The sequence below is a fragment of the Microbispora sp. KK1-11 genome (assembly GCF_006874435.1).
Lineage (GTDB): Bacteria > Actinomycetota > Actinomycetes > Streptosporangiales > Streptosporangiaceae > Microbispora > Microbispora catharanthi.
Window position 1 is genome coordinate 1 of record NZ_VIRJ01000027.1, and the last position, 55977, is coordinate 55977.

A 55977-nucleotide genomic window follows, 5' to 3' on the forward strand; every position below is an offset into this window, starting at 1 on the left:
CGACGGCGGCAAGACCCTGACCGCCGCCCTGAACTACGTGGACGACGCCGCCATGTCCATGGGCGCGGCCTTCCAGAAGGCGACGCAGAGGCTCGTCAACGAGGTGTTCGGCGGCGGCCAGGCCGGATCGGCCGACGCGGCCGGGTCGGCTCAGCAGACGGGCTGAGGTGGCGACGGCGGGCCGTCCACAGCCACATCACCGCCAGGGCGGCGAGTGCGACGCAGCCTCCGACGGCCATGCCGGCGAAGAAGCCCGGCCCGTCGCCGTCCGACCGCCCCCACAGGATCCCGGGCGTGACCAGGGCGAGCAGGACCACGGCCAGCACGAGGTAGAACCGCCGGCTGAAGAAGACGTTGCGGCCGGGGGCGGCGGGCGGGGAGTCGAGCTGCGCGGCCGGTCCCACGCTGGCGGCCCTGGGCCGCTTGAAGTACCGCCAGTACATCCAGGTGCCGCAGGGCTCCCAGCCCTCGGGCGCCAGCCGCGCGGCCAGCCCCGAACCGCCGATCGACGGTTCCCTGCGGTACTCCCACCGTTGCGGCCGCTCCGGATCGCGGTGGCTGACGAACCTGCCGAGGTGGTCGACCCGGTCGATCTCCCAGCCCTGGTCGCCGAGCCGGGCCAGCATCTGGCGGTCGGTGAAGATGTCGGCGGTCCACCGCCACTCGGTGGCGTCCGCCGCGTCGGCCTCGGGCGCCCGCGCGGCCAGCAACTGCCCGGCGAAGTCGCCGACGGGACCGAACTCCTCCTCCGGGTCGGCGCCGGTCTCGGCGGCGTACGCGGCGAGGTCGGCGACGGTGGCCTCGATCTGCGCCGCGGGCACGCCGCCCGCGCGCAACAGGGCCTCCAGCTCGTCGAGGTAGGTGCTCACTGCAATCCTCCCGAGGCCAGCATCGCGCGTACGGACTCGTCGAACGCCAGCCACAGGCGGCCCTGCTCGGCCAGCGTCTGCCTGCCCTGCTCGGTCAGCCGGTAGTAGCGCCGGCCGGGCCCGCGCTCGGTCACCCGGAACTCGGCGGACACCAGGCCCGCCTCCTCCAGCCGGTTGAGCACGGGATAGAGCGTGCCGCCCCGAATCTGGCCGAGCCCCGAGCCGGCGAGCATCTTGGCGATCTCGTAGCCGTAGTTCTCGCCCTCCGTCAGGCTGGCCAGCACCAGCAGGTCGAGGACGCCCTTGAGCCAGCTCGCGCGGCGGTCGGTCGCCATGTGCTTCATCCTCGCACGGTAGGAGTACTACCTAGCCCGCTTGACCGACCCTCTTGCGGCCGGACGCCGGCATGAACACGAGGCCCCGGACGTCGATCAGGATGTGCGCCAGGATCGGCAGCAGCAGGCTGCCGGTGGACACGTACACGATGGTGAGCCAGAAGCCGAGGAGGGCCACCACGACCATGCCCTTCCAGCCCTGGTAGAAGTGGCCCGCGACGAAGACCACCAGGGCCAGGGCGGCGGCCGCGGTGGTGCTCAGGCCCAGGACGCCGACGCCGAACGCGATGAGCAGGCCGCGGTAGACGATCTCCTCGCAGACGCCCGCGGTGACCGCCATGGCCAGGCCGTGCCACCGCTCGGCGGAAGTGCGCGGCATCAGCTCCGCCACGGCCGCCTGGCCCGGTATCGCGCGGCCGGACCGGGCGAGGCGGTGCAGCACCACAGTGCCGATCACGATGGCGCTGGTCATGCCGACGACCGCTGGGGCGACCTGGCCCAGGTTGCCCGGCATCGCGAATCCCAGATCCGCCGGGCCGAGCCCCGGCGACAGCACCAGGATCAGCGCCGTCACGGCGAGCCAGACCCACTCCTCCGCGATCCACAGCCGGTAGGCGTGCACCAGCGCCCGCGGGTCGTGGTCTCGGCGTCGTGCCAGCCGGTCGTACTGACGCTTGCCCAGCCAGGGAGCGGCGAAGGCCAGATAGGCCGTCAGCGCGACCGTCAGGAGCAGGCCCGGGGTCGAGAAGCTCGGAGAGATGCTCATGGATTGCCGCCCTTCATACCTGTGTTGGCGACTTAGACGATAAAGCGAGCTAGTTAGGATCGCAATCTAGATAGCGAACACCGGCTGCGAAACCGGCTCGGAGACGATCAGCGGCTGTGCTAGCGTTCGCGGCATGATGCGCGCCTGCCTGACGACGACGCCGGAGACCGTCCCGGCGCGCTGACACGTACTGCCAACGAAGCCCCGGGGCGAGCGCCCCGGGGCTTCGTCGTCCGGTCACTCGCCTCGCCGCAGACGAAACGCGAGGAGACCGCGATGCACGACCACCGCAAGCTGGGCCGCGAGCTCGGCCTGTTCGACACCGACCCGCTGATCGGCTCCGGGCTGCCCTACTGGCTGCCCGACGGCGCCGCTATCCGGCACACCCTGGAGGAGTACATCCGCGACGCCGAACGGCGGGCGGGCTACCGGCACGTATACTCCCCCGTGCTGGGCAAACGGGAGCTCTACGAGATCTCGGGGCACTGGTCGCACTACAGCGACGACATGTTCCCGCCGATGGACCTCGGGGGAGAGCAGGTCGTGCTGCGGCCGAGCCTGTGCCCCCACCACGCGTTGATCTACCGCTCGCGCTCGCACAGCTACCGCGAGCTGCCGCTGCGCGTCGCCGAGCTGGGCGGCATGTACCGCTCCGAGCTGTCGGGCGTGCTCGGCGGGCTCACCCGCGTGCGGGCGATCCAGCTCAATGACGCGCACATCTTCTGCACCCTCGACCAGGTCGCCGCCGAGGCGGCCGGGGCCCTGGAGATGATCAGGCGCGCGTACGCCGTGCTCGGTATCCGCCCGGTCCGCTACCGGCTGTCCCTGCCGGGGGCCGGCGGGAAGTACGTGGCCGCCCCCGAGATGTGGCGGCGGGCGACCGCCATGCTGACCGACGTCCTCGACCGCTCCGGCCTGGCGTACGAGGCCGTCGAGGGCGAGGCGGCGTTCTACGGCCCGAAGATCGACGTGCAGATCGCCGACGGCGCCGGGCGTGAGGCCACCCTGTCCACCGTGCAGGTCGACTTCCACCAGCCCGAACAGTTCGACCTGCACTACATCGGCCCGGACGGCGCCAGGCACCGGCCGGTCATGGTCCACCGCAGCATCATCGGCAGCGTGGAGCGGGCCGTGGCACACCTCATAGAGGTGTACGGCGGCGCCTTCCCCGCCTGGCTCGCCCCCACCCAGGTGGTGGTCCTGCCGGTGACCGAGGCCGAGCTGCCCCCGGCCGAGGCACTCGTACGGCGCTGCGCCGAGCTGGGCCTGCGGGCGGAGGCCGCCGGGCCCGAGCACGGCAGCCTGGGCGCCCGCGTCCGGGCCGCCCGGCTGGCGCCCTACCAGGCGGTGATCGGCGCGAAGGAGGTCGCGGGCGACGAGGTCGCGCTGCGCCTGCGCGACGGGCGCGCCCTGGACGCGATGCCCGCCGCCGAGGCGCTGGCCCACATCGGCGGTCTCGTCGGGGCCCGCGCGGCCGCCCTGTGGGAGCCCGCGTCGTGACTCAAATCGCGACGAGTCGTTCGAACAGGCGGGCGGCGTCCGGCTGCTGCCATTCGATCCGGTTCGGATCCGTGACCGAGGGCCGCCAGGGCACGGTCACGGCGGTGACCCGGGTGCCGGCCCGCTGCACGTCCCGGGCAAGGGCGAGCATGGTGTCCAGGTCCAGACCCGCGTCCGTGGTGACGGACGTCGCGGCCACGCGGACGAAGGATGCCAGGGCGGCGGGATCGTCGAGACGCGAGACCTTCTTCAGCATCGCCTGCATCAGAATCACGTTCCGCTTGATGCGCATGATGTCGGAGCCGTCGCCCAACGCGAACCGCAGACGTGCGTAGGCCACCGCGGTCCTGCCGTCGAGGACGGACCGGCCTGCGGGCAGCTTCAGCTTCGCCTTGGGGTCGTCCACCGCTTGGGGGACGGTGACCTCGACGCCGCCGAGCGCGTCGACCAGCTTCTCCAATCCGTCGTAGCGGATGGCCACGGCGTGGTCGACGCGCACGCCCGTGGTGGTCTCCACCGTCTTCCAGGCGCAGGTCAGGCCGCCGATCGCGTACGCCTGGTTGATCATGTCCCGATGTGCGGCGACGGTCTTCCCGCCGGCCGACCGGCACTGCGGGATCCGGACCATGGAGTCGCGGGGCAGGCTGACGGCCGTCGCGCGCTTCCGGTCGGCGGACAGCCGCAGGAGGATCATCAGATCGCTGCGCTCGCCCAGGTCGCCGACGTGTGTGGACGTCGCACGCCGGTCGGAGCCGAGGAGCAGCACGGTCAGCGCCTTGCCCTTCTTGGGCGGACGGTCCCCGGTGGGCGGCGCCACGGTGTGCGCGCCGGTCGTCCCGCGCAGCAGCACGGTCGGCACCACGACCAGCGCGGCGGTGACCACCGCGACCGCCGCCAGCGCGATCCAGCCCGCCCGGCGGCCGCCGGCCCATGGCGTCAGGCGCCGGCGGCGCCCGCCCGCCGCCTCGTCGAGCAGGCGGCGCCGCTGGCGTGCGAGACCGGCCGGGGGCTCGTGCTCGAGACCGCGGCCGAGATCGCGGAGCATCGTGAGGTCGTCCATGGCTACTCCTCGTCCCGCAGCGGATTGGTGTGGCCGAGCGCCTCGCGCACCTTGCGCCGGGCCCGGTTCAGGCGTGAGCGCACGGTGCCCACGGGGATGCCGAGGGCCTGCGCCGCCTCGTCGTACGACAGGTCGGCCCAGGCGATGAGCAGCAGGACGTCGCGGTCGCCCTTCGACAGGCGCGCGAGCGCGGCGGCAAGCAGCGGACGGACGGCCGTCGCGCTCACGCCGTCCTCGACCCGTTCGGCGTACGGCTCCGCGACGTCGTCGAGCGGGCTGCGCGTCAGCGCCCGGTAGCGGGCGGCCTCGTCGCGGTGGTGCCGGGAGACGAGCTTGCTGACGATGCCGAACAGCCAGGGACGGGCGTCGGGGCGGGTCAGGTCGTAGCGGTCCCGGCGGCGGAAGGCGACCAGGAACGTCTCGCCCACCAGGTCCTCGGCGACCTCGGGACCGAGGCGGCGGGACACGTAGCGGTAGAGCATCGCAGCGTAGCGGTCGAACAGCGCCGCGAACGCCTCGGGCCGCGCCCTGGACTCGGCGATCAGGTCCGAGTCCAGGTGTGGGGTGGCAAGGGGGATCATCAACGAGACCATGGCATCGAGGCCGCCTAACCCTTCGGGGATCCGACAGCCATGTCTCGCCACTTGCCGCGCTTCGGGTTCACGGCACGGGCTACCCCGGGGCGCGGGATCTCAGGACGCGGCGGGCGCGCTTTCGGGCTCCTGGTCGACGACCCGCAGTCCGCGTACGCCGGGGGCCAGCAGCGCGGCCAGCGTGACCAGGATGACGATCGCCCCGCAGACGACCAGCGCGGGCCGCGGCCCCACCGCGATGGCCACCGGCCCGGCCAGCAGCAGGCCGAGCGGCCCGAACATCAGGGACCCGAGCGCGTCGTAGGAGCTCACCCGTGACAGCGACTCGGCCGGGATCTCGCGCTGCATGGTGGTCTGCCACAGCACGCCGAAGATGTCGAAGCACACCCCCATCACGAACGCCCCGCCCACGACGGTCCACAGCGGTGCGCTCAGGCCGAGCAGCACGTACGGCGCGGCGGTGGGCAGTGTGAGGAGCGTCGCGACCAGGATGGGCCGCCGGGGCCGCAGGCGCAGCGTGACGACCACCCCCACGATCATGCCGACGGCCTCGCCCGCGAGGACGGCCGACCAGGCGGGCGCCCCGCCCAGCGACTGCTTGGCGACCAGCGGCCCGAGCACGCCGTGGGCGGCCTGCAGCGCCATGACCAGGACCGAGAACTGGGCGACGACCACCCACAGCCACTGCCGCGAGACGAATTCGCGCCAGCCGTCCCGCAGCTCGGCCAGCACCGAGTGCCCGCCGCCGGCCGCGCGCTCGGCGGGCGTGAGGCGCAGCAGCGCGATCAGCACGGCGGCCACGGTGAACATCGCCCCACTGGCCGCCAGGGCCCACCCGCCCCCGAGCAGGACCACGGCCGCGCCGCTCAGCACGAGGCCGGTGACGCGGGAGATGTTCTGTCCCAGTCCCAGCAGCGCGTTCGCGGTCTGCAGCCGGTCGGCGGGCACCACGTCCGGGATGATTCCGGTGAGGGCGGGGAACAGGACCGCGGCGGCGACGCCGCTCACCGCGCTCGCGATCACGAGGGCGGGCAGCGGCGTCCAGCCGGTGAGCATCATCGCGGCCAGGCAGAAGTACGCCGCCGCGTTCAGCGACTCCCCCGCCATCATCACCCGGTGGCGCGGCAGCCGGTCGGCGATCACCCCGCCGACGAGCATGAACAGCACCATCGGCAGCGCCTCGGCGGTGAGCACGGCGGACAGCGTCGTGGCGGTCGCGCCCGGGAGGCCGAGCACGCCGAAGGCGAGGGCCACCGGCGCGAAGGCCGTGCCGAGTACGGAGATCGTCCGGGCCGCCAGCAGCAGGGCGAACCGCCGATCCCTGAGCAGGCCGAGATCACGGCGGAGGCCAGGCACGAGAACAACTCCGGAAGACGCGGAACACGGGGAAGGGGTGACATCCCATCGTGCCGCCCCCGCCCGCGCCCGTCACCTCATTTACGGCGGCCCGGCGGAATAGCGGTGGCACCTGCCGTCGAGCCAGGCGCGGTAGTCCGCGGTGTGGCTGGTCATCACGCTGGTGGGAGCCCGGTCGAACACGGCCTGCCACCGCGGCACGTTGAGCTGCCAGGGGGGCGGCGGCTCGTCCCACGTGACGCCGTCGGCCCACTTCGCCGCCGAACCTCGCAGATGTTCCGGCAGCCGGTCGGCGAGCCCCGCCTCGATCCACTCGTCGCGCGAGTAGACGAGGATCGGCTGCTCGTCCTGCCGTTCGACGATGGGATCGACGATCTCCCGCCACGCGGCGGCGCCGTACTCCGGGTCGGCCAGGACGGGCTCGGCGGACTTCTTGATCTCCAGCAGCGCGATCAGCCCCCGGGCCCGGACGTGGTCGAGCCACTCCCGCAGCGCCGGCACGCGCTCACCCGCGTACGGCCCGCGGGCGACGCGGCGGTCGCGCAGGTTGCCGGGCCCGTCGGCCCACCCGATCTCGCGGATCTCCTGCCGGGGACCGGTCAGCCCGTTGGTCGTCCTGTTGTGCCACATGACGGCCTTCGTGCCCTGCCGCGTGAGCTGGACGTCGGCCTCGACGCCGTCGGCGCCCCACGAGGCCTGGTCGTCGACCGCCCGCAGCACGTTGGGCTGGCGGATCACGTCCTTCGACTTGGCGTCGGCGCTCTTCGGGTAGCCGCCGTGGCCGATCACCAGCGGACACGGCGGCAGCTCCTCGGCGGGTGCGGGTGCGGGCGCGGCGAGCAGCGCGACCACGACGGGCAGCGCGACTCCCGCCGATGCCCTGGCCATCGCTCGTCCTCCCCAACCGGTCATCCCAGATAGACCAGCGCATTGTGCGCGGCCGTCAGGGGAGGGTGCGGCCTGTGCCGCGCGGCCGGACCCTTTCTTGACGACAAGGGGGAGCGTTTCAGGCGAGCTGTGCGGCCTGGAGCCCGGAGTAGACGCCCGGCCTGCGGCTCAGCTCGTCGTGGGTGCCCACCTCGGCGATCCGGCCGTCCCGCATCACGACGATCCTGTCGGCCGTACGGATGGTGGACAGGCGGTGGGCGACGACGAAGACCGTGCGGCCCGCGACCAGGCGGGCGAGCGCCTGCCGGATCAGCGCCTCCGACGCGGTGTCGAGCGCCGAGGTCGCCTCGTCCAGGATCAGCACCCGCGGGTCGCGGACGAGCGCGCGGGCGATGGCGAGCCGCTGCCTCTGGCCGCCGGACAGCCGCGCGCCGCGCTCGCCCACGATCGTGTCGAGCCCGTGCGGCAGCCGGTCGATGAACTCCAGGGCGTTCGCGTCGCGCAGGGCGGACCGCAGGGTCTCCTCCGGCACGTCCCGCATGCCGTACGTGACGTTGTCGCGGATGCTCCCCTCGAACAGGATCGACTCCTGGGGCACCACGGACAGGAACCGCCGGTAGGTCCGCAGGTCGAGCTCCTCCATGTCCCTGCCGTCCAGCAGGATGCGGCCCGAGGTGGGGCGCAGGAAGCCGATCACGAGGTTGAGCACGGTCGACTTGCCCGCCCCCGAGGCCCCGACCAGGGCGATGGTCTCTCCGGGCGACACGGTGAGGCTGAAGTCGTCCACCGCGGGCCGGTCGGCCTCGTAGGCGAGCGACACCGACTGGAACTCGAACTCGCCGCGGACCGCCGTCACCTCGGCCTTGCCGTCGTTGTTCTCCAGGTCGGGCGCCTGGAGCACCTCGCCGATCGAGCGTACGGACTCCAGGCCCTTGCTGATCACGGGCGTCAGGCTCATCAGCGTGGTGACCGAGGTGGTGAGCGTGGTGAAGAACGTGCTGAGCATGACCACGTCGCCGGCCGTGATCGGCATCACCTGGTAGTAGGAGATCAGCGCGGAGCCGGCCAGGAAGCTCGCGGCGAGCACGTTGAGCGTGATCCAGGCCATCGCGCCGAACCGGCCGTTGAGCAGGTCGAGCCGCAGGCCCGTGCGCAGGACGCGGGTGAGGGTGCCGTCCATGCGGTGCAGCGCGTCCTGTTCCAGGCCGTGGGCGCGGGTGATGGGGATCAGGTGCGTCATCTCGGTCACGCGCGCCGACAGCCGCTCGACCTCCTGCCGGAAGCTCTCGTTGTCGGCCCGCAGCCGGTTGCGCATCCGCATCACCAGGACCGCGGCGGCCGGGACGACGAGCAGGAAGACCGGCAGCGCGGCCGGCACCCGGAAGGCGATCACCGCGAGACCGCCCATCAGCATGGTCACCGCCGCCAGGCCGCTGTCGGCCGTCTGCTGCACCATCTGCTCGACGCTCTCGACGTCCCTGACGACCTTGGTCTGCAGGACCCCGGCGCTCACGCGGGAGTGGTAGCCGATCGACAGGTGCTGCATCCTGCGGCACAGCGCCGACCGCAGCCCGGTGCCCACCTGGCGGATCGCGCCGTGCAGGCACCGTACGTACAGCAGGTGGCCGGGCAGGTTCAGCAGGAGCAGGACGAGCAGCACGGCCATCGACGCCAGCAGGTGGGCGACGGGCGCGTGCCGGACGAGCGCGTCGATGACGTTCGCGGTGACCAGCGGGAGGAGCCAGGTCGGGCTGTGCTTGACCGCGAAGGCCGCGACGGCGAGGACGAGGCGGGGCCGGTGCTCCCGGAAGAGGTAGGCCAGCGTACGGAGCGGGTGCTCGCCCCGGTACCGATGGTCCAGAGCGTTGTGCGGAAGCACCATCCCGACAATCCCCCTACCGGACCCGAGAAGGGTAAAAAGTTCTTAAAAGATCATAGAGCTGACATGGGAAGTGTGCCCAGGGACAGAGTGAAGGCGTGGAAAGAGCAAGGGCATCCTGTGCCTATCCTGAAGGGCGAAGGGTAACCTCATCGGGAAGGCAAGAGCGATCCTCCCGAAAGTCGGCTCTTGTGGATGCCTCGCGGAAGGTGGCCGGCGGATTCAATGAGCGGAGGTGATCGCATCCTGCGGCTTACTCCTGTGAGCGGCCCGTCTCTCGGCGCGGGCGAATCGTCCCCCGAAGCGGTGGCCGGGCTGGTGCAGGCCATGCTCGATGCGATCCCGGTTGAGGCCGTCTGGCTGGTGCCCATCCGCGACAAGGCCGGTGCGATCCTCGACTTCGAGGTGTGCGCGGCCAGTCCCGGGGCCAGGGACGTCCGCGACAGGACCGGCAAGGAGCTCGTCGGTCTGCGCACGCTCGAGGCGTATCCGGGCGTCGCCGGCTCCCCTCTGTGGGACGCCTACCTCCGCGTCACCGAGACCGGGGAACCCGAGGACGTCGATCCCTATGTGCACCGGGAAGACGGGCAAGGCGTGCCTCATCTGTCCACCTACGGTGTCCGCCTCGCCCGGCTGCAGGGCGGTCTTCTCGCCTCCTGGGATCGCCACGACAGGGAGGAGCGCCTGTCGGCCCGGCTGCTCCACACCGAGCGCCTGGGCCACCTCGGATGGGGGCACTGGAGCCTGATCACCGGCGAGGCCGAGTGGTCCGACCAGCTCTACGTCATCCACGGGCGCGACCCGGCCGAGGGGCCGTTCGCGCTGGAGTACTACCGCGAGATCGCCCACCCCGACGACGTCCCGATCGTTGAGCACGCGCTCACGACGCTGACCGGCAGCGGCGGGCCGCACGAGTTCGACATCCGCATCCGCGTCGGTGACGAGTACCGGCACATCAGGGCGACGGCCGAGGTCAGCCGGGACGCGAACGGGCGGCCCGTCGAGATCCACGGCGTCGTGCAGGACGTGACCGACTGGCGCAGGACCGCCGACGAGCTCGCCGAGGTCACCCAGCGGCTGGAGGAGGAGTCACAGCTCACCGCGCGGCTGCAGAGCATCATCCTGCCGATGCAGGACTCGGTGCCCGGGCTGCAGCTCGGCGTGCGCTACTTCCCGGCCGAGACGGCGCCGCTGGGCGGCGACTGGTACCAGGCCATCCACCTCGACCACGGGGAGGCGCTGCTGGCCGTGGGCGACGTCGCCGGGCACGGCCTGGCCGCCGCCTCCGCGATGGCCAAGCTGCGGCACGCGATCACGGGGCTGGCCTTCGCCGACCACGATCCGGCGCAGATCCTCGTGGCGCTGAACCGGCTGCTCCGGCGGATGCGGCCCGACGTGCTCGCGACGTCGGTCGTGGCCCGCTACCGCACCAAGGACCGCACGCTGAGGTGGACCCACGCGGGCCACCCGCCGATGCTGCTTGTCAGGGGGACCAAGGTGCACCGGCTGCTGCACCCCGGCGTGCTGCTCGGCGTCTTCGAGGACGTGAGCTACAGCTGTGCCGAGATCCGGCTGGAGCCGGACGATCTACTCCTCATGTTCACCGACGGTCTCATCGAACGCCCGGGCCGGGACCTGTTCGAGGGCCTCGACATCCTCAGCGCGGCGATCGCCGAGACCGTGCCGAAGGTGCCACCGCAGGATCGGGTGGCTGCGGTCATGGAGACCCTGGCCCCGAGCAACACCGGCGACGACACCTGCATCCTGGTCGCGCGCATTCTGCCGAACTCCTTGGAAGTGTCCTGATGTCTGATCTTCACAACATCTCGACAGCCGAGACCACGTTCGCCGCCGAGAGCAGCGGAAGCGTCGGACTGCTGACTGTACGGGGGACGCTCGACTTCACCACACACGAGCCGGCCACCGAATTCTTCGACAAGGCATTCGCCCAGTTCGGGCCGCACCTCGTGGTGAACCTGCTCGAACTGGACTTCCTCGATTCCAGAGCGACGGGGCTGCTCGTCAACTGCTGGAAGCGCGCGCTGGACGGGGGAGGCTGGCTGGGCCTCGTCGCGGTCGAGCAGGGTGCGGCCCGCGCGTTGTGGATCACCGGGCTCGCGTCCCACGTCCCGGTCTTCCCCACCGTCGCGGACGCCCTCGCCGCCGCGCCGTCCCGCGACGCCGAATAGCCCGCGGGGCGTCGTCCCGAAACCGTCACCTGGCGTCCAACTCCTCCTCACATGCCCGCCGCGGGCGGATAGAGCCCATGAGCGGGGGTAGCACCCGAGGAGTCGGCCGTGGAGGGGGCGAAGCCATGAAACGTCTCGTTGCCGGAGCGGCGCTCGCGGCTGCCGGTTTGGGGATGGCCCGATGGGCGGCCGCACGTGGCCGGGTGAGGGCCGTGGCGAAGGATCCGCTGGAATCCAGCCGCTGGCTGGGCGTCACCGTCAACCGGCCACCGCACGAGGTCGCCCCGGCCGGGCAGCTGCCCGAGCCGCTGGCCCGGGTGGACGCCGAGGTGCGGATGAACCGGGCGCCCGGCGACCGGGGCACGGAGATCTACGCACGGCCGAGGGAGCACCGGGCCGGCGCCGACGGCGTCCTCGCCCGGCTGCGGGGTGAGGATCCCCGCACGGAGATCCGTACGGCGTTGCGTGAGGCGAAGTCCCTGCTGGAGACCGGCGACGTGCTGCGGCCGGACGAGGAGATCGCCACGACCAGGCCGACGATGCCGGGCAAGGTGCTCGACATGGCGCTGGGACGCGCGGCGGAGGGGGGACGACTGTGAAGGCGGTGTGCTGGCAGGGCGTGAACGAACTGTCGGTCGAGCAGGTGCCCGACCCCGCGATCCTCAACGCCCAGGACGCGATCGTGAAGGTGACGGCGAGCACCACCTGCGGTTCCGACCTTCACCTGCTCGGCGGATACATTCCCGCGATGCGGGCCGGAGACGTCATCGGGCACGAGTTCATCGGCGAGATCGTCGACGTCGGCCCCGAGGTGAACCGGCACCGCGTGGGCGACCGCGTCGTGGTCTGCTCCATCATCGGATGCGGTCGCTGCTGGGCCTGCCGGCACGACCAGTGGTCGCTGTGCGAGAACAGCAACCCCAAACCGGGCATCACGGATCTGATGTGGGGCGGCGCGACCGCCGGCATCTTCGGCTACTCCCACGCCATGGGCGGCTTCCGGGGCAGCCACGCGGAGTACATCCGCGTTCCCTTCGTGGACTACAACGCGTTCACCGTCCCCGAGGGCATCTCGGACCTCGACGCCCTGTTCGCCTCCGACGCGGCCCCGACCGGCTGGATGGGCGCCGAGCTCGGCGGCGTGCAGCCGGGAGACGTGGTCGCGGTGTGGGGATGCGGCGGAGTCGGCCAGATGGCCGCCCGGGCCGCCATGCTGCTCGGCGCCGAGCGGGTCATCGCGATCGACCGCTACCCGGAACGGCTGGCCATGACCGCTCGCCACGTCGGCTGCGAGGTGATCGACTACACGAGCACCGACGTCACCGCCGAGCTGCGCGAGCGCACCGGCGGCCGGGGCCCGGACGTGTGCGTCGAGGCCGTCGGCATGGAGGCCGACAGCACCGGGATCCAGCGCGTGTACGACGGGATCAAGCAGCAGCTCCGCCTGGAGCAGGACCGCCCGATCGCGGTACGCGAGGCGATCCACGCCTGCCGTAAGGGCGGCTCGGTGTTCGTGCTGGGGGTCTTCGCCGGATTCGTGGACAAGTTCCCGCTCGGCGCGCTGATGAACAAGGGCCTCACACTGCGGGGCGCGCAGCAGCACGGCCAGCGGTACATCCCGAAGCTCCTCGACCGCATCGCGAAGGGCGATCTGAAGACCTCCTACCTCGCGACGCACACGATGACGCTCGACGAGGGGCCCAAGGGCTACGACATGTTCAAGCACAAGAAGGACGGTTGCGTCCGCGCCGTCTTCCGCCCCTGGGCCTGACCGGGGAGAGAGCGCCCGCCGCCTCCGTATGAGGCGGCGGGCCGGTGATCTCAGCGAACGGCCGGGGCGGCCAGCCGTTCCGCCTCGTGGTGCAGTGCCTCGATGAGGACGAGCTCCAGGCGGAGCTCGTCGTCCACGAGGCTCTCGAGGACGTCCATCCGGGCCTCCTTGTTTCCAAAGACGTCCCGCGGCGCGCGACGGTTGACCATGGCGCGATGCGAATCCGGACGGAATGTGGCGATCCGTCCCACCGACCGCGCCGTACGCCGGTTACCCAGGACGGAGGCGACGTCACTCACATCAGTCACAGAAGTCTCGGAAAACAAAAAATCCACCCCGGAGCGGAGTGGACGGAAGCGTGCTGCGCCCCAAAGGGGCGATGCCGTATAGTGAGAGATTCCCAGTTATCTGAAAGTCAGACGCTCTCACTAGGAGTTTATCACAGGAATGGGTGACCGTCAATCCGAATCCGCACGCGCCGAGGCCCTGCGGATCGAGCAGTCCCGTGTCTCCATGCTGTACGGCCGCCTCGACATCGTCCGCGAACGGGCCGAGCGCGGCATGCGGGAAGTCCTGGCCCGCGGCGGCGCGGGAACCCGCCAGGCGGTCGTGGAGCGTGAGGCGGCGGCGGCCGAGCACGCCCGCCGCCTCGCGCAACTGTCGGCCGTCGAACGCGGCCTGTGCTTCGGCCGCATCGACGACGCCGGGGGTGAGACCCTCTACATCGGCCGCATCGGGCTGCGCGACGACGACCACACGTCCGTGCTCGTCGACTGGCGGGCCCCCGCCGCCCGCCCCTTCTACGTCGCCACCCCCAGCGACCCGGGCTCTCTCGTACGCCGCCGGCATTTGCACACGCGGCACCGCGACGTCGTGGGCATCGACGACGAGGTCTTCGACCTCGACGGGATGGCCGACGGAGACCGCCGTACGCTCGTCGGCGAGGCCGCGCTGCTCGCTGCGCTGCGCCGAGGGCGCACCGGACGCATGGGCGAGGTCGTCGCCACCATCCAGCGCGAGCAGGACCGGGTGATCCGCTCCGGCCTGGCGGGGGCGCTCGTCGTGCAGGGCGGCCCGGGCACGGGCAAGACCGTCGCCGCCCTGCACCGGGCGGCGTACCTGCTCTACACCCACCGCGACACGCTGGAGCGGCGCGGCGTGCTCGTCGTCGGTCCCAACGCGACCTTCTCCCGCTACATCAGCCAGGTGCTGCCCGCGCTGGGTGAGACGCAGGTGGTGCTGACGAGCATGGGCGGGCTTCACCCCGGGGTGCGGGCCACCGCCGAGGACGAGCCGGCCGTCGCCGTCGTCAAGGGCGACCCGCGCATGGCCAAGGTGGTCGAGGAGGCGGTCCGCGACCGCGAGCGCGTGCCGGTGGGCGACCTGGAGGTGAAGATCCCGATCCGCACGTCGGTGCGCGGCGGCGTGGAGGTCGTGGTCGAGGAGATGACGCTGCGGGTGGACCACGCCACCTGCCTGCGCGCCCGCGACCGCGCACGCGGCCTGCGGCGGCAGCACAACATCGCCCGGTGGACGTTCGTGGACCAGGTGCTGCGGGCGCTGGCCCGGGACGAGGCGGCCACGCTCGACCGGCCGCTGGAGGACGGCGACCTGCGGTATGCCGCCACGACCCTGTGGGAGCACCGGTCGGTGCGCGACGCGCTCGACGCCCTGTGGCCGGAGATCACCCCCGAGCGGCTCGTCCGCGAACTCCTGTCGGACGAGGAGCGGCTCCGCACGGCGGCCGGGCCCTGCCTGACCGAGGAGGAGCGCGCGCTCCTGCTGCGGCCCCGTGAGGCGCCGTGGACGGTCGGCGACGTCCCCCTGCTGGACGAGGCCGCCGAACTGCTCGGCGAGTACGACTACGGAGCGGGGGCCAGGCGGCGCCGCGCCGAGGACGAGCGCCGCGAGGAGGAACTGTACGCGCGAGAGGTCCTGACCATCACCGACGTCGATCCGGTGCTCGACGCGACCCTGCTGGCCGATCTCAACCGCGACGACGGGCCGTACGTGACGACGGCCGACCGGGCCGGCCGCGACCGCACCTGGGCGTACGGGCACGTGATCGTGGACGAGGCGCAGGAGCTGTCGGCGATGGCCTGGCGGACGGTGATGCGGCGGGTCCCGGCCCGCTCCCTGACGGTCGTCGGCGACATCGCCCAGACCGGCTCGGCGGCGGGCGCACGGTCGTGGGGCGAGATGCTCGACCCGTACGTGAAGGGACGCTGGCGGGAGGAGCGCCTGCTGGTCAACTACCGGACGCCGGCCGAGATCATGGAGGTGGCCGCCGACGTGCTGCGCGCCGTGGCGCCCGATGAGGAGCCGCCCGAGTCGGTCCGGTTCGGCGGCGCCCGTCCCCGCGCCGTGCCCGCCGAGGGCACCGACCTGCGGCGGCTCGTGGAGTCGGAACTGCGCGAGATCGGAGGGGGCGAGATCGGGGAGGGGCGGGTCGGCGTCGTCACGCCGGACGCCCGGCACGCGGAGGTCGCCGCGCTGTTCCCCGAGGCCGTCGACCCCCTGGACAGCCCGGTGGCCGTCCTCACCGTGCGCGGCTCGAAGGGCCTGGAGTTCGACGACGTGGTGGTCGTGGATCCCGAGGGCATCCTGCGTCAGTCGCCGAAGGGCGGCCAGGACCTGTACGTCGCCATCACCCGGGCGACCCGGCGGCTCACCGTGGTCTACGAGGACCGTCTCCCCGCCGTACTACACCGCCTGGAGACCCCTCAAACGCCTTCATGAGCAAAGCGGGAGACACCGAGCGAGCCTGAGGGGCGCGCCGCCGGTCTGGACTGAGGAGCCGCGCGGGAGCGAAGCGACCAAGCGGCAACGAGGGAAGACGGCGGATAAGAGCGCCCCGATGGCGAAGCGGGAGACACCGAGCGAGCCTGAGGGGCGCGCCGCCGGTCTGGACTGAGGAGCCGCGCGGGAGCGAAGCGACCAAGCGGCAACGAGGGAAGACGGCGGATAAGAGCGCCCCGATGGCGAAGCGGGAAACACCGAGCGAGCCTGAGGGGCGCGCCGCCGGTCTGGACTGAGGAGCCGCGCGGGAGCGAAGCGACCAAGCGGCAACGAGGGAAGACGGCGGATAAGAGCGCCCCGATGGCGAAGCGGGAAACACAGTACGGCCGGCGTTGGGGGAACGCCGGCCGTACTGGTGGCTGTGAGGGATGTGCTAGGACATTTTTCCTGAGATCTCGTCGGCGGCCTTGTCGGCCTTCTCGCCGGCTTCCCCGGCCTTGTCTCCGACCCACTTGCTGGCGTCGGAGCCGGTGTGCCGCATGCTCTCGCGCATCGTCTCGGTCCAGCGCTGGGCGTTGTTGCGGTACATCGCCACACCCACCGCGCCGATCGCGACGCCGCCGAGCAGCGCGACGACCGGCCAGCGCCTGCGGGTCTTCCTGGCGCTGCTCACGTCGATCCGGCGGGCCAGCTCGGTCAGGAACGCGCTCACGATCGGAGCGATCTGTTCCTCGACCGACTGCGCCGCTTGGTCGAGCTTCGGCGCCGCCCAGATCCTGGCGTCCTCGATCCGGTGCGTGGCGAGATCCCGTGCGGTCTCCGCCACCGGGCTCATCCGGCCACTGGCCTTCGTCGCCTGGTCTCTCATCCTGCTCAGCCACGTTTGCGGGATGACCACCTCGGCGCGGCGCCTTCTGTTCATTGTCAGGGACACGATCAACCTCCCCTATCGACGGGGCCCCGAACCGACCCCTTCCCGGATGGTCGTGGCTCAATCACGAGCGGTGCTTGAAGGCATGCTCGATACCCTGTTCCCCGGACAACTAACACGAGCTACCAAAGGGGGCGGCCCTCGTGGCTGACAACCTCATCGCGAATCTGCGCACCAACCACGGCACGATCCGCGTCCAGCTTTTCCCCAACAAGGCGCCGAAGACCGTGCGCAACTTCGTCGAACTCGCCGAGGGCACCCGGGAGTGGACCCACCCGGCGACCGGCGAGAAGCAGACGAACGTCAAGCTCTACGACGGCACGATCTTCCACCGCGTCATCAACGGGTTCATGATCCAGGGCGGCGACCCGCTCGGCCAGGGCATCGGCGGCCCCGGCTACGACTTCGACGACGAGATCCACCCCGAGAACCAGTTCAACCGGCCCTACCTGCTCGCCATGGCGAACGCGGGCAAGCGGTTCGGCAAGGGCACCAACGGCTCCCAGTTCTTCATCACCGTCGCGCCGACGCCGCACCTGAACCAGGGGCACACGATCTTCGGTGAGGTGATCGAGGGCACCGAGGTGGTCGACGCGATCGCCAAGACCCCCACCGGCCGCAACGACCGGCCGGTGAACGACGTGGTCCTCGAAGAGGTCACCATCGAGCGGTCCTGACGCCGCCCCTTCCGATGCTCCGGAGACGCCTCGGCCCCGCGAACACGCGGCCGGGGCGTTTCCGGCTTATAGGCTGGCTGGTGGATGCGCCCCCGCACAGGGACTCGCCCAGGAAAGGACCCCATGACCTCCCAGCCTCCGCCGCCCCCGCAGCCGGGGGCGCAAGCCGTGCCCACCTGCTACCGGCATCCCGACCGCGAGACCTACGTACGCTGCCAGCGCTGCGAGCGCCCCATCTGCCCCGACTGCATGCGCGAGGCGGCGGTCGGTCACCAGTGCCCCGAGTGCGTCCGCGAGGGCAGTCGCGAGGTGCGGCAGGCCCAGGCGACCTTCGGCGGCGCCGCCGTGGCCGTGCCCCGCGTCACGTGGACCCTGCTGGTCCTCAACGTGCTCGCGTACGGGGCCGAGGTCCTGCGCCCCGACGAGGTCGTCCAGCGGTTCGCGATGTGGTCGCTCGGGGTCCACATGGGCGAGTGGTGGCGGCTGATCACCAGCGCTTTCCTGCACTCCCCGCCGCCGTCGTTCTGGCACATCCTGTTCAACATGTGGGCGCTCTACGCCCTCGGCCCCGAGCTGGAGCGCAGGCTCGGCTCCGGCCGGTTCGCCACGCTCTACCTGCTGTCGGCGCTGGGCGGCTCGGTCGCCATCTACCTGTTCGGCACGTCGGCCGTCGGCGCCTCCGGCGCCATCTACGGCCTGTTCGGCGCGTTGTTCGTCGTCGCCCGCAGGCTCGGCTACGACGCCCGCGGCGCTCTGTGGCTGATCGGCATCAACGTGGTGCTCACGTTCATCGTGCCGGGCATCAGCTGGCAGGGCCATCTCGGCGGGCTCGTGACCGGCACGATCGTCGCCGCCGGCTTCGCCTACGCTCCGCCGCGCAACCGCACCCTCGTCCAGGCCGGCGTCGCCGCCGTGGTGCTGGTGGCGCTGGTCCTGCTCGTCACCACGCTCCCGCCGTACGGCCTCCTGCAGGGCGCCTTCACCTGACGCTCCTCGCGCCGGGCTGCGTGATGCGGTCGAGCCAGCGCCGGAGCAGGGCGGTCTCGACCGGCTCGAGGGCGTCGGTGCCGGCGAGGTCGAGCTGCGCGCGCAGGCGCAGCGCGGCCTCGTGGAGGGGATCGGCGTCCTCCCGCACGGTCGCCTCGGTGAGCACGTGCGCGAACACGGCGTCGCGCATGCGGTGGGACAGCGCGGAGTCGTCGAAGAGCTCCGGACTGGCGATGTGGTCGAGCGCGGCCCCGACGCTCGCGGACAGGATCAGCCGGGCGGCGAGCGGCGGCTCCACTCTCAGCGCGCCGATCGCCGCGCACCGTACGAGCGTCGCCTCCAGCAGCTCGAACACCCGGTCGCGAGCCGTGGACCTGGACCACGGCCGAGGCGTGAACATGAGCTGGTAGAGGGCAGGGTTCTCCCGGGCGAACGCCATGTGACCATCCCAGCCGGACCGGAGGTCGGCCACCGGGTCGGCCGTCCGCTCCTGCGCGGCCTTGAGCGCGGCGTAGCGCTCGTACCCGTGGTCGGCGACGGCGTCGAGAAGCCCCCGCTTGTCGCCGAACAGCCGGTAGAGCACGGGCTGGGTCACGCCCACCGCTTCACAGACCGCCCGCGTGGCGATGTCGTTGTCCGTGGACGTCGCCAGTTGCTTCTCGGCGGCCTCGATCATCGCCGCGCGTAGGGTGTCCGCACCTGCCATGTAACCAATGATACGGAATCTCGCTAGCGTCGATACGCATATCGTGCTAACGTCTGTCTCGTAACGCCGATACGGGCACGCCGTATCGGCGATATAGCCCAGGGGGTTCTCCAATGAGTGATCAGCGCGTGGCCGTCGTCACCGGCGGCTCCCGCGGAATCGGCCGGGCGATCGCGACGACGCTGGCCGCGCGCGGTTTCGCCGTCGTCGTGGGATATCAGGGAGCGGCCTCGGCCGCGGCCGAGGTGGTCGACGCCGTCACGTCGGCCGGCGGCCGGGCGATCGCGGCGCAGGCCGACGTCGCGGACGAGAACGCGGTCGCGGCGATGTTCGACGCGGCGGACAAGGAGTTCGGCGGGGTCGACGTCGTCGTCAACTCGGCGGGGCGCCTGTCGCTGTCCCCGATCGCCGACCTCGACCTCGACGACCTGGACGCCCTGCACCGCACCAACATCCGCGGCACCTTCGTCATGGCACGGGAGGCCGCGCGCCGCGTGCGCGACGGGGGAACGATCATCACGATGTCCACGTCCGTCGTGGGCCTGCAACTGCCCGCCTACGGGGCGTACGTCGCCAGCAAGGGCGCCGTCGAGGCGATGACGCTCGTGCTCGCCCGCGAACTGCGGGGGCGGCAGATCACGGTCAACGCGGTGGCGCCCGGCCCGACCGCCACCGAGCTGTTCCTCGACGGCAAGGACGAGGCCACCATCGAGCGGATGGCCAAGCAGCCCCCGCTCGAACGGCTCGGAACCCCCGAGGACATCGCGGAGGTCGTCGCCTTCCTGGCGAGCCCCGCGGGGCACTGGATCAACGGGCAGGTCGTGCGCGCCAACGGCGGCATCGTCTGACCCTCGCCGCGCTCCGATCCGGAAACACCCGAAACAACCCGAAAGGAACGACCATGCCGTTCGCCAACCTCAAGGTGCCCGCCGACACCCTGACCCCCGAGTCCAAGAAGAAGCTCATCGACGCCGTCACCGACGCCTACGCCGACGTGTACGGCGAGCGGGCCCGGGCGACCACCCTGGTCCTTCTCGAAGAGGTGCAGGACGGCGGCTGGGGCCTCGGCGGGAACGTCCTCACCGCCGAGATGCTCGGCCGAAGCTGACCTTCCTCGCGGCCGGGCCGGGCAATTCGTCGCCCGGCCCGAACCCAGTCCCCGACCACGATGCCCGACCCGGCGCCGATCCGGCGTCAACCCGGCCAGGGGGCCGCCCGGCGCCTGCTGCCCACAGGCTGTGGATAAAGGCTGTGGAAAGAATCTTAAGAAAGCAGCCTAACGCCACTTCGTCGAGAGTACGACGCCGACGATGATGAGCCCGAAACCGATCAGCAGGTTCCAGTTCGCGAGGCTGGAGATGCCGGGAACGGTCGGCGCGATGTAGTAGATCGCGATCCAGGCGATACCGACGATCCAGCAGACCACCATGACGGGGGCGAGCCAACGGGGGCTGACCTTCACCGTCTGCGACTTCTGCGGCGGCGTGTAAACGGCCTTCTTGCGGGTCTTCGACTTGGGCACGGGAGCTTCTCCTGGTGGGTACCCGCGCGGTCGTGCGGGCTGGTGTCAATAGCGTAATCGCTGTGGCGGTGAAGTCCCGAGCAAGGATAGTCGGCGCGGACCCCACGGGGCGATCCCCCATGCGGGATTGCCGTACGCTGAAAGTCCGATTTCCGCTCTGCACACCCAGTCACCCCGGTGAAGCGGGAGACACCTATGAGCCCGATCCGGGTGCTCGTGGTCGACAACCACGACAGCTTCGTGCACACGATCGTGCAGTATCTGCGCGGTCTGGGCGCGGACTGCGACGTACGGCCGCGCGACCACGTCGCCGTGGGCGACGCCGACGGCTTCGACGCCGTGCTCGTGTCGCCGGGGCCCGGCACGCCGGAGGCCGCCGGGGTGTCGGTGTCGCTCGTACGGCACTGCGCCGAGCGCGGCCTGCCGCTGCTGGGGGTCTGCCTCGGCCACCAGGCCATCGCCGTGGCGTACGGGGCCGCGGTGGACCGCGCGCCCGAGCTCATGCACGGCCGCACGAGCCTGATCTCCCACGACGGGCGGGGCGTGTTCCGGGAGCTCCCGTCGCCGGTCACGATGACGCGCTACCACTCGCTCGCCGTGGTCCCCGGCACCGTGCCGGAGGCGCTGGAGGTGACGGCCACCACCCCGGACGGCGTCATCATGGGCCTGCGCCACCGCGACGCCCCCATCGAGGGCGTGCAGTTCCACCCCGAGTCGGTCGTGTCCGAGCACGGCCATCGGCTGCTCGGAAATTGGCTCGCGCAGATCGTGTAACGCTTTCCGCTCTCGTTACGACTAGAAGAGTGAGGGCTTCCGCCATTGCCCCCGAGTGGCGGAAGCCCTTCTTCATGCCCTTCTTCATGCCCTGCCTTCATGCCCGGCGTCGTTCGTCCGGCCCGCCGGAGGCCGGCGGGTGCCGTCGCGGCGGGGCCGGCCGAAACTCCGATGAAACGCCGACGGCGGCCACCGCCTCGCGGTGACCGCCGTCCGCTCGTCTCGTTCTAGTTGCCGAACGGGTTGTCCCCGCCGTCTCCCGGGGGTCCGACCTGGACGCTGCCGCCGTCTCCGGTCCCGTCACCGCTGTCTCCGGTGCCGTCACCGCCGTCCCCGGTGCCGTCCGTGGGCGTGTCGTCGGTCGGCTGCTGGGTCGGCGGCTCCTGCTGCTGCGGGCCGCTGGAGACCGTCAGCGTGATCGTGGTGCCGGGGTTGAGCTTCGCCCCCGCCTGCGGCGACTGATCGATGACGTTGCCCTTCGCCACCACGTCGCTCGGCTGCGGCGACGTCTTGACCTTGAAACCGGCGCCCTTCAGCGTCTGGGTCGCGTCCTCGAGCGTGAGACCGACGACGCTCGGGACCTCCGTCATCTCCTGCGGCACGTACAGCCGGACCAGGGCGCCCTTCTGGACCTTCTCGCCGCCCTTGGGGTTGCTGTCGAAGACCTTGCCCTGCTCCTTGGTGGAGGCCTTCGGCACGATGCTGACCTTCAGCTCCAGCGCCTCAAGTTCGGCCCTGGCCTCCTCCGGCGTCTTGCCGATCAGGTCCTCGGGGACGGTGACCTTCTCCTCGCCCTTGGACACGACGACGGTGACCGTGGCCCCGCGGTCGGCCTGCTCACCCCCGGGAGGGTCGGTGCTCACGACGGCGCCCTTGGGGACGTCGCTGTTGTACTCCTCCGGCCCGAAGGTGACCTTGAACCCGGCCGCCTGCAGGGCCTGCTCGGCCGCCGCCTTCGTCTGGTTCGTCACCGACGGCACCTGGACCTTGTCGGCGGTCGAGGAGCCGCCCGACCCGAGGAAGGCGTAACCGACACCGATCATGGCGCCGATCACCACCAGCGGGATGAGGATCCACAGGGCGGTCTTCAGCGCGGTGTTGCCACCGCCGCCGCTGCGCCGTCGCCCGTCGTACCGGCCGCCGCCGCGCTCCTCCTGGGCGTACTCGTAGTCGGGGATGGCGCGGGTGTTCTGCGTCATGGGGGCGCCGCCGGCGGAGGTCATCGTCCGCGTGCGGTCCGCCGCGCCGTACCCGTTGTACTGCTGGGTGGCCATCGCCATCGTCTGCGGGTCGACGGGCATGCCCGACAGGGCCCGCTGGATGTCGCCGCGCATCTCCGTGGCGCTCTGGTAGCGGTGGAGCGGGTCCTTGGCCATCGCCTTGAGCACGATCGCGTCGGCCCACTGCGGGATCTCGGGGTCGATCCGCGACGGCGGGATCGGGTCCTCCCGCACGTGCTGGTAGGCGATCGCCACGGGTGAGTCGCCGGTGAAGGGCGGCTGGCCGGTGAGCAGCTCGTACAGCACGCAGCCGGTCGAGTAGATGTCGCTGCGGGCGTCCACGCGCTCGCCGCGGGCCTGCTCGGGGGACAGGTACTGCGCGGTGCCGATCACCTGCGCCGTCTGGGTCATCGTGGCGGCGGAGTCGGCCATGGCCCGGGCGATGCCGAAGTCCATGACCTTGACCTCGCCGTTGACCGTCAACATGATGTTGGCCGGCTTGATGTCCCGGTGGACGATGCCGCCCCGGTGGCTGTAGTCCAGCGCCCGCAGGATGCCGTCCACCAGTTCCATGGCCCGCTCGGGCAGGAGTCGCCGGTCGGCGCGCAGCAGGTCGCGCAGCGTCCGCCCGTCGACGAACTCCATCACGATGTACGGCACGGGCGTGCCGTCCATCATGTCCTCGCCGGTGTCGTACACGGCGATGATCGACGGGTGGTTGAGCGAGGCGGCGGACTGCGCCTCACGCCGGAAGCGCGCCTGGAACGTGTGGTCCCTGGCGAGGTCGGAGCGGAGCGTCTTGATGGCGACGATACGGTCCAGCCGGATGTCCCGGGCGCGATACACCTCGGCCATGCCGCCACGCCCCACGACGCCATCCAGCTCGTAGCGTCCGCCGAGAAGTCGTGGCTGAGTCATTTCCTGCACTGTCCCTTGCCGTTCATCGTGGGGTGCCACCGGTCTCCATCATCGACCCCTCTTCTCATCACTCCCCCTCATCCGGAGGGTTCGTGTCGGGTGGGGCGTCCGTAGGGGGCGGAGTCTCACTGGTTTCCGTGGCCGGGGTGGACGTCGGAGTCGGGGTCGAGGTCGGGGACGAAGCCGGTGTGGGCGTCTGGGTGGTTGATGCCGACCTGCTTACGGTAGCCGACGGAACGGCGCTCGGCTCGTCCGACGCCGCCGGAGCGGTCGGCCGATGCGTCCGCGGAACCTCTGACCTGTTCGTACGTGCCGACGACGGCGATGGCGACGGCGAGGGGGACGGTGAGACGGGCGCGGCCGTCTCACCCGGGTCCGGCGGCGATTCGCCGGTATGGGCGGCGGTGAAGGCCAGAACCCCGATGCCGACCGCGGCGGCGCAGCCGGCCGTCGCGAGGATCAGGGCCGTCCGGCGCCGTCGCCCGCCTGCGGGCCCCTCAGGACCGCCGGGGCGCCGCGTACGGGCGTCGGGGACGCCCGCGGGAGCCGTGCGCGGGGCGGCCGGTGCCGGGCCCAGCGGCGCGGTGGCGCCGGGACGCGGGGTGCCGGCTCCCGCGGGCTCGCCCAGGGGCGTCGTCAGGCCGGGCGCGGCAGGAGGGACCGTGCGGCCGGCGCCGCCCGCCGCGGGGAAGCCCCCAGGGTCGGTCAGCGAACCGAGGAGCGCCGTCGAGGCCGCCGTGCCCGCGAGGGTCTCGCGCAGCACCCGCACCCTGTCGAGGAGCACCGGCCCGGTCTCCGGCCGTGCGGCGGGGTCCTTGGCCAGCATGGCCATCACGAGGGCCGCCACCGGAGCGGGCACGTTCCCCGGCAGTGGCGGGGGCGTGTCGTTGAGATGCCGTAGCGCGAGTGCCACCGGGGTCTCCGCCGTGAACGGCGGGCGACCCGCGAGGCATTCGTAGGCCACCACCCCGAGCGAGTAGACGTCGCTCGCCGGGGAGAGGGTGGCGCCCGACGCCTGCTCCGGGCTCACGTACTGGGCGGTGCCGAGGATGGTGCCGGTCGCGGTCAGCGGCGCGGCCTCCAGCGCGCGGGCGATGCCGAAGTCGGTGATCTTGACCTGTCCGGTCTCGGTGACGAGCAGGTTGCCGGGCTTGACGTCGCGGTGGATCACGCCGGCCCGGTGGGCCGCGTGCAGGCCCCGGGCGGTCTGCTCGACGAGGTCGAGCGTGACGTCCGGCCCGAGCACGCCGTTGCGGGCGAGGATGGCCGACAGCGGCTCGCCCCGCACCAGTTCCATCACGAGGTAGGCCAGGCCGTCGCTCTCGCCGTAGTCGAAGACCTGGGCGATGCCGGGGTCGGTCAGGGCGGCGGTGATCCTGGCCTCGGAGCGGAACCGGTCGCGGAAGGTGGCGTCGCCCGCGACGTGGCGGCCGAGCAGCTTGATCGCCACCTCCCGGCCGAGCAGTTCGTCGTCGGCCCGCCAGACCTCGCCCATGCCGCCCGCGGCGATGGGGGAGGTCAGCCGATAGCGGCCGCCGAGCACCGTCTCCGTCACTGTCCGAGCACCGCCTGCATGACGTCGTGGGCGATCGGCGCGGCCACCGCACCGCCGGTGGCGTCGTTGCCGGCGCTGCCCGACTCCACGAAGACCGCCACGGCGACCTTCGGGTCCTCCACCGGCGCGAAGGAGATGAACCACGCGTGCGACGGCTTGCCCGGCAGGGTCTCCGCCGTGCCCGTCTTGCCCGCCACGGTGATGCCGGGGAGCTTGGCCGCGCCGCCGGTGCCGTGCTCGATCACGCCGATCATCATCTTGGTCAGCTCGCCGGCCACCTCGGGCGTGACGGCCTCGTCCAGCTCCTCGGGGTCGGTCCCGTCGATCTCCGCGCCGTCCGGTCCCATGATCTTGTTGACCAGGAACGGCTTCATGACCGTGCCCTGGTTGGCGATGCCGGCCGCGACCATCGCCATCTGCAGCGGGGTCATCTGGTTGCTCTGCTGGCCGATCGCGGTCTTGGCGAGGGCCGCCTTGCCCTCGTCCGGGCCGATGTTGCTGGCCGCGACGCCGAGGGGGATCTCCAGCGGCTGGCCGACCCCGAACTTCTGGGCCTGCTCCTTGAGCTTGTCGTAGCCGACGTCCATGCCCATGATCGCGAACGGCGTGTTGCAGGAGATGGTGAGCGCCTGCACCAGCGTGGCCCGGCCGCCGCACGACTCGCCGTGGTAGTTGGGCAGCGAGATGCTCGTGCCCGGCAGCGGCAGCGAGTCGGGCGCGTCGACCTGCGTGTTCTCGTCACGGGAGGTGTCGTCGCTGAGGTAGGCCGCCGAGGTGACCGTCTTGAACGTGGACCCCGGGGCGAACGTCAGGTCGATGGCCCGGTTGAGCAGCGGCTTGTTGTCGTCCTTGTCCAGCTTGTTGTACGCCGCGTTCACCTTGGCCTTGTTGACCTGGGCCAGCGGGTTCGGGTCGTACGACGGCACCGACACCATCGCCAGGATCTTGCCGGTCTTCGGCTCGAGCGCGACGACCGCGCCGCGCTTGCCGGTGCCGGCCAGGTCCTTGTACGCGATCTCCTGGGCCTTGGTGTTCAGCGTGAGGTCGACGCTCGCGCCCTTGGCGGGCTTGCCGCTGACCATGTCGATGGCCCGGCGGACCACCAGGTCGGGGTGGCTGCCGTCGAGGTAGCGGTTCATCGCGGCCTCGATGCCCGAGGCGCTCTCCGGCGCGAACCACCCGACGACGTGCGTGAACGGCTTCCCGAGCGGGTACTCGCGCTCGAACCGGAACGTCTTGTCCCCGCTGTCCACGGTCTTGGCGAGCGTCGTCTTGCCGTTGTCGGCGGTGATCCAGCCGCGGTCGATCGCATACCGGGCGTAGAAGCCCCGGACGTTGCGCGAGTCGTTCCGCAGCCCGTCGGCCTTCACCGTGCCGATGTAGGTCACGTTGGCCATGAGCAGGCCGAACATGAGCAGGCAGGCCACGGAGACGCGCTTGAGCGTGCTGTTCATCGCTGCATCACCTGCGTGAGTCCCTCGTCCTGGATCGCCTGCGGCGGCGGCCGGCGGGCCGCGTCGGACATCCGTACGAGCAGGGCGATGAGCATCCAGTTGGCCAGCAGCGCCGAGCCGCCGGCGGACATGAACGGTGTCACGAGACCGGTCAGCGGGATCAGCCGGGTCACGCCGCCGACGATGATGAACACCTGCCAGGCCAGGATGAACGACAGTCCGCCCGCGAGCAGCTTGGTGAACGGGTCGCGGGCGGCCAGCGACGTGCGCAGCCCCCGCTCGACGATGAGCGCGTAGATCATCAGGATCGCCATCAGGCCGGTGAGACCCAGCTCCTCGCCCGTCGCGGTGAAGATGAAGTCGGAGAACGACAGCGGGATCAGCTTGGGGTAGCCCTGTCCGAGCCCGGTGCCGAGGATGCCGCCCGAGCCCATGGCGAACATGCCCTGCATGAGCTGGTAGCTGCCGCCGCCCGCGTCGTACAGCGAGGGGTCCTCCGCGTGCAGCCAGACGTTGAAGCGGGCCTCGACGTGGCTGAAGACCTGCCCGGCGAGGAAGGCGCCGCCGACGAACAACAGGATGCCGATGAGCACCCAGGAGGTGCGCTGGGTGGCGATGTAGAGCATCGCGATGAACGCGCCGAACAGCAGCAGCGAGGTGCCGAGGTCCTTCTCCAGGACCAGTGTGGCGATCGCGAAGCCCCAGGTGATGAGCACGGGGCCGAGGTCGCGGGCGCGGGGCAGGTCGATGAACAGCAGCCGGCGGCCGGCGAGGGCGAGCACGTCGCGCTTGGCGACGAGGTAGCCCGCGAAGAAGACGACGAGGGCCAGCTTGGCGAACTCACCGGGCTGGATCGAGAACCCGCCGATGCGGATCCAGATCTTGGCGCCCTGGACCTCGCTCAGCGACCCGGGCAGCAGCGCCGGGATGGCCAGCAGCACCACGCCGACGAACCCGGCGGTGTAGGTGAGGCGCTGCAAGGTGCGGTGGTCCTTCAACACGATCAGGGTCGCGGAGAACATCACCACGCCGAGCGCCGTCCACATGAGCTGATTCGTGGCGGACGCGCCGGGCTGCCCGGACTGCTCGATCCGGTAGATCATCACCAGGCCGAGGCCGTTGACCAGCGTCACGAGGGGAAGCAGAAGAGGGTCGGCCCACGGCGCCCACTTGGCGAGCACCAGGTAGGCCGCGAGCATCAGAGCGCCGAGGCCGAGGCCGTAGCCGAGCATGCCGGACGGGACCTTGCCGTTGATCCCGAGCCCGACGCCGGCGTACGCGCCCATCACGATCAGCACGGCGAAGGCGAGCATGCCCAACTGGGCGCCGCGCCTCTTCGCGGTCATCGGTACGGGCGTGGCTTCGACAGCAGTCACTTACTGGACCTCGTGGGGGTCGGCGTCGACTTGGCGTCCGCCGTGGGCGTCGCCGAGTCGCCGAAGCTCTTGATCCTGGTTATCCCGGTCTGCAGGTTGTCGACCGGGATGCCGCTGCGGACCTGGTCCTGCTGGACCGCCGGCAGCGACGAGACGCGTACGTGGTCGGTGTAGGCGACCTTCTTGAAGGACACAGGCCCGACCTCCGCGTCGACGCCCTGGAAGACGACGAGCTCGTCTCCCTTGGCGCCTATGTAGAACTGGCTCTGGGTCCACTGGTAGCCGAAATAGCCGCCGACCCCGAGCGCGGCGGCGACGACCAGCACCCCGACGGCCACTTTCGGGCCCGATCGGCCTTTGCGCGAACGCCGCGCGGAGGCCTGGGCCTCGCGCACGGGTTCGTCGTCCAGATCGTCGTCGGTGAGCACGGGTTGGGGCGCGGTGACCGTGGTGGCCCGGCCCGCGGGGGTGTCGGGCGGCGCCGAGCGGACCCGGCCGGAGCCGGCCGCACCGACGACCGCCGCCACCCCCGGGGGCGGCTGCAGGTCGTCCACCTCGATCACGTCGGCGACCACGCAGGTGATGTTGTCCGGCCCGCCGCCCCGGTTGGCGAGGTCGATGAGCTGCCGGACGACGTCCTCGGGATCGTCGATCGTGGTCAGGGTGTGGTGCAGGGTCTCGGCGCTGACCACCGTGGACAGGCCGTCCGAGCACAGCAGGTAACGGTCGCCCACCTGGGCCTCCCGGTCCTGCAGGTCGGGATCGACCTCGCCGCTCCCGTCCAGCGCGCGCAGCAGGATCGAGCGCTGGGGATGGTTGGCGGCCTCCTCCTGGGTGATCCGCCCGTCGTCCACCAAGGACTGCACGAGCGTGTGGTCGTGCGTGATCTGGTAGAGCTCGCCGTTCCTGAGCAGGTACGCGCGGGAGTCTCCCACGTGGACCAGCGCGAAGCGTGAGCCGCTCCAGAGCATCGCGGTGAGGGTGGTGCCCATGCCCTTGAGGCTCGGGTCCCGGGCCACCATCGCGTGCAGCTGGTGGTTGGCGTCCCGGACCGCCGCCTCGATGGCGCTGAGCAGGTCACCGCCGGAGGCGTCCCGGTCGAGGGACGACATTGCGGCGATGGCGACCGAACTGGCCACCTCGCCGTGGGCATGCCCGCCCATGCCGTCTGCGACGGCCAGCAGGCGGCCGCTGGCGTACGCCGAGTCCTCGTTGCCTTCACGGAGGAGCCCGACGTCCGAGCGAGCGGCGTAGCGGAGTGCGATGGTCATTTGCGCAATTCGATGACGGTCTTGCCGATGCGGATCGGAACTCCGAGGGGCACCGGGGTCGGGCGGGTCACTTTCGAGCGTTCGAGGTACGTGCCATTGGTGGAGCCGAGATCCTCCACGATCCACTGGCCGTCCTGAGGAAAGAGCCGGGCGTGCCGGCTCGAAGCGTAGTCGTCGCTGAGAACCAGCGTGGCGTCGTTCGCCCGGCCGATGGTGATTGGCGTCTCCGTGAGGTTGATGATGGTCCCTTGCAGGGGGCCACCGGTGACGATCAGCTGGCGGGGTTCGCCCTTCTTGGGCTTGGAAACCGGTCGGGGCTGCTTGACCGGTTTGCGTGTGGGCGCGGGTGCCGTACGCGGACCGAACAGGTCTGTCCGGATGACGCCGACCGCGGCGATCACGAAGAACCACAGCACCGCCAGGAAGGCGAGCCGGATCAGCAGCAGCGTTAGCTCGGACATGGACCGTTTGTCTACCTCTAATCGCGCCTGAACACCAGTGTCGTGCGGCCGAGCGTCACCCTCGTCCCGTCCTGCATCTCGATCCTGCGGACCGGCTGGCCGTTGATGAAGGTGCCGTTGGTCGAACCCAGGTCCACGAGCACGACCTGCGGTCCTTCCACTCTTAGCTCGGCATGATGCCGTGATACGCCGGGATCCACCAGCCGAAGATCACAATCGGTTCCGCGGCCCAGCAAAGTGACCGGAGTCGTCAGCTCGTACGAGCGCTGGCCCTGGGGATCGTCCTGTGTGGAGACGAGCAGCCTGGGGCGGCCCTGGAACGCGCTGGGCCGGCCGGCCGGTACGTCGCTCGGCGGCTGACGGATCTCGTCCTGCTCGACCGTGGCGCCCCGGATCACACCCGACCGGATGCGGAAGAGCCCGACCGCGAGGTCGTCCGCGGTCTCGAAACGCACCCGCACCGGCCCGACGAACGAGTAGCCCTGCTCCTTGGCGTACTCCCGTGCGAGAGTGGCGAGCTCATGGCTGATGCTGTCGGCGTACACCTCCAGCCGTTCGCTGTCGGTCGTCGACAGCTCCACCACGAAGTCGTTCGGCACGAGCGTGCGACCCTGAGCGACGATCGCGGCGCGCTCGTCCATCTCCCTCTGCACGGCGCTGGCAACCTCGACCGGCTGGAGATCGGACTTGAACGCCCGCGCGAAGGCCCCTTCAACCAACCCTTCGAGCCTGCGCTCGAAGCGCTGAAGGACTCCCACCGGATACCTCCCTTCCATTGCCACTACGGTCGCGACCGCTCCGGTGCTGCACTGAGCCCCTTCGCATCGTCGTTTAGAAGGATCGTATCCGGGTTCGTAAGCACGGGCGGATACGTGCTAACCTTTCCAGGCACCCAGAGATGGGGGCCAACCGCAAGGGCAAGTGGCGGAATGGCAGACGCGCACGGTTCAGGTCCGTGTGTCCGAGAGGACGTGGGGGTTCAACTCCCCCCTTGCCCACCAGGAACAAGCTCCGATCGGCAGTAGCCGGCCGGGGCTTTTTTCTTGTGCCGCCCAGGGGGGCAACCCCCTGGAACCCCCGGGCAGGTGGGCAGCCTCGCCTGGTCGCAAGCGAAGCTTCCACGTCCGGCCCCCCTCCCGGCCCGTACGGCACGGGCCCTCCTGGCGATGTCGCGGCAGGGGCCCCGAACATCGGGGCCCTCCATCGCGCACTGCACATTCTCAGGAGGCCGCCTTTCAAACCACTTTCTCCGCGCTTGCAGGGGACGACCTTTACCTTCTGTCCCAGTTCGTGGGCACAGATGTCTCGCGATGGGAGATTTCTGGTGAAGCCGCAGGCGTGGGGTCCCGCCGTGACCTCCCAGGTCGGCGCGCCCGCTCATGCGACGGGCGCGCCGACCCCGACCGAGCGGGAGAAACGGTCGTCAGGCGACGAGCAGTTCGCCGACCAGGGTGGTGAGATCGATCACACCGACGGGCGTGCCGCCGGCGTCCGTGACGAGCCCGAGCTGCGCGCGGGCCTCCTGCAGCAGGGTCACGGCGTCGGAGATCGTGGTGTCCTTCGCCATGCGGGGCACGGGGGTCGCGAGCTCGCCGGCCCTGCGTCCCGGCTGGAGGACCGCGTCGCGCACGTGGAGCACGCCGATCACGTCGTCGGGGGTGACGACCAGCATGCGCAGGCTCCCGCCGCGCGCGGCCGTCCGGCGTACGAGCAGGTCGTCGGCGTTCGCGGGCACCGAGGACGCCTCGCCGACGGGCACCATCAGCCGCTCGACCGGCTGGGAGTGGACCCGCAGCGCGCGGGTGAGCAGGTCGTGCTCGTCGCGGTCGAGCATGCCCATCCGGCCCGACTCGGCGACCAGCATGGCGAGCTGGCGAGGTGTGCGGGTGGTGGCCAGCTCGTCGCGGGGCCGCACGCCGGCCAGCCGCAGGATGCCGTTGGTCAGCGCGTTCAGCAGGGCCAGGATCGGGCGGACGAGCCAGGCGAAGCTACGGAACGGCAGCGCCAGCCCCATCGCGGCGCGCTCGGGGTGCGTGAGCGCCAGCGACTTGGGCGCCATCTCGCCGACGACCATGTGGAGGAACGTCACCAGGGCGAGCGCCACGACGTACGCCACGGGCGTGCGCAGCGACTCCGGCAGCAGCGTGAGCACCGGCTCCATCAGATGCTCGATGGAGGGCTCGGCGACCATGCCGAGGCCCAGGGAGGCCAGTGTGATGCCGAGCTGCGCCCCGGCGAGCATGAGCGACAGCTCGCGCCCGCCCCTGACCGCGGCGCGGGCCGTGACCTTGGCCAGCCGGCCGCCGCTGACGGCGATCTCCTCCAGCCGGTGGCGGCGGGCGGAGACCAGGGCGAACTCGGCCGCGACGAAGAACCCGTTGACGGCGAGCAGGACTACGCCGAGCAGGACGCCGGTGAGAGAGTTCATGCGGGCCTGCCCTGGAACAGCGCGGAGAACAGCTCGGGGGCGTAGTCGGCGCCCCCCGCGCCGCGGGCCGCCGAGCGGGCCTTCTCCCGCTCCGGCCGCTCCGCCGCATCCGCGTCCGACGGCGTCTCGGGCGGTGCGTCCGCCGACGCCCGCGTCGACACCCGCACCCACTCGGGGACGCGACGGCGCACGCTCAGGACCGTGAGCACGGCCCGCTCGGCGTCCTCGGCCTCGTCGTCGAAGAGATGGGGCTCGGGCACGAGCGGGGAGACGACCTGGTCGCCGGGCTCGGCCATCCGGCCGAGGAGCGCGAGGACGAGACCGGCCACGGTCTCGTAGTCCTCGCTCTCGGGCAGCCGGACGTGCGTGGCGCGCTCGACCTCGTCGAGGCGGAGGGTGCCCGGCACGTCCCAGACGCCCTCGCCGTGCCGTACGACGCCGAGCGGTTCGGGGTCGTTCTCGTCCACCAGCTCGCCGACGAGCTCCTCGGCCAGGTCCTCCAGCGTCACCACGCCGGCCAGACCGCCGTACTCGTCGATCACGCAGGTGAACGTCTCACCGGCGGAGGTCATCCGCCGCAGCAGCTCGGGCAGCGGCAGGGTCGCGGGGACGAGCAGCGGCGCGTGGGTGATGCCGCCGACGAGCCCGGCGGAGGGAGAGCCGGCCTTCAGATACTCGGGCAGCCCGGCCACCCCGACGACGTCGTCGGCGTCGGTGCCCAGGACCGGATAGCGGGAGTGACCGTGCGTGCGCAGGGCGCCGAGGAACTCGTCGACCGGCCACTCGGCGCGCAGCGAGACCACGCGCGGGCGGGGGACCATGACGTCCTCGGCGGTACGGTCGCCGAACTCCAGCGCGCGCTCCAGCGTGTCGGCCAGCCGGGGCGGCAGCTCGCCGGCCGCGGCCGACTCCGTCACGATGCGCGACAGCTCCTCGGGGGTGGCGCCGTGTTCGAGCTCCTCCACGGGCTCGATGCCGAACAGGCGCACGAGGCGGGTGGCCGCGGCGTCGAACAGGCGGATGACCGGCCCGGCGATCACGAGGTAGACGTGCGTCGGGCGGGAGAGGAACTTCGCGACGTCCTCGGGCCGCGCGATGCCGAGGTTCTTGGGGGCGAGCTCGCCGATGATCATCTGCACGACCGTGGCGATCGCGACACCGAGGGCCACCGCGACACCGGGGACGGCCGAGCCGGGCAGCCCGGCGGCCTCCAGGGGGCCGCGCAGCACGCCGGCGATCGCGGGCTGCGCGATGAAGCCCACCAGCAGGGTGGTGACGGTGATCCCGAGCTGTGCGCCGGAGAGCATGAACGACAGCCGTCCGGTGATGTCGAGGGCCCGGCGCGCCGCGCCGTCGCCGGCCGCCGCCTGCTCACGGAGAGTGCCCCGGTCGGCGGCCACGAAGGCGAACTCCTGCGCCACGAAGAATCCGGTGGCCAGGGTCAGAAGGAGGACGGCCAGGAGGCCGAGGGCGGTGCTCATCGGGCGCCCGCCGTGCGATCATGAGATCCCGTGCCTGTGCACGGGCAGGTACTCCAGGGGTCCGGAACGGACACGACGATCCTTTCGCGTGGTGGTATACCACCGTAACGGCTGGAATCTCTCCTGTGTTTCCCGGCAGCCTTTACTGACTGCTTAGAGGGCGTCTGGGTACCGTGAAGAAGGGGACGCATCGGCAAAGACTTCAGCCGCTGCGGTCAACGCAGTCGTAAGGACGCTGAGGGCTGGGGGTTCACGTGGCCGACGAGGACGAGGCGACCCGCGCCTATCGGCGTACGGCCCAACCCCCGGCGGCGCCGCCCCCGGCTGCCCCGCCCCGGACGGCACAGCCTCAGGCGGCGGCTCCGGCGGGGTCCGGCAGGGAGGACACGGTCCCCCGCGCCCGGTCCAAGGTGTACGGCAAGCCGCGTTCCGGCAGCGCCCCGATCCGCCCGCTCGGCGGGAGCAGGCACGAGGCCGGAGACCCGGAAGGCGCCCCGCGTGGCGGGGGCGGCGGGCCGACGGGCCGCGACGGGTCCGTGCGCGGCGGCGGACGCGGACCGCGCCGGACCGGCAGGATCGTCCTGCGGGTCGTCGTCGTGGTGGTCGTGCTCCTGCTCGTCGCCGCCGTCGCCGGATATTTCTGGATCGGCTCCCGGCTCCGGCCGGTCGAGTCGCTGACCGACTACGACGGGCGGCCCGCCGAGACGCCGGGCCAGGACTGGCTGCTGGTCGGGTCCGACAGCCGGGCGGGCCTGACGGCCGCGCAGCGCAAGAAGCTGGCCACGGGAAAGGCGGTCGGCAAGCGCACCGACACGATGATGCTGCTGCACATCCCCGAGAGCGGCCGGCCCACTCTGGTCAGCCTGCCCCGTGACTCGTACGTCCCGATCGAGGGGCACGGCAGCGGCAAGCTGAACGCGGCGTACGCCTTCGGCGGCCCGAAGCTGCTGGCCAAGACGGTCGAGCGGGTGACCGGCATCAGGATCGACCACTACATGGAGATCGGATTCGGCGGCTTCGTCGGCATCGTGGACGCGATCGGCGGGGTCAACATCTGCGTGAAGCAGGACATCAAGGACCCGAAGGCCGGGATCAACCTGAAGAAGGGCTGCCAGGACATGGACGGCGGCACCGCGCTCGGCTACGTGCGCACCCGTGCCACCGGCGCCATCCCCGACTTCGAGCGCACCCAGCGGCAGCGCCAGTTCTTCTCCGCCGTCGTGCAGAAGGCCGCGAGCCCGGGCACCCTGATCAACCCGTTCACCTCGGTCCCGCTGGCGCTGAGCGCCGCCGACTCGGTCTCCGTCGACTCCGGCACCGGCCTGTTCGACCTGCTGTCGGTCGGCATGGCCATGCGCGAGGGGCCCCTCGCCACCGCCGTGCCCATCGGCTCGCTGCCGACGATCGGCGGCCAGGCGGTGGTCAAGTGGGACACCCAGAAGGCGCTGCGCCTGTTCGAGGCACTCGCCGCCGACAAGCCGGTGCCCAAGGACGTCATCACCAAGTAGGGGGACCGCCGCTCGCGCGGCCGCACGACGTGCGCGGCACGAGCGGCAGGGGTCAGCTCCCGGCGGTGGCGGCGACCGTCGCGGCGGTGGTGGCGGCGGCCACGGCGGCGTGGATCGAGGCGATCGTCTTGCGGACCGCCTCGGCGGTCCACTGGCCCTCGGCGATCTCCTTGATCCGGCCCTTCGGCGCGTCGGGGAACGCCTTGTGGTCGAGCTTGGCCGCGTGCATGACGGCGATCAGGACCGCCGTCCGCTCGTCCGGCTCGGCTCCGGCCAGCACGTTCTGGACGCGCTCCCGCACGCCCTGCTCGTGGCTCGGGTCGAGCTCGGGATAGCGCGTGGTGGGGAAGATTCCCAGGATCTTGCCCACCTGCTCGCTCAGCACGCCCCGGGCGGCCAGACGGGTCAGCAGCCGCTTGCGCAGCCTGCCCGCGCGGAGCTTGCCCACCCACCAGTCGGCCTTGCGCGGACCGCGCTCCTCGGCCATGCGGGTGAGCGCCGCGTCCAGCTCCTCATCGCCCACCGGAGTGGGATCGACGGGCACGACCTTCGCGCCGTCGAGGTCCACCCGGCGGCGAACGGCCAGATCCGCGAGCAGGGCCCCGGCCAGGGCGCAGTCGAGCTCCACCGACCCGATGATCGGCTTGCCGGTGTCCTCCCGGTAGGCCAGCAGCAGCACTTCCTCGGCGATCGTCAGTGTCACGGAGTCGAGCCTAACTCGCCGATTGCGGTCACAATGAGCCCTTATGGGAATCTCTGCGGACCTGCACGCCATCGGGCGGCCGATGCTGGACGCCCAGCTCGCGCACCCGACCGTACGCGGCATCGCGGCGGGTGACCTGCCCGAGGCGGTCTTCCGGTCATGGCTGGAGCAGGACTACCTGTACCTGCTCGACTACGTCCGGGTGTTCTCGCGGCTGGCCTGGCAGGCTCCGGACGCCCACCTCGGCGACCTGGTCGACCTGGCGTACTCGACGTGGCACGACGAGCTCGACCTGCACCGGTCGCTGGCGGCCGGATTCGGCGCCGACCTCGACGGCGCGGTGAAGGGGCCGGCCTGCGCGGCGTACACCTCGTTCCTGCTGGAGTCGGCGGCGGACTACGGCGAGGGGCTGGCGGCCCTCTACCCCTGCATGTGGGGCTACTCCACGCTCGGCCGGATCCTGGCCGCCGACCCGCCCGCAGAACCGCGCTACCGGGCCTGGGTGGACACCTACGCCGACCCCGGGTTCGCCGCCCTCACCGAGCGCATCGCCGTCATGATCGACGAGGCGGCTCCGGATCCGGCGCGCGCCCGGGAGCTGTTCGTCCGCGGCATGGAGCACGAACTCGCGTTCTGGGACGTCCCCTGACCGGCCGGGTTAGTGTGAGGGCATGCCGGAGCTGCCCGAGGTCGAGGCGCTCGCCGAGTTCCTTCGCGAGCACGCCGTCGGCCATGCCGTCGTCGGGGTCGACGTGACCGCCTTCCAGGCGCTCAAGACCGTCGATCCGCCCGTCACCGCGCTCGCCGGACTGCTCGTCACCGGCGTGGCGCGGCACGGCAAGTTCCTCGACGTCGACTGCGACGGCCTGCACTTCGTCACCCATCTGGCCCGCGGCGGCTGGCTGCGCTGGCGCGACGACCTCACCGGCGCGAAACCGGTGCGTCCGGGCAAGGGCCCGCTCGCGGTGCGGGTGAGGCTGTCGCCGGGCGAGGACGGCCGCGCCCCCGGGTTCGAGCTGACCGAGGCGGGCACGCAGAAGCGGCTGGCCGTCTACGTGGTGCGCGATCCGGAGGAGGTCCCCGGCATCGCCGGGCTCGGGCCCGACCCGCTGGCCGAGGACTTCACGCCGGACCTGCTCAAGACGATCGTGGGCGGGAGCCGCGCGCAGATCAAGGGCCTGCTGCGGGACCAGAAGGTGATCGCGGGCATCGGCAACGCCTACTCCGACGAGGTGCTGCACGTCGCGAAGATGTCCCCCTTCAAGATCGCCGGAACGCTGACGGACGGCCAGGTCGCCGACCTGCACGACGCGATCGTGAGCACGCTGCGGGACGCGGTCGGGCGGGCCAGGGGGCTGGCCGCCAAGGACCTCAAGTCGGAGAAGAAGTCGGGCCTGCGCGTGCACGGCCGTACGGGCGAGGCCTGCGAGGTGTGCGGCGACACGATCAGGGAGGTGTCGTTCGCCGACTCGTCGCTGCAGTACTGCCCGACCTGCCAGACCGGCGGCAAGCCGCTGGCCGACCGCCGGCTGTCGCGCCTGCTCAAGTAGGCCTGCGAGGAGCGGCCGGACTTTTCGGGGGGTTCACGTCAGGCCCGGAGGAAGTCGGCGATCGGCTCGGCCTGGCCGAAGATGGCGTGACCGGTCTGCGGGAGCAGGTTCACGGTCGCGTGCGGGACGCACTCACGGACGCGCCGCACGGTCTGGCGAGAGTCGATCATGGCGTCGCGGTCGCCGGCGATGACGAGTACGGGCATGGTGAGGCCCCGCAACGCGTCGTCGGGGAACACCGGGAGCTTCTCCCTGCGCGGGTTGAAGTGCGTGAACGTCAGGACGACGGCGTCGAGCGCCTGCCGGTGCCTCTCCCCGTCGAGGCCGGCGACGGCGATCGCCGACTCGCGCAGCCCATCACGTCGGAACGGGCCGGTCAGCAGGGCCTTGAGGATCCAGCCGACCTTCTGCCGCCCCACGCCGCCGGGGCACAGCAGAGCCAGGCGGGTCACGCGTTCCGGACGGCGGATGGCGTAGTCCAGGGCCGTCCAGCCGCCGAGGGAGGTGCCGGCGAACGCGGCGTCGGCGATCCCGAGCCCTTCCAGCACGTCGTCGAGCCAGAGTGACACGGCGTCGGAGTCCAGGGCGGGGCGCGAGGGCGCGCTCAGGCCCGGCTCGCCGACCAGGTCGACGGCGTACGTGCGAAAGTGCCGGGACCAGGTGGGGACGTCTCCCCGCCACATCGAGGCGTTCGCGCCCGAGCCGTGCAGCAGCACGAGAGGCGGCGCGTCCCGGGGGCCGCAGGCGAGGACGAAGGTCTCGCCCTCGCGAGTCGGCACCCGGACGTGGTCGGCCGGGATCGGCCAGGCGTCCAGCACCTGCCGGTAGTGGTCGAGGAGCACGCGCCGACCTGCCTCGGACTTGTAGATCGCGGTCATGACGCCCGCACCGCCGGCCGCGCGTCGAGCGCGTCGAGATCCGCGGCGAACCACACGTGGCCGGACCTGTTCGACTCGCACACCAGCACCGGAACCCCGGCTCGCACCCGCAGCACCTCGGTCACCGTCGGCCTCCCGTCCGAGCGGGCCGCCCACGGGGACGTGACGGCCTCGATCGTCATCTATCACGCCTCAACAGGTACATCTTAGGGAGTGATAGGGAAGGTTGCGCAACAGATGACTGTGATGGTGCGGCCCGCGCATCACCGTGGGTCACAGCTCGCCGCATGGGCCCGGGCATCGGTGGTGTGCCGTCAGAATGGGCGCATGACATTGCCGGAAATCGCCCCCGACGCACTGCCCGAGGACGCGTACCTGCTGGACGTCCGCGAGAACGAGGAGTGGGTGGCCGGCCACGCGCCCGGCGCCGTCCACATCCCGCTCGGCGAGCTGCAGGTGCGGGTGGACGAGGTGCCGCACGACCGGCCGGTCTACGTGGTCTGCCGGGTCGGCGGCCGTTCGGCGCACGCCGCGATGTGGCTCAACCACATCGGCCGGGACGCCGTGAACGTGGACGGCGGCATGCGGTCCTGGGCAGCGGTCGGGCGTCCGATGGTGAGCGAGACCGGGGAGGCGCCCTACGTGGCTTAGAGAGACAGGGCGGCGTAGGAAAACGGTCAAAGAAGTGTCATAATCCCAAAGACATCATCAATACCCCGCGGGAGCTCGGGCGTGACCGGGCTGAGAGGGCGGATCGAACTCGTGCCGCCGACCGCATGAACCTGTCCGGATAATGCCGGCGTAGGGAGCGTGTGATGACTTCTGCCGTCGTCGACGACGCGCACGCGGAGGTTCCGCTCACTCTGGACGAGGAGGCCCCGAGAACCCTGGGCCTGCTCGACCAGGGTGCATTCTGGGCCAACCTCGGCGTCAGCCTCCTCGGCTTCTCGGGGGCGCTGTTCCTGCTCGACCCGCTGGGCGGCAAGCCGTTGACCTTCACCGCGGCGGTGCTCGCCGCCGTCGTCGGCAGCCTGCTCGGGACGGCGATGGTCGGCCTGGCCGCGATCCCCGGCGTACGCACCGGGCGGCCCGCGATGGTGCTGCTGCGCGGCCTGTTCGGGGCCCGGCTCTCGTACATCCCGACCGTGCTGAACATCGTGCAGATGCTCGGCTGGGGCGCCTTCGAGCTGTGGGTCATCGCCAACGGCGCGCAGGCGATGTTCGGCACCTCGGTGCCGTACGCGGTGTGGGCGGTCGCGGCGGGCGCGCTGACGATCGCGCTCACGATCCGGCCGCTCGGCGCGCTGCGGCTGCTGCGGCGGTACGTCACGGCGGGCGTGGTGATCGCGATGATCTGGCTGTCGATCGCCCTGTTCCGGCAGGGTCCCTCCGTGGGGGGCGGCTCCTGGGACGCCTTCGCCCCCGCCGTCGACTACGTCATCGCGCTGTCGGTGTCGTGGGTGCCGATGGCCGCCGACTACGCCAGGCACTCGCGGTCGAGCGGCGCGGCGTTCACCGGCGTCGTCGCCGGATACACGATCGCCCAGGTGGCCTGCCTGGCCCTCGGCATCGCCGCGCTCGCCCTGGTCGGCAACGACGGGGACAAGGTGTGGGATCCGTTCGTGGCCGCCCCTCTCGGGGTCGTGTTCTTCGGCATCCTGGTGCTGCGCGAGGCCGACCAGTCGTTCGCGAACGTCTACTCGACGACCGTGTCGATCCAGAACCTCGCGCCGCGCTGGGACCGCCGGGCGATCTCGGTCGTGATCGGCGTGCTCACCACGCTGATCGCGCTGTTCGCCGACGTGAACTCCTACGGCGCGTTCCTGAGCGTGATCGGGGCGGTGTTCGTGCCGATGTTCGCCGTGCTCGTGGTGGACTACTTCCTGCTCGGCGGGGCCGCCCGGTGGAACACGGCCGCGGACGCCCCCTCCCGCTGGCTCATGGTCGTGCCGTGGATCCTCGGGTTCGCGGCGTACTGGATCGTGACCTCCACCCCGACCGTCGGCTGGTGGGACGGGATCTGGACCGAGGTCCGCCTCGCTCTCGGGTTCGTCCACCAGCCCTGGATGAACGCCGCGCTCGCCGCGTTCCTCGTCGCCGGGCTGGCGACCGTGGTGCTGTCCCTTCCGGCCCGCCGCCTGCGGTCGCGCCGTTAGGGGCGCTCCGCCTCATCGCTGCCGGCTTCTCACCCACAGGCAAGTGAGCTGCAAGACGACGCCTCAAGACTGCCGCCCAGGGAAGGTCCGCACCGGCCTTCACCGGCAGAGAGGCCGTGGAGGCAGTGGAATTCGGGGTTCTGGGTCCCTTCGAAGTCCGGGACGGCGAGGTGCCGGTCGGCGTCGGAGGCCCGCGGCAGCGGGCCGTCCTGGCCCGGCTGGTGCTCGCCGGGGGCGCGGTCGTCTCCACGGACACGTTGATCGATGACCTCTATCGCGGCACGCCGCCGGCGACCGCACTCGCGTCGATCCACGTCTACGTGTCGAACCTGCGTCGTGTGATCGAACCGCAGCGGGCGCCGCGCACCCCTCCCCGGCTCCTCGTCGCCAAACGCCCCGGTTATCTGCTCGCCACCTCGGACGTCGACGCACTGCGGTTCGGCGGGCTCGTCGCCGACGCGGAACGCCGGCCGCCCGCCCGGGCGCTCGCGCTGCTCGACGAGGCGCTGGGGCTCTGGCGCGGCCTGCCGTACGCCGACTTCGCGGGCGAGCTGTGGGCCGTCACCGAGGTGAACCGTCTCCACGAGCTGCGCCTGGTCGCCGTCGAGCGCCGCGCCCACGCGCAGCTCGACCTGGGCCGGCCCGAGGCGGTGATCCAGGGCCTGGAGGCCGAGACCGGGGAGCATCCGCTGCGTGAACGGCTGTGGTGGCTGCTGGCCCTCGCGTACTACAGGGCCGGTCGCCAGGCGGACGCGCTGGCCACGTTGCGCCGCGCCAGGAGCCTCATCGCCGACCAGCTCGGGCTCGATCCCGGCCCGCAGCTGCGGGCGTTGGAGCAGGACATCCTGCGGCAGGCGCCGTCTCTCACCACACCGTCTCTCGCGGTCGTCCCCTCCGGGTCCGCCGCACCCGCGTCCGCTCGGCCGGCCCCGGAAAAGGCGCGCCCGCCGCACGGGCGCGACCGGCAACTCGCCGAGATGGAGTCGACGCTCGGCGCCGGGATGAGCACGATCGCGGTGACCGGGGAGCCGGGCATCGGCAAGACCTGGCTGCTGAAGGCGTTCAGGGACCGGTGCGCGGAGAGGGGACACCTGACCCTCTGGGGGAGCTGTCACGATCTCGAGAGCGCCCTGCCGCTGCGGCCGTGGATCCAGATCCTGAGGTCGCTGGAGCGCGTTCATCCGGCTCCGGACTCCGAGGCCCTGGCCGGCCTGCTCGACGAGGAGGCCCCGCAGGGGTCGGCCCAGCGATCGGCCCGGGGATCGGTACGGGGATCGGCACAGGGCGCGCGTCAGCGGCGTCATCAGGCCGTCGCCGACTGGATTCGCGCCGCCGCAGGGGACCGGCCGATCGTGATTATGCTGGACGACCTCCAGTGGGCCGACCCGGCGACCCTGGGACTGCTGCGTGATGTGACCGTGCTCGTCGGCGAGCCGGCGGAGCACGTCCCGCTCACACTGGTGGCCGCGTTCAGGGACACCGCCCGGGCCGGTCCGCTCGACGACGTGCTCGGCAGATTCGCCCGATACAACCTGCTCCGCGTCCGGCTCGCGGGCCTCGAAACCGCGGCCATCCGGGCCGTCGCCGTGACCGTGGGCGCGGAGGTCGACGAGCGGACCGCTCACCTGCTGACCCGGCGCACCGGCGGCAACCCGTTCTTCGTCCGTGAGACGGCCCGGCTGCTGGCCCAGGGCCGCCCACTGGACACGGTGCCCGACGCGGTCGCCGGTCTGATCCACCAGCGGCTGGCGGCGCTGGATCCGCGGGTCGCCGAGGTGCTCGAGATCGCCGCGGTGATCGGCAGGGACTTCGATCCCGGCATGGTGGGTGAGGTGTGGGCGGCGCCCGTGTACGACCTGCTGGACCAGGCCGTGCGGACCGGCCTGGTCGTCGCCGCCGGGCGCCGGACGGGCTTCGCCCACGACCTGGTGCGGGAGACCCTCCTGCGGGAGATTCCGCCGCTGCGCAGGGCCGTCATCCACCGGCAGGTGATGAACGCGTTCGTCGACCGGCCCGGCGCCGACGTCGCCGTCATCGCCCATCACGCGATCCAGGCCGGGCCCGCGGCGTACGCGGAGGCGGCGCACTGGGCGGCCGCGATGGCCGAGCAGTCGGGTCTCCGCCTGGCCTACGAGGAGGCGGCCACCTGGTGGGGCCGTGCGGTCGAGGCGCACGGAGCCGCGGCCGGCGATCCGGCCGACCACGTCGATCTGCTGCTGCGGCAGGCCCGCGCCCTGCTCGACGCCGGTGACGCCCCGGCCGCCAGAAGCGTGCGGGCGCGGGCGATACGGGTGGCCGACCGGGTGGCGGGCCACGACGGGCCCGTGCTCGCCGCCCGGGCGCTCACCGCGCTGGACGCCCCTTCGATCTGGAACCTGCGCAATCCGTACGAGGAGGTCGAACTCCAGCTCGTGCGCCGGTTCGAGCGTGCGTTGGACGCCATGCCCGAGGTCGCCGCCCCCGAGCGGGTGCGGCTGCTCGGCGGGCTGGCCCAGGAGCTGTACGACGGGTCGGACGACTCGCGCTGCCACGTCTACTCCGCGCAGGCGGTCGAGACGGCCCGCGGGCTCGGCGACCCGCATCTGCTGATGCGTGCGCTCAACGCCCGCTACCTGTCGATCCCCAGCTCGATCTACACGGAGGAGGCGCGGGAGATCGCCGCGGAACTGGAGGACCTGGGCCAGAAGACCCGGACGCCCGAGTTCGAGCTGCTCGCGCAGATGATGTGGACCCACCGTCGCATGGAGGTGTTCGACGTCGCGGGAGCGGACGAGGCGGCCGCCCGGTGCGACGCCATGCTGGCCCGCATGCCGCTGCCCTGGCCGCGCTTCCAGCACACGATGTGGCGGGCGGGGCGGCTCACGCTCTGCGGACGGTACGACGACGCGGAGGCCCTCTACGCCGACCTCGACCGGCAGGCCGGGCGCATCGGCATGTGGTACGCCGGATCCGTCGTGTCCCTGGGACGAATCTTCCTCGCCCACGACAGGGGGACGATGAGCGAGGCAGAGCCCCTGATCGACGCGGTGGCCGGCGCCAACCCCTGCGGAGACCAGGCGCTCCGCGCCCTCCTGCTGTGCGGCCAAGGTGGAAGGGAAGAGGCGCGCGACCTGGTCGCCGACGGGTGGCGGCCGGCGCCGCGCGACTGGTCGTGGCTGACCTTCACCTGTCTGCAGGGCGCCGCGCAGGCGGCGGTGGGCGACGTCCACGCCTGCGCGGCCACGTACTCCGCCCTCCTGCCCTACAAGGGACGGATCTCGGTCGGAGCCGCGATCGCCTTCCTGGGGCCGGTGGACCGGTTCCTGGCGACGCTCGCCTCGGCCATGGGGGACGACGCCGCCGCGGCGCGGCACCACGCCAGGCTCGCCCGGCTCGCCGGCACGGCGGGTCTCAGCCTGTGGCGGGACCGCGCCGCCGCCGCTGCCGGCGCGTTGCGCCGGGCCGGCTGAGGGCTATCGCGAGCAGGGCTATCGCGAGCGCAGGCCGGCCGCGACGAGGGCGGCGTACGTGCCGCCCTGGGCCATCAGCTGGTCATGGGTGCCGCCCTGCACGATACGTCCGGAGTCGAGGACGAGGATGAGGTCGGCGTCCCTGACCGTGCTCAGCCGGTGGGCGATGACGATCCGGGTCTGGGGGAGCCAGGCGAGGTTGGCCTCGACGGCGGCCTCGGTGGCGCTGTCGAGGTTGCTGGTGGCCTCGTCCAGCAGCAGCACCTTGGGCCGGGCCAGCACGGCTCTGGCCAGGGCCAGGCGCTGCCGCTGGCCGCCGGACAGTCCGCCGCCGTCGGTCAGCATGGTCTCGTACCCCATGGGCATGGCCATGATCTCGTCGTGCAGCGCCGCCAGCCCGGCGGCCTGCATGATCCGCTCCAGCGGCGCGTCGGGGTCGTTGAGCGCGATGTTGTCCCGGATGGATCCGTTGAACAGCGCCACATCCTGGGTGACCACCCCGAACTGCCGGCGCAGCGTGCCCAGGTTGAGCTCGGCGGCGGGGACGCCGTCGTAACGGATCTCGCCCTCGACCGGGGTGTGCAGCGCCAGCAGGAGCCGGGCCAGCGTGCTCTTGCCCGAGCCGGATGCTCCCACCAGCGCGACCTTCTGTCCCGGGCGGATCGTCACCGACACGCCGCGTACGGTCCAGGGCCCGCGCGGGTCGTGCCGGAAGCCGACGTCGCGTAGCTCGATCGCGCCGCGCAGGCGCAGCACCTCGATGCCCTGGCTCGGCTCGGGGGCGGAGGCGAGGATGTCGGTCAGCCGGTCGAAGTGCGCGCCCGCCTGCTGGAGGCTCTGCAGGCCGGTCATCAGCGAGGCGAGCGGGGTGAGCGCGGCCAGCGCCACGGCGTTGAGCGCGATCAGCGCGCCCGCGCTCAGTTGCCCGTCCAGCACCCGCCAGGCGCCGAGCCACAGCAGCCCGAGCGGGGTGATCACGCGGATCGCCGACAGCGCCGCCTCCAGGAGGCCGTGGGTGAGCGCGCTGCGCACGTCAGCGTCGAGCTGCCGGGCGAAGTGGGACGACCACTGCTCCATCGCCCTGCGTTCCGCGCCCGACGCCTTGAGCGTCTCGATTCCGCTGATCGTCTGGATGAGGCTGCTCTGCGAGGCCGACAGCGCCGCGAGCTCCTGCTGCGCCAGCCGGTGCACACGGCGGGAGGTGGCCGCGAGCAGCGCCGACTGCAGCGCGACCACGCCGGTCAGCGCCGCCCCGAAGACGGGATCGCGCAGGTAGACCAGCGCCAGGTAGCCGACGGCGAGCGGCCCGTCGAGGAGCGCGGTGACGATCTGCCCGGTCAGCAGCTCGCGCAGCGTCGTGACGCTGGTGGCCCGGGTCACCAGGTCGCCGGTGCCGCGCCGGGTGAAGTACCGGTAGGGCAGGGCCACCAGGTGGGCGACCACCCCCTCGGTGAGCTCCCGGTCGGCGCGGGCGCGTACGGCCACCAGCAGGGCCGCGCGCAGGTAGGCCAACACGAGCTGGGCGGCCCCCGCAAGCAGCACGCCCACGCCGAGCAGGGGCAGCAGGTCGGAGGCGCCGCGCGGGATGACCGTGTCGAGCAGCAGCTCGGTCAGCAGCGGCATGGCCAGGCCCAGCAGCTGCAGCAGCAGCGAGGCCGCGATGACCTGCACGAGCAGGCCGCGCCGCCGCCGCAGCAACGTGCGCACGAACTCCCGCCGCCACGCGCTCGCCAGCGACGACGACCCGCGCCGGAACCCCTCCCCAGGCTCGAAGACCAGCAGCACCCCGGTGAAGGCGGCGGAGAACTCCTCCTGGGTCAGCCGTCGCCGCCCCTGCCCGGGATCGACGATGTCCACCCGGTCTACCGACCATCGCTCGACGACCACGAAGTGGTTGAACTCCCAGTGCGCGACGGCCGGAAGCGGCACCCGGGCCAGGTCCTCGGGATCGAGCGAGAACCCGCGCGCCTTCAGACCATGCTCGCGGGCGCCCTGGAGGAGCGCGCGGGCGCTCAGCCCGTCACGGCCGACGCCGAGGCGCTCCGACAGCTCGGTCAGCGTGACGCGGTGGCCGTGATGCGACAGCACCATGGAAAGGCACGCGGTGCCGCACTCGGTGGGCGTGTTCTGCAGCACCACCGGGACGCGCCTCACCGGGCCACCCCCGACATCTGCACCGACACCAGCACCGCCACGACCGTTCCCGCGACCGCCAGCACGGCCACCGTGATCCACAACAGCGGGAACGACGGCCCACGGAGCACGATCGGCACCTTCGCCCCCCGGTCGCGTACGGCGTGCCGCCGCAGCGCCTCCTCCCGGAAGACGCCGCGCTCCTGGCCGGGGGCGGGGAGGACCGGCTCGTGTGGCGGGCCCGGCGGCCGGTAGGCCCGGGGGTCCTCCCGTCGCCCCGCTGAGAGCCGCGGGGACATGGGCCGGGTGTGGTCGGGATCCGGCCCCGGCGTGGGGGACGACGCGGTCATCGGCGTTGCCTTGTCTTGATCACGGTGTTGCGCTGTGTTGACACGGCGTTGCCTCATGCTGCTCACGGCCTTGGGCGTCGCTCAGAGCCAGTGCCAGGTGATCTCGGCCGCCGCGCGGCGCGCCGCCATGAACGCGGCGAAGCCCGCCCGTCCCGCCGCGGCCAGCGTCGCGGGGTCCGCGGGGTCCGCCGGCCGCCGTTCGCGTATCACCCCGAACAGGTGCCCGGCGCCGTACGACACCGGCCCCACGGCCGCGCCGGCCGCGGCGTCCCTGAGCGGTTCCGGCAGTTCGCGGGCGACCCGGACCGCCGCCGTCACATCGAGGTCGTCCCCCCGCGACAGCACGGCCGCGCCGAGAGCCGCCAACGGTTCCCCCGACGCGGCGAGGCCGGCCAGCCGCTCCGCGCTCCCCGCGGCCCATACCGCCCAGACCTGGTCGAACTCCTCGGGATAGCGCTCCAGGTAATCCCGCCCGGTCTCCCGCTCGATCCGCGCCCGCACCCGCCGCTTCAGGGCGAGCCCGTGGATGTGGTTGTCGTAGGCCTCCTGCGTGAGCCCGACCTCGCCGAGCCAACGCAGCATCCGCTCACGGGTGTGCAGCCCGCGCCGCAGCCGGTAGGCGTCCGACGCCTCCTGCAGCTCCTCCCGGGTCGGCTCGGGCTCACGCGCGATCAGGTCCTCCAGGACGCAGTGGTCGACCAGCTCCTCCTGCACGGACGGATCCCGCTCGGCGCGGGCGCGCAGCGTCAGCAGCGCGTTCTGGATCAGCAGCTCCCGGCCGTCGACGGTCAGCACCCGTCCGGAGGCCCAATGAGTGGAGTGGTCCACCGTCCAGGGGACGCCGTCGTCGGCGGGGGCGGTCAGCGCCACGGTTCCGCCCGCCGGATGGCCGAGCACCAGGTCGTAGTCGACCACGGGGCTGCCGGGCCGTACGTCGGCCACGAGCTGGGCACGCACGTCCGGGTGGTCCGCCCGCCAGAGCTCGGCCGCGCGCCGGGCCGCCGCCACGCCGTCACGCGTACGCGGCAGGCCGCGCAGCAGCTCCACCGCCCCGGCAAGGACGCCGGCGAAGGGGGTCTCCTCGGTAGGAACGGTCATGCGGTTTCCATCGTGGTCTCGGGCTCGGGGGCGGGTTCGGCGGCGACGAGCCAGTCGGCGATCGCCGCGGAGATGGGCAGGCCGGTGGCCGACTCGATCCAGCCCCACTGGCCGGTGGGGTTGATCTCCAGGTACACGTACCGCCCGTCGGGGGTGAGGATCATGTCGATGCAGCCGTACGGCAGGCCGAGCGAGGCGGTCAGCGCGAGGCAACGGCGCTCCACGTCCTCCGGCAGCCGATGGATGCCGTACGCCGAGAAGCTGCGCTCGTAGTGGCGGTAGTCGTACCGGGTCGCCCGCGACCCCTGGGAGTGGATCTCGGCGGCGAACACCCGGTCCCCCACGACCGTGATCCGCAGCTCGATCGCCTTGTCCACGTACGGCTGGAAGATCACCGGGGAGGCGCCGAGCCGGTGCCGATGGGTGAGGTGCCGCCGGGTGACCGGCGTGGTGTAGAACACGTGCTCCTCGCCGCCGATGTGGAACGGGACGTACTCCACCTGCTTGGCGATCAGCTCGCCCCCCGACTCCTCCCAGAACGGGATGAGTTCCCCGGGGTCGTTGGTGACGAGCGTCTCCGGCGTGGTGAAGCCGAGCCGGGCCGCCGCGGCGAGGTTGAGCAGCTTGTTCTGCAGCCGGATGACGTCGATGCTCCGGCCGGGAAACCAGCGGGCGTCGAGGGTGTCCTCCCAGCCGTACAGCAGGATCTGCGCGATCTTCTCGACGTATCGCCGGTGGTCGGCGTCGGTCACCGACCGCGGCGCCCGGGGCGGAGAGGGCCGGCGGTTCCAGACGGCGCTGAACCGGGACGTGTCGTATGCCCTACCGCCGATGTGCAGTGTGTGCCGCCAGGGTCCGCCGCTGAGGCGCGAGGTGATCGCGCTTTCGGCCGGGTAGTCGCCCGGATCCCACCACAGGAACTCCGCCCCGCGTTCGCGCAGATGCGGGACGACCATCTCGACCGACGCGTCGTCCGCGGCGCTGAGTATCAAGATCAACTTACTGTTCCTCGTCGAGGGGGCGGCGTGACCGGGCGCCCGGTCACGCCGCCGTGCTGGTCCGACCGTCAGATGCGGACGTCCATCGGGTCGCCCTGCCCCCCTCCGAGGGAGGAGGAAACCCAGGCGCACTCAGGGCCCTGCAGCGGCGGCAACCCGCCGACGATGTCGTCCAGGAAGTCCTCCGGCAGCTCGGCGTCCCCGTTGAGGTCGTCGATGCGAACAGACATGCTTTTCACCACCTTTCATATGAAACGACGGCATGCCCGGAGAACCCGCCCACGGTTGGAGAGCCGCGGCGGGACGAGTCCGGTGTGTGCCGATGCGGAAGCAGCCTGTCGAGCGTGGCTAAAGGCTTACTTGTGATCTTCTAAAGGCCCCGGCGGCGCCGTCGCCCAAGTGGAGTCCAGGCGGTCAGAGGGCGCCTTCCAGGCGGAGCAGGTGCTCCTTGGCCGCCGGGCCGCCGGCGTACCCGCCGAGTGAACCGGGGCCCTCCACCGCCCGGTGGCAGGGCAGGAGCAGGCAGACCGGGTTGCCGGCCAGGGCGTTGGCCACCGCGCGGGGCGCCTGCGGCCGCCCGATCCGCTCGGCGATCTCCTGGTAGGTGGTGACGCTGCCGTACGGCACGGCCGGCATGAGCTGGATCACCGTACGGCTGAAGCCGGTGACCAGACGCAGGTCCACCGAGAGGGAGAAGGTGCGCAGCCTCCCGGTGAAGTACGCGTCCAGCTCCCTGCGCAGGGGATCGAGGCGGCGCGGGTCGGGCCCGATGAACGAGCCGACGGCGCGGGAGACCCGGGCGAAGACCTGGTGCTCGTCCTCATAGGTGCAGGCCAGCACGCCGCGTGCGGTCACCGCGAGGACCAGGCGGCCCACCGGCGCGTCCATGGTGCCGAAGGCGACCTCGGGCGGGGCCACGCCGACGTAGCCCGGCGAGGTCACGCGGAGCAGGGCTTCGAGGTCCTCGGTGGACATGGGCGCCCCACTTTCTCTTCTCTGCGTGCAGGCAGCGTATCGGAGCGGTCGCGAGGTGACGGAAAAGCCCAAGATCAAAAGGTGAAAGAAGGCACGATGGGGACGTGGGTGACAGCAGCGTGGACGGCCGGGCGGCGGACCTCGCCCCCGCGGTCCCGGACGCCGCGGTCCCGGACGCCGTGGCTGCGGACGTCACGGCCTTCGGCGACGCGGCCTTCGATGATGCGGTCTCCGGCGACGCCGAGGAGGGCCTCGCGCGTGCGGTCCTGGCCGGCTCCCCCGACGCGATCGTCGCGCTCGACCGCGACCTGGCCGTGCTGAGCTGGAACGCCGCGGCCGAGCGGCTGTTCGGCTGGCCCGCGTCCGATCTGCTGGGCAGGCGGGCCCCGATCGTGCCCGACGAGCTGATGGCCGAGCACAACGCCGTGCTCGAACGGGTACGCGCGGGCGGCCGGGTGTCGCTGACCACCAAGCGCCTCCACCGCGACGGGCGGCTGCTCGACCTGCGGGTGGACACGAGCGCGTTGTGCTCGCCGGCCGGTGTCCTGCTCGGATACGTGAGCGTCTACCACGCCGCCGAGGACGACGACGCCGCGCACGGCAGGATGGTGCGCCGCGCCCGCCTGGTGCGGCGGCTGACCGACGTGGTCGGCGACATCAACAGCGAGCTCGACCTGCCCGTCGTGCTCGACCGCATCGCCGCGAGCCTGACCGAGCTGACCGGCGCCGACGCCGGCGGTTTCGTGTCCATCGAGGGGGAGCTGCTGCGCCTGGTCGGTGTGCACCAGTTGCCCGAGACGCTGCGCGGGGCCACCGCCGGGCTGCACACCAGCCTGGTCGCCAAGCTGCTGCGCACCGGCAAGACCGTGCTGCTCGAGACCGGCCCTGAGGGCTTCCAGGACCTGATCTGGGCGCGCCTGCCCGGCCTGCACACGATCGCCGTCGGCATCGCCGCTGTGGGCGGGCGTCCCTATGGAGCGCTCTACGCGTTGTTCGCCCGGCGCAAGGCGAGCCATCTGGAGCTCGAGCTGCTCGAACTGCTCGCCGGACACGCCGGGATCGCGCTCGCCAACGCCATGGCGTACCAGGACGCGGTGCGGCAGCGCGCCCACGAGCGGGCCGTCTTCGACGCCAGCGCCGACGGCATCGCGGTGCTGGACGGCTCGGGCGCGGTCGTGCGGTGGAACCCCGCGGCGGCCGAGCTGACCGGCCATCCGGCGGACCGGGTGATAGGAGGGCCGCCGCCCTTCCCGCTGCCGGCGCCGGGGGAGAAGCTCACCTTCCAGCTTCCGTCCGGCAGATGGCTCGACGTGCTGTGCGCGGAGATCCGGGAGACGGGGGAGACCGTCGTCGACTTCCGCGACGTGACCCGGGCCAAGGAGCTGGAGGAGGCCAAGGACCTGTTCCTCGCCACCACCAGCCACGAGCTGCGTACGCCGATCACGATCGTCCACGGCTTCGCCAGCACCCTCGACTCCCGCTGGGACCACCTGTCCGACGAGGAGCGGCGGTCGGCGGTCCACACGATCGCCGAGCGCGCCCGCTCGCTCGGGCAGCTCATGGACCACCTGCTGCTCGGCGCGCGGGCGGGGGCCGAGGAGCTGAAGGTCAGGGTCGAGCCCTTCGACCTGGCCGCCCGGGTGCGCGCGGCGACGCTCGGACTGCCGGTCCTGTCCGACCGGCACCGGCTGGAGGTGGACATCCCGCCCGATCTCCCCTTCGTGTACGGGGACGCGCTGGCCACGGACATCCTTCTGGCCCAGCTCCTGGAGAACGCGTTCAAGTACTCCCCGGACGGCGGCCTGATCCGGGTGGAGGCATGGCCGGAGGCCGACCGGGTCGTGCTGGTGGTGGACGACGAGGGAGTGGGCATCGCGGCGGGCGACCGGGAGCGCGTCTTCGAGCGGTTCGTCCAGGCCGACAGCGGCAACCGGCGCAGGTTCGGCGGGGTCGGGCTCGGGCTCTACATCGTGCGCAACCTCGCCCGCGCCCAGGGCGGAGACGTCGCCGCGCTGCCTCGATCCGGCGGGGGAACCCGCATGCGGCTGGTGTTGAACTCGGCAGGATCTTCATCCTGATAAGACAGATCGGAGCGTGGCGTCACCACTTAAGGACTGAACTATTGTCCAATGTGCACAAGCTGTGATCCGGGGCACGGTTTCCCGGTCCGGTAAGCGGGGCATTTCGGTCGTACTGGCTCGTGCAGCAGAAACGGGGGGAACGGGGAGGTGAGTGCGTCGAGCGTCGTGATGCTGCCGTACGCACCGTCGAGCGTCGCCGTCGCACGTCAGCGCCTCAGCGCCGACCTTTCGAACGCGGGGCTGCTCGCCACCGCCGTCGACGACGTCGTTCTGATCATGAGCGAACTGCTGAGCAACGCGCTGCGCCACGCCCACCCTCTCCCGTCCGGCCAGCTCAAAGTGGCCTGGCTCTGCTCGGACACCCAGGTCGAGGTGGCCGTGAGCGACGGCGGCGCGTGTACGGAGCCCCGTGCCGGTCGCCCGACACTGTCGTCCCTCGGCGGCCGTGGGCTCGGCATCGTCGAATACCTGGCCGAGCGCTGGGGGGTCAGGCACGAGGGGGAGGCGACCACTGTCTGGGCCATCGTCTCCGCCTCATGGCCCACCCGAAACGGGCATCCCGAGCTGTCCGAAACCCCAGTGCTGCGCGAGGTCGGCTGAGCGCCTCCGCCGCCCCGGTCCGGTCCGCCGCTACGCTCCGCCTCCGCCGCTACGCTCGCCTCCGCCGCCGAAGGCGTGCTCCATGCAGACGAGGTCGTCCCTGGAGTCCCACGACGCGGTGACGACGAAGCCGAGTCGTTCGTAGAGGGCGATCGCCGTCGTCCGCCAGCGCCACACCGACAGCCGCACCGACCGCAGGCCGGTCGCATGCGCCCGGGTGAGCACGGCGCGGACGAGCGCGCCTGCCACACCTCTGCCGCGCTCGCCCGGGTCGACCCACAGCCGTTTGATCTCCGCCCGCCCCTCGACGGGCGCAGCGAGCACCACGCAGCCGATCGCGGCGTCCCCGCGGCGCGCGACCAGCACGACGTCGTCCGCGAACGCCGCGCCCGGGTCCTCGACCTCCACCCGGTAGCGCTCGGGCAGGTGCGCAGGGCCGCCCACAGGGACGCCCTTCTCGGCCTCGGTCCGCAGGTGGTAGGCGGCCAGGAGCGCCCGCAGGTCGTCCCCGCCGGTGTCCCCGGCCGCCCAGGTCACGATCACGTGGTCACGGGTCATGCCGTCAGCATCCCAGCCCCGGTGTCACGCGGCGCGCGGGTAGAGGACGGCCCGCTCGGCCGTCGTCCAGGCGCTGCTGACGAGCAGGTAGACACCCGCCGCGAGCGGGAGGAAGGCGGCGACGGCCACGGTCCAGAACGGTGCGAGGAGTTGGAGGCGCCGCATGGGCGCCGTGGGCTCGACCCTGCGGGCGGCGATCACGGCCACGGCCACGAGCAGCGCGAGCAGCCCGGCGAAGACCAGGACCGGCGGGCTGACCAGGCCCGCCCCGGCGACCGCGGCCGCGAGGTGCTCCCCCAGAGGCACGCCGAGCACGCTCTGCGCCAGCAGCAGGTTCGGATGTCCCGCGATCACGGCGGCCGTGAACAGCCGGTAGGTCACCATGAAGAACGGCGACTGCGCGAACGCCAGATAGCCGGTGAACCGGCCGACGCCCTCCTCGGCGTACAACGCGTTCACCTCGCGCAGGAGCCGCTGCGGGTCGTTCTTCCATCGCGTGCGGAGCCTGTCCACCTGGGGAGCGAGGCGCGTCCTGATCCGCTGGGCGCGGGCGACGCGGACGCTCAGCGGCAGCAGCGACAGCCGTACGGCGAGGGTGACCAGGACGATCGCGAGCCCGGCGCCGGTGACATCGCTGAGCGCCTCGATGAGCCGGTAGGCGGGGTCGAGCACGAAGTCGAACATGGGAAGCCTTTCGTCTGTGACCTTTTGCCCCTGGGTGAGGGCATGACGAAAGCGCTCGTGACCGGATGGCCGGTCAGACGAGCGCGGGGCTTCCGGATGGCGCGCGGGGACGGGGGCGGCCAGGCGCGCCGGGATCGCGCAGCCTGACCATCGCCGTCTCACCGTTGTACGACGGCCTGCCCGGCCCCCGGCGCAGAACGGGGACGCCGGTCAGCCGGCAGAGCATCCAGGCGAACACCAGGACGGCCGCGCCGGCCAGGCCGACCGCGGTCAGCGCGCCGGGGCCGGAAGACCCGGCGGCCAACTCGGCCAGCAGCCAGACGAGCGATCCGATGGCGGCCTGGAGAGCGTTCACGTCAGCGGGAAAGCTTCCCCACGACGGTGATCGCGACGACGACGACGAGAGCGATGATCCCGATGATGAGCAGGAACTTCAGCGTCGCGAACAGCGCGGGGATCACGAATCCGAACACCAGCCAGAGGGCCAGGAGGATCCCCAGTACGGTCAGTACGGTACGGGCCATGGCCCCAAGGTACGCGGTGACACCGACAACCGCGAGCTTGATCCAGAATCGGTTCGCATACCCGCGATCCATGAGGTTTCACGTGAATCATCGTGTTCGGCGGCAGCTCGCCAACAAATGGTCACGACGCCGCGCCGACGCGCGCACGGAGGCGACGGCCGGGAGCGGCGTGGTCCCTTGGTGGCGGCGACCGCCACGGCGGCCGGTTCTTACGAGACGGTGACGGGGCTCGGCCGGGTCGCCCGGCGGACTTACCGTTGAGGGCGTGCCCTCCTCGAAGTCTCCCCCGAATCCCGCCCGTGTCCTCGTGGTGGACGACGACCCCACCGTCGCCGAGGTGGTGGCCCGTTATCTGGAGCGGGACGGGCACGAGGTCGAGTGCGTGGGCGACGGGGCCGAGGCGCTGCGGCGGGCCCTGGCCGACCCGCCCGACCTGATGGTGCTCGACCTGATGCTGCCCAAGCTCGACGGCCTGCAGGTCTGCCGGAAGCTGCGGGAGCGCTGGCCCGTCCCGGTGATCATGCTGACCGCTCTGGGCGAGGAGATGGACCGGGTGGTCGGCCTGGAGACCGGCGCCGACGACTACGTGACGAAGCCGTTCAGCCCGCGCGAGCTGGCCCTGCGCGTGCAGTCCGTGCTGCGGCGGGCCCGCGGCGCGCTGGTGCCGACGGGCACCGGCGTGCTGCGCGACGGCGACCTGGTGGTGGACGTCGGCGCCCACGAGGTGCGCCTGGGCGGCAAGGAGATCACGTTGACCGCCCGGGAGTTCGACCTGCTCGTCTACCTGCTGCGCAACCCCCGCCAGGCGTTCAGCCGCACGGCCCTGCTCGACCAGGTCTGGGGCTGGTCGTTCGGCGACTCCTCCACCGTGACGGTCCACGTGCGCAGGCTGCGGGAGAAGATCGAGGACGATCCCACCGACCCGCGCAGGATCGTCACGGTCTGGGGCGTCGGCTACCGTTACGAGCCGCTGTCGTGATCGTCCAGATCGTCGCGGTCGCCGCCGGGCTCGGTCTCGTCATCGCGGCCCTCGGCCTGGCGCTGCTGCGGGCGCTGCGCCGCCGGTCGATCGGCGTGATGCTCGCCGTCGTCGCGGCCGTGACGGTCTCCGCGACGCTGGCCGGGGTGGTCGCCATCACCCTCGCCATGATCATCGACGGGCGGCCGAAGAACATCGTGCTCACCGTCGTCGGCATCGGCGGCCTGGTGGGCCTCGGCGTCGCGCTGGTGAACGCCCGCACGGTGGTGCGCGCAAGCAGGAGCCTCGTCGGCGCGCTGGAGAGCGTGCCGCCCTCCGGCCGGTTCACCCCGCCGCCCGCGCCGCTCCCCGCCGAGCTGCAGACCATCAGCACCGCGCTGGAGCAGGCGTACGAGCGGCTGCGGCTGGGCCACGAACGCGAGCGGGCGCTGGAGAGCGCGCGGCGCGAACTGGTCGCGTGGGTCAGCCACGACCTGCGCACTCCCCTCGCGGGCATGCGGGCGATGGTGGAGGCCCTGGAGGACGGGGTGGCCGACGACCCCGAGACCGTCAAGCGCTACCACGTCCAGATCAGGGTGGAGGTCGACCGGCTCGCCGGGATGGTGGAGGACCTGTTCGAGCTGTCGCGCATCCACGCGGGCACGCTGCGGCCCGTGCTCACCCGCACGGGGCTCGGCGACCTCGTCGCGGACACCCTCGCCGCCGTCGAACCGCTGGCCCGCGCCGAGGGTGTGCACCTCACCGGCGAGGCCGATCCGCGGGTCCCGGTGTACGCGGACGCCGGGCAACTCGGCCGGGCCGTACGCAACCTGGTGGTGAACGCCATCCGCCACACGCCCGCCGGGGGCAGGGTCGTCGTACGCGCGGTGGCGGAAGGGACGACCGCCCGCCTGTCCGTGCTGGACGGCTGCGGCGGCATCCCGGAGGAGGACCTTCCCCGGGTCTTCGACGTCGCGTTCCGCGGCGAGGCGGCGCGGACGCCCGGCCCCGACGGCGGCGCCGGGCTCGGCCTCGCGATCGCGCGCGGCATCGTGGAGGCCCACGACG

At 71.8% G+C, this 55977-nt stretch carries 54 protein-coding genes, 1 tRNA gene and 1 riboswitch (1 of these 56 only partly in view); of the genes, 22 read left to right on the forward strand and 33 right to left on the reverse strand.

The window, feature by feature from the left end; all coding sequences use genetic code 11:
* Window positions 1–95: 95 nt before the first annotated feature.
* The 3 genes from FLW16_RS30975 to FLW16_RS30985 are packed head-to-tail and all read right to left on the reverse strand — an operon-like array spanning window position 96 to window position 1970.
* Window positions 96–869 carry a hypothetical protein gene (locus tag FLW16_RS30975; protein ID WP_185949668.1) on the reverse strand — a complete coding sequence of 258 codons (774 nt, stop codon included), beginning with the start codon at window positions 867–869 and terminating at the stop codon, window positions 96–98.
* On the reverse strand, window positions 866–1204 hold the full coding sequence (locus FLW16_RS30980) for a PadR family transcriptional regulator (RefSeq protein WP_142563778.1): 339 nt from the start codon (window positions 1202–1204) through the stop codon (window positions 866–868). Before FLW16_RS30980 ends, FLW16_RS30975 begins: the two co-directional genes overlap by 4 nt.
* A 31-nt stretch (window positions 1205–1235) precedes the next feature.
* Complete coding sequence (locus tag FLW16_RS30985) at window positions 1236–1970, reverse strand: CPBP family intramembrane glutamic endopeptidase (protein WP_142563676.1); 735 nt, start codon at window positions 1968–1970, stop codon at window positions 1236–1238.
* Between the two features lie 180 nt (window positions 1971–2150).
* Between FLW16_RS30985 and thrS the strand changes: the two genes are divergently transcribed.
* Entirely contained in the window at window positions 2151–3470 is a 1320-nt protein-coding gene (gene thrS, locus FLW16_RS30990; RefSeq protein WP_260615783.1) for a threonine--tRNA ligase, read from the forward strand.
* A 1-nt stretch (window position 3471) separates the two neighbouring features.
* Here the strand turns inward: thrS and FLW16_RS30995 are convergent, their stop codons facing one another.
* The 5 genes from FLW16_RS30995 to FLW16_RS31015 form a co-directional block, all read right to left on the reverse strand.
* Window positions 3472–4530 (reverse strand): LCP family protein, encoded by a 1059-nt coding sequence (locus FLW16_RS30995; protein WP_142563678.1) that lies wholly within the window; start codon window positions 4528–4530, stop codon window positions 3472–3474.
* Window positions 4531–4532: 2 nt separating this feature from the next.
* Window positions 4533–5111, reverse strand: a complete 579-nt coding sequence (locus FLW16_RS31000) for an RNA polymerase sigma factor (protein WP_260615748.1) — start codon at window positions 5109–5111, stop codon at window positions 4533–4535.
* A gap of 111 nt (window positions 5112–5222) precedes the next feature.
* On the reverse strand, window positions 5223–6479 hold the full coding sequence (locus tag FLW16_RS31005; RefSeq protein WP_142563680.1) for an MFS transporter: 1257 nt from the start codon (window positions 6477–6479) through the stop codon (window positions 5223–5225).
* Window positions 6480–6560: 81 nt separating this feature from the next.
* Complete coding sequence (locus tag FLW16_RS31010; RefSeq protein ID WP_142563681.1) at window positions 6561–7367, reverse strand: glycerophosphodiester phosphodiesterase family protein; 807 nt, start codon at window positions 7365–7367, stop codon at window positions 6561–6563.
* A 118-nt stretch (window positions 7368–7485) separates the two neighbouring features.
* Window positions 7486–9249, reverse strand: a complete 1764-nt coding sequence (locus FLW16_RS31015; RefSeq protein ID WP_142563682.1) for an ABC transporter ATP-binding protein — start codon at window positions 9247–9249, stop codon at window positions 7486–7488.
* A gap of 222 nt (window positions 9250–9471) precedes the next feature.
* Here FLW16_RS31015 and FLW16_RS31020 point away from each other — a divergent pair, with 222 nt between their 5' ends.
* The 5 genes from FLW16_RS31020 (at window position 9472) to FLW16_RS31040 (ending at window position 15945) form a co-directional block, all read left to right on the forward strand.
* Window positions 9472–11052, forward strand: coding sequence for a PP2C family protein-serine/threonine phosphatase (locus tag FLW16_RS31020; RefSeq protein ID WP_185949669.1), 1581 nt, complete (start codon window positions 9472–9474; stop codon window positions 11050–11052).
* Window positions 11052–11435 carry an STAS domain-containing protein gene (locus tag FLW16_RS31025; RefSeq protein WP_142563684.1) on the forward strand — a complete coding sequence of 128 codons (384 nt, stop codon included), beginning with the start codon at window positions 11052–11054 and terminating at the stop codon, window positions 11433–11435. Before FLW16_RS31020 ends, FLW16_RS31025 begins: the two co-directional genes overlap by 1 nt.
* Window positions 11436–11560: 125 nt before the next feature.
* Window positions 11561–12034 carry a hypothetical protein gene (locus FLW16_RS31030; protein ID WP_142563685.1) on the forward strand — a complete coding sequence of 158 codons (474 nt, stop codon included), beginning with the start codon at window positions 11561–11563 and terminating at the stop codon, window positions 12032–12034.
* 20 nt (window positions 12035–12054) lie between these two features.
* Window positions 12055–13206, forward strand: coding sequence for a zinc-dependent alcohol dehydrogenase (locus FLW16_RS31035; RefSeq protein WP_396686880.1), 1152 nt, complete (start codon window positions 12055–12057; stop codon window positions 13204–13206).
* 447 nt (window positions 13207–13653) lie between these two features.
* Complete coding sequence (locus tag FLW16_RS31040) at window positions 13654–15945, forward strand: ATP-binding domain-containing protein (RefSeq protein WP_142563687.1); 2292 nt, start codon at window positions 13654–13656, stop codon at window positions 15943–15945.
* A gap of 433 nt (window positions 15946–16378) precedes the next feature.
* Here FLW16_RS31040 and FLW16_RS31045 read toward each other — a convergent pair whose 3' ends face one another.
* Window positions 16379–16879 (reverse strand): hypothetical protein, encoded by a 501-nt coding sequence (locus tag FLW16_RS31045; RefSeq protein ID WP_142563688.1) that lies wholly within the window; start codon window positions 16877–16879, stop codon window positions 16379–16381.
* A 140-nt stretch (window positions 16880–17019) separates the two neighbouring features.
* Here FLW16_RS31045 and FLW16_RS31050 point away from each other — a divergent pair, with 140 nt between their 5' ends.
* Together FLW16_RS31050 and FLW16_RS31055 are read left to right on the forward strand one after the other, a co-directional pair.
* Window positions 17020–17553, forward strand: coding sequence for a peptidylprolyl isomerase (locus FLW16_RS31050; protein WP_142563689.1), 534 nt, complete (start codon window positions 17020–17022; stop codon window positions 17551–17553).
* A 123-nt stretch (window positions 17554–17676) separates the two neighbouring features.
* Entirely contained in the window at window positions 17677–18540 is an 864-nt protein-coding gene (locus tag FLW16_RS31055; protein WP_142563690.1) for a rhomboid family intramembrane serine protease, read from the forward strand.
* Here FLW16_RS31055 and FLW16_RS31060 read toward each other — a convergent pair.
* A complete protein-coding gene (locus FLW16_RS31060) occupies window positions 18533–19246 on the reverse strand; it encodes a TetR/AcrR family transcriptional regulator (RefSeq protein ID WP_142563691.1) in 714 nt (237 codons plus the stop codon). The genes FLW16_RS31055 and FLW16_RS31060 overlap by 8 nt on opposite strands.
* 113 nt (window positions 19247–19359) lie before the next feature.
* Here FLW16_RS31060 and FLW16_RS31065 point away from each other — a divergent pair, with 113 nt between their 5' ends.
* Window positions 19360–20094, forward strand: coding sequence for an SDR family oxidoreductase (locus FLW16_RS31065; RefSeq protein WP_142563692.1), 735 nt, complete (start codon window positions 19360–19362; stop codon window positions 20092–20094).
* A 53-nt stretch (window positions 20095–20147) separates the two neighbouring features.
* Window positions 20148–20354 carry a 4-oxalocrotonate tautomerase family protein gene (locus tag FLW16_RS31070; RefSeq protein ID WP_142563693.1) on the forward strand — a complete coding sequence of 69 codons (207 nt, stop codon included), beginning with the start codon at window positions 20148–20150 and terminating at the stop codon, window positions 20352–20354.
* A 168-nt stretch (window positions 20355–20522) separates the two neighbouring features.
* On the opposite strand, the gene FLW16_RS31075 is transcribed toward FLW16_RS31070, so the two are convergent.
* Window positions 20523–20768 (reverse strand): cell division protein CrgA, encoded by a 246-nt coding sequence (locus tag FLW16_RS31075; RefSeq protein ID WP_142563694.1) that lies wholly within the window; start codon window positions 20766–20768, stop codon window positions 20523–20525.
* A 195-nt stretch (window positions 20769–20963) separates the two neighbouring features.
* Between FLW16_RS31075 and FLW16_RS31080 the strand changes: the two genes are divergently transcribed.
* Window positions 20964–21542, forward strand: coding sequence for an aminodeoxychorismate/anthranilate synthase component II (locus FLW16_RS31080; protein WP_142563695.1), 579 nt, complete (start codon window positions 20964–20966; stop codon window positions 21540–21542).
* Between the two features lie 227 nt (window positions 21543–21769).
* On the opposite strand, the gene pknB is transcribed toward FLW16_RS31080, so the two are convergent.
* The 7 genes from pknB to FLW16_RS31115 all read right to left on the reverse strand — a co-directional run bounded on the left by pknB (window position 21770) and on the right by FLW16_RS31115 (window position 30555).
* A complete protein-coding gene (gene pknB / locus FLW16_RS31085) occupies window positions 21770–23680 on the reverse strand; it encodes a Stk1 family PASTA domain-containing Ser/Thr kinase (RefSeq protein WP_142563696.1) in 1911 nt (636 codons plus the stop codon).
* Between the two features lie 67 nt (window positions 23681–23747).
* The gene (locus tag FLW16_RS31090) at window positions 23748–25235 is read right to left on the reverse strand and encodes a serine/threonine-protein kinase (protein ID WP_260615749.1); all 1488 of its coding nucleotides are present in this window, start codon (window positions 25233–25235) and stop codon (window positions 23748–23750) included.
* Complete coding sequence (locus tag FLW16_RS31095) at window positions 25232–26689, reverse strand: penicillin-binding protein 2 (RefSeq protein WP_142563697.1); 1458 nt, start codon at window positions 26687–26689, stop codon at window positions 25232–25234. Before FLW16_RS31095 ends, FLW16_RS31090 begins: the two co-directional genes overlap by 4 nt.
* The gene (locus tag FLW16_RS31100; RefSeq protein ID WP_142563698.1) at window positions 26686–28035 is read right to left on the reverse strand and encodes an FtsW/RodA/SpoVE family cell cycle protein; all 1350 of its coding nucleotides are present in this window, start codon (window positions 28033–28035) and stop codon (window positions 26686–26688) included. The genes FLW16_RS31095 and FLW16_RS31100 overlap by 4 nt, the downstream gene beginning before the upstream one ends.
* A gap of 26 nt (window positions 28036–28061) precedes the next feature.
* Window positions 28062–29336: a Stp1/IreP family PP2C-type Ser/Thr phosphatase gene (locus tag FLW16_RS31105; protein ID WP_142563699.1), complete on the reverse strand. Its 1275-nt coding sequence runs from the start codon at window positions 29334–29336 to the stop codon at window positions 28062–28064.
* Entirely contained in the window at window positions 29333–29797 is a 465-nt protein-coding gene (locus FLW16_RS31110; protein ID WP_139579640.1) for an FHA domain-containing protein, read from the reverse strand. The genes FLW16_RS31105 and FLW16_RS31110 overlap by 4 nt, the downstream gene beginning before the upstream one ends.
* A gap of 17 nt (window positions 29798–29814) precedes the next feature.
* Complete coding sequence (locus FLW16_RS31115; RefSeq protein WP_139579641.1) at window positions 29815–30555, reverse strand: DUF3662 and FHA domain-containing protein; 741 nt, start codon at window positions 30553–30555, stop codon at window positions 29815–29817.
* Window positions 30556–30712: 157 nt separating this feature from the next.
* On the opposite strand from FLW16_RS31115, the gene FLW16_RS31120 reads away from it, so the two are divergent.
* Window positions 30713–30798: transfer RNA gene (locus FLW16_RS31120), tRNA-Leu, on the forward strand.
* A 422-nt stretch (window positions 30799–31220) separates the two neighbouring features.
* On the opposite strand, the gene FLW16_RS31125 is transcribed toward FLW16_RS31120, so the two are convergent.
* Both FLW16_RS31125 and FLW16_RS31130 read right to left on the reverse strand, forming a co-directional pair.
* Complete coding sequence (locus FLW16_RS31125; protein WP_142563700.1) at window positions 31221–32225, reverse strand: hemolysin family protein; 1005 nt, start codon at window positions 32223–32225, stop codon at window positions 31221–31223.
* Window positions 32222–33706 (reverse strand): hemolysin family protein, encoded by a 1485-nt coding sequence (locus FLW16_RS31130; RefSeq protein ID WP_142563701.1) that lies wholly within the window; start codon window positions 33704–33706, stop codon window positions 32222–32224. Before FLW16_RS31130 ends, FLW16_RS31125 begins: the two co-directional genes overlap by 4 nt.
* Before the next feature lie 254 nt (window positions 33707–33960).
* Between FLW16_RS31130 and FLW16_RS31135 the strand changes: the two genes are divergently transcribed.
* Window positions 33961–35214: an LCP family protein gene (locus FLW16_RS31135; RefSeq protein WP_260615750.1), complete on the forward strand. Its 1254-nt coding sequence runs from the start codon at window positions 33961–33963 to the stop codon at window positions 35212–35214.
* A 52-nt stretch (window positions 35215–35266) separates the two neighbouring features.
* On the opposite strand, the gene FLW16_RS31140 is transcribed toward FLW16_RS31135, so the two are convergent.
* Window positions 35267–35917: a GPP34 family phosphoprotein gene (locus tag FLW16_RS31140; protein WP_142563702.1), complete on the reverse strand. Its 651-nt coding sequence runs from the start codon at window positions 35915–35917 to the stop codon at window positions 35267–35269.
* A gap of 43 nt (window positions 35918–35960) precedes the next feature.
* Between FLW16_RS31140 and FLW16_RS31145 the strand changes: the two genes are divergently transcribed.
* The gene (locus tag FLW16_RS31145) at window positions 35961–36566 is read left to right on the forward strand and encodes a TenA family protein (RefSeq protein ID WP_142563703.1); all 606 of its coding nucleotides are present in this window, start codon (window positions 35961–35963) and stop codon (window positions 36564–36566) included.
* 22 nt (window positions 36567–36588) lie between these two features.
* Window positions 36589–37467 carry an Fpg/Nei family DNA glycosylase gene (locus FLW16_RS31150; RefSeq protein ID WP_142563704.1) on the forward strand — a complete coding sequence of 293 codons (879 nt, stop codon included), beginning with the start codon at window positions 36589–36591 and terminating at the stop codon, window positions 37465–37467.
* A gap of 38 nt (window positions 37468–37505) precedes the next feature.
* Here the strand turns inward: FLW16_RS31150 and FLW16_RS31155 are convergent, their stop codons facing one another.
* Window positions 37506–38345, reverse strand: a complete 840-nt coding sequence (locus FLW16_RS31155; RefSeq protein WP_142563705.1) for an alpha/beta fold hydrolase — start codon at window positions 38343–38345, stop codon at window positions 37506–37508.
* Complete coding sequence (locus tag FLW16_RS31160; protein ID WP_142563706.1) at window positions 38342–38527, reverse strand: hypothetical protein; 186 nt, start codon at window positions 38525–38527, stop codon at window positions 38342–38344. The genes FLW16_RS31155 and FLW16_RS31160 overlap by 4 nt, the downstream gene beginning before the upstream one ends.
* 145 nt (window positions 38528–38672) lie before the next feature.
* Here FLW16_RS31160 and FLW16_RS31165 point away from each other — a divergent pair, with 145 nt between their 5' ends.
* The 3 genes from FLW16_RS31165 to FLW16_RS31175 all read left to right on the forward strand — a co-directional run bounded on the left by FLW16_RS31165 (window position 38673) and on the right by FLW16_RS31175 (window position 43950).
* Window positions 38673–38996, forward strand: coding sequence for a rhodanese-like domain-containing protein (locus FLW16_RS31165; protein WP_142563707.1), 324 nt, complete (start codon window positions 38673–38675; stop codon window positions 38994–38996).
* Between the two features lie 57 nt (window positions 38997–39053).
* Window positions 39054–39170: riboswitch (TPP riboswitch) on the forward strand.
* On the forward strand, window positions 39161–40501 hold the full coding sequence (locus FLW16_RS31170) for a cytosine permease (protein WP_142563708.1): 1341 nt from the start codon (window positions 39161–39163) through the stop codon (window positions 40499–40501). (Overlaps the previous riboswitch by 10 nt.)
* A gap of 125 nt (window positions 40502–40626) precedes the next feature.
* Complete coding sequence (locus FLW16_RS31175) at window positions 40627–43950, forward strand: BTAD domain-containing putative transcriptional regulator (protein ID WP_185949670.1); 3324 nt, start codon at window positions 40627–40629, stop codon at window positions 43948–43950.
* 18 nt (window positions 43951–43968) lie between these two features.
* On the opposite strand, the gene FLW16_RS31180 is transcribed toward FLW16_RS31175, so the two are convergent.
* From FLW16_RS31180 to FLW16_RS31200, 6 genes are all read right to left on the reverse strand, one after another.
* Window positions 43969–46104, reverse strand: coding sequence for a peptidase domain-containing ABC transporter (locus tag FLW16_RS31180; RefSeq protein ID WP_142563710.1), 2136 nt, complete (start codon window positions 46102–46104; stop codon window positions 43969–43971).
* The gene (locus FLW16_RS31185) at window positions 46101–46433 is read right to left on the reverse strand and encodes a hypothetical protein (protein ID WP_142563711.1); all 333 of its coding nucleotides are present in this window, start codon (window positions 46431–46433) and stop codon (window positions 46101–46103) included. The genes FLW16_RS31180 and FLW16_RS31185 overlap by 4 nt, the downstream gene beginning before the upstream one ends.
* Window positions 46434–46514: 81 nt before the next feature.
* Window positions 46515–47531 (reverse strand): TIGR04500 family putative peptide maturation system protein, encoded by a 1017-nt coding sequence (locus FLW16_RS31190; RefSeq protein ID WP_142563712.1) that lies wholly within the window; start codon window positions 47529–47531, stop codon window positions 46515–46517.
* Window positions 47528–48529 carry an MvdC/MvdD family ATP grasp protein gene (locus tag FLW16_RS31195; protein ID WP_142563713.1) on the reverse strand — a complete coding sequence of 334 codons (1002 nt, stop codon included), beginning with the start codon at window positions 48527–48529 and terminating at the stop codon, window positions 47528–47530. Before FLW16_RS31195 ends, FLW16_RS31190 begins: the two co-directional genes overlap by 4 nt.
* 68 nt (window positions 48530–48597) lie before the next feature.
* Window positions 48598–48759, reverse strand: a complete 162-nt coding sequence (locus FLW16_RS44000; protein ID WP_185949671.1) for a hypothetical protein — start codon at window positions 48757–48759, stop codon at window positions 48598–48600.
* Between the two features lie 184 nt (window positions 48760–48943).
* Entirely contained in the window at window positions 48944–49504 is a 561-nt protein-coding gene (locus FLW16_RS31200; protein WP_142563714.1) for a methylated-DNA--[protein]-cysteine S-methyltransferase, read from the reverse strand.
* A gap of 104 nt (window positions 49505–49608) precedes the next feature.
* Here FLW16_RS31200 and FLW16_RS31205 point away from each other — a divergent pair, with 104 nt between their 5' ends.
* Window positions 49609–51582: a PAS domain S-box protein gene (locus FLW16_RS31205; RefSeq protein ID WP_396686881.1), complete on the forward strand. Its 1974-nt coding sequence runs from the start codon at window positions 49609–49611 to the stop codon at window positions 51580–51582.
* A gap of 150 nt (window positions 51583–51732) precedes the next feature.
* Complete coding sequence (locus FLW16_RS31210; protein ID WP_260615753.1) at window positions 51733–52185, forward strand: ATP-binding protein; 453 nt, start codon at window positions 51733–51735, stop codon at window positions 52183–52185.
* Window positions 52186–52215: 30 nt separating this feature from the next.
* Here the strand turns inward: FLW16_RS31210 and FLW16_RS31215 are convergent, their stop codons facing one another.
* The 4 genes from FLW16_RS31215 to FLW16_RS44005 all read right to left on the reverse strand — a co-directional run bounded on the left by FLW16_RS31215 (window position 52216) and on the right by FLW16_RS44005 (window position 53951).
* Window positions 52216–52743 (reverse strand): N-acetyltransferase, encoded by a 528-nt coding sequence (locus tag FLW16_RS31215; protein ID WP_142563715.1) that lies wholly within the window; start codon window positions 52741–52743, stop codon window positions 52216–52218.
* Window positions 52744–52767: 24 nt separating this feature from the next.
* On the reverse strand, window positions 52768–53427 hold the full coding sequence (locus tag FLW16_RS31220; RefSeq protein ID WP_142563716.1) for a membrane protein insertase YidC: 660 nt from the start codon (window positions 53425–53427) through the stop codon (window positions 52768–52770).
* A 73-nt stretch (window positions 53428–53500) separates the two neighbouring features.
* Window positions 53501–53782, reverse strand: a complete 282-nt coding sequence (locus tag FLW16_RS31225; RefSeq protein ID WP_221891368.1) for a DUF6412 domain-containing protein — start codon at window positions 53780–53782, stop codon at window positions 53501–53503.
* Window position 53783: 1 nt separating this feature from the next.
* Window positions 53784–53951, reverse strand: a complete 168-nt coding sequence (locus tag FLW16_RS44005) for a hypothetical protein (RefSeq protein WP_185949672.1) — start codon at window positions 53949–53951, stop codon at window positions 53784–53786.
* Window positions 53952–54216: 265 nt separating this feature from the next.
* Between FLW16_RS44005 and FLW16_RS31230 the strand changes: the two genes are divergently transcribed.
* Window positions 54217–54930 (forward strand): response regulator transcription factor, encoded by a 714-nt coding sequence (locus FLW16_RS31230; RefSeq protein WP_142563717.1) that lies wholly within the window; start codon window positions 54217–54219, stop codon window positions 54928–54930.
* Window positions 54927–55977, forward strand: the 5' portion of a protein-coding gene (locus tag FLW16_RS31235; RefSeq protein WP_221891369.1) for a sensor histidine kinase KdpD. The gene runs 65 nt beyond the window's last position; the window shows 1051 of its 1116 coding nt (coding positions 1–1051); its start codon is at window positions 54927–54929; its stop codon lies off the right edge, out of view. The genes FLW16_RS31230 and FLW16_RS31235 overlap by 4 nt, the downstream gene beginning before the upstream one ends.

Excerpts from the sequence above, each read along its gene's own strand:
- FLW16_RS31095 (WP_142563697.1), bottom strand. The coding sequence starts at position 26,689 with ATGAACAGCACGCTCAAGCGCGTCTCCGTGGCCTGCCTGCTCATGTTC.
- FLW16_RS31145 (WP_142563703.1), top strand. The coding sequence starts at position 35,961 with ATGGGAATCTCTGCGGACCTGCACGCCATCGGGCGGCCGATGCTGGAC.
- pknB (WP_142563696.1), bottom strand. The coding sequence starts at position 23,680 with ATGACTCAGCCACGACTTCTCGGCGGACGCTACGAGCTGGATGGCGTC.
- FLW16_RS31130 (WP_142563701.1), bottom strand. The coding sequence starts at position 33,706 with ATGAGCACCGCCCTCGGCCTCCTGGCCGTCCTCCTTCTGACCCTGGCC.
- FLW16_RS31020 (WP_185949669.1), top strand. The coding sequence starts at position 9,472 with ATGAGCGGAGGTGATCGCATCCTGCGGCTTACTCCTGTGAGCGGCCCG.
- FLW16_RS30985 (WP_142563676.1), bottom strand. The coding sequence starts at position 1,970 with ATGAGCATCTCTCCGAGCTTCTCGACCCCGGGCCTGCTCCTGACGGTC.
- FLW16_RS31040 (WP_142563687.1), top strand. The coding sequence starts at position 13,654 with ATGGGTGACCGTCAATCCGAATCCGCACGCGCCGAGGCCCTGCGGATC.
- FLW16_RS30980 (WP_142563778.1), bottom strand. The coding sequence starts at position 1,204 with ATGGCGACCGACCGCCGCGCGAGCTGGCTCAAGGGCGTCCTCGACCTG.
- FLW16_RS31170 (WP_142563708.1), top strand. The coding sequence starts at position 39,161 with ATGACTTCTGCCGTCGTCGACGACGCGCACGCGGAGGTTCCGCTCACT.
- FLW16_RS31055 (WP_142563690.1), top strand. The coding sequence starts at position 17,677 with ATGACCTCCCAGCCTCCGCCGCCCCCGCAGCCGGGGGCGCAAGCCGTG.
- FLW16_RS31015 (WP_142563682.1), bottom strand. The coding sequence starts at position 9,249 with ATGGTGCTTCCGCACAACGCTCTGGACCATCGGTACCGGGGCGAGCAC.
- FLW16_RS31080 (WP_142563695.1), top strand. The coding sequence starts at position 20,964 with ATGAGCCCGATCCGGGTGCTCGTGGTCGACAACCACGACAGCTTCGTG.
- FLW16_RS31165 (WP_142563707.1), top strand. The coding sequence starts at position 38,673 with ATGACATTGCCGGAAATCGCCCCCGACGCACTGCCCGAGGACGCGTAC.
- FLW16_RS31150 (WP_142563704.1), top strand. The coding sequence starts at position 36,589 with ATGCCGGAGCTGCCCGAGGTCGAGGCGCTCGCCGAGTTCCTTCGCGAG.
- FLW16_RS44000 (WP_185949671.1), bottom strand. The coding sequence starts at position 48,759 with ATGTCTGTTCGCATCGACGACCTCAACGGGGACGCCGAGCTGCCGGAG.
- FLW16_RS31110 (WP_139579640.1), bottom strand. The coding sequence starts at position 29,797 with ATGTCCGAGCTAACGCTGCTGCTGATCCGGCTCGCCTTCCTGGCGGTG.
- FLW16_RS31010 (WP_142563681.1), bottom strand. The coding sequence starts at position 7,367 with ATGGCCAGGGCATCGGCGGGAGTCGCGCTGCCCGTCGTGGTCGCGCTG.
- FLW16_RS31060 (WP_142563691.1), bottom strand. The coding sequence starts at position 19,246 with ATGGCAGGTGCGGACACCCTACGCGCGGCGATGATCGAGGCCGCCGAG.
- FLW16_RS31155 (WP_142563705.1), bottom strand. The coding sequence starts at position 38,345 with ATGACCGCGATCTACAAGTCCGAGGCAGGTCGGCGCGTGCTCCTCGAC.
- FLW16_RS31215 (WP_142563715.1), bottom strand. The coding sequence starts at position 52,743 with ATGACCCGTGACCACGTGATCGTGACCTGGGCGGCCGGGGACACCGGC.
- FLW16_RS31070 (WP_142563693.1), top strand. The coding sequence starts at position 20,148 with ATGCCGTTCGCCAACCTCAAGGTGCCCGCCGACACCCTGACCCCCGAG.
- FLW16_RS31025 (WP_142563684.1), top strand. The coding sequence starts at position 11,052 with ATGTCTGATCTTCACAACATCTCGACAGCCGAGACCACGTTCGCCGCC.
- FLW16_RS31030 (WP_142563685.1), top strand. The coding sequence starts at position 11,561 with ATGAAACGTCTCGTTGCCGGAGCGGCGCTCGCGGCTGCCGGTTTGGGG.
- FLW16_RS31190 (WP_142563712.1), bottom strand. The coding sequence starts at position 47,531 with ATGACCGTTCCTACCGAGGAGACCCCCTTCGCCGGCGTCCTTGCCGGG.
- FLW16_RS31220 (WP_142563716.1), bottom strand. The coding sequence starts at position 53,427 with ATGTTCGACTTCGTGCTCGACCCCGCCTACCGGCTCATCGAGGCGCTC.
- FLW16_RS31125 (WP_142563700.1), bottom strand. The coding sequence starts at position 32,225 with ATGAACTCTCTCACCGGCGTCCTGCTCGGCGTAGTCCTGCTCGCCGTC.
- FLW16_RS31200 (WP_142563714.1), bottom strand. The coding sequence starts at position 49,504 with ATGTCCACCGAGGACCTCGAAGCCCTGCTCCGCGTGACCTCGCCGGGC.
- FLW16_RS31100 (WP_142563698.1), bottom strand. The coding sequence starts at position 28,035 with ATGACCGCGAAGAGGCGCGGCGCCCAGTTGGGCATGCTCGCCTTCGCC.
- FLW16_RS31065 (WP_142563692.1), top strand. The coding sequence starts at position 19,360 with ATGAGTGATCAGCGCGTGGCCGTCGTCACCGGCGGCTCCCGCGGAATC.
- FLW16_RS30995 (WP_142563678.1), bottom strand. The coding sequence starts at position 4,530 with ATGGACGACCTCACGATGCTCCGCGATCTCGGCCGCGGTCTCGAGCAC.
- FLW16_RS31000 (WP_260615748.1), bottom strand. The coding sequence starts at position 5,111 with ATGATCCCCCTTGCCACCCCACACCTGGACTCGGACCTGATCGCCGAG.
- FLW16_RS44005 (WP_185949672.1), bottom strand. The coding sequence starts at position 53,951 with ATGGCCCGTACCGTACTGACCGTACTGGGGATCCTCCTGGCCCTCTGG.
- FLW16_RS31105 (WP_142563699.1), bottom strand. The coding sequence starts at position 29,336 with ATGACCATCGCACTCCGCTACGCCGCTCGCTCGGACGTCGGGCTCCTC.
- FLW16_RS31185 (WP_142563711.1), bottom strand. The coding sequence starts at position 46,433 with ATGACCGCGTCGTCCCCCACGCCGGGGCCGGATCCCGACCACACCCGG.
- FLW16_RS31160 (WP_142563706.1), bottom strand. The coding sequence starts at position 38,527 with ATGACGATCGAGGCCGTCACGTCCCCGTGGGCGGCCCGCTCGGACGGG.